The following is a 56,912-nucleotide window of genomic DNA, read 5'->3' as shown; positions in this document are numbered from 1 at the left end:
AAGACCACGGCGGCGAAGAAGGCGCCCGCGAAGAAGGCGCCGGCCAAGAAGGCCGCCACCCGGCGCTGACCGGACCGTCCCACCGAGGGCGCCCATCGTTCGCGGTGGGCGCCCTCGTCCGTGGGTACGCGTTGACCGCCCGCCGCGCCGCCGCGCAGAATCGCCGTGCCGAAACCCCCGTCGGTCACGAGAAGAGGCGCCCGTGCGGCACCGTCACCTCTGCACCCTCGCGCTCGCCCTGGGCGTCACGGTCCTGTTGGACGTGCTTCGGGTCTGGCTCCCGTCGGTCATCACGCTCTTCGGTCGCGCCGCCGAGACGCCCGCCGAGCTGCTCGGCGCGTTCGCGCTCGGCTGGTTCGTGCTCGCGCTGGCCGCGCCCGGCCTGGTACGCCGGCTCGGCGTCCGCCCGGTCGGCCTCGCGGCGGCCGGCGTGCTGGCCGCCGTACGCCTGCTCCTGACCGCCGGTCCTGGTGGCACGGCCCAGCTCTGGCTGGCGTGCGCCGGGCTGCTCGCCGGCCTGGTCTGGCTCGCCGCGACCGCCGCGCTCGTCGACCGGCCGGTCGCCGGGCTGGCGCTCGGCCTGGCCGGCAACGCGGTCGGGCACGCCCTGCTCGGCACCGAGGACCTGGTCTGGCGCGGCGGTGTGCTCGGGTGGAGCCTGAGCGTCCCGCTGGTGCTGGCGTTCCTCGCCGCGGCCGGGCTCGCCGCGGCACGACGGCCGGGGATGCCGTCCGCCGCGCCGACGCCCGGGCCGGTGTCGCCGGACCGGTTCGGGGCGGCATCGGAACCGGTGCGGGAGACGCCACCGGTGGCGGCCGGGCGGCGGGCCTGGTTGCTCTGCGGTCCGGCGCTGCTGCTGGCCAACCAGATCGCGCTCGCCCCGGCGGTCTGGAGCGCCGCCGCCGGCACCGGTTCCCCCGACTTCCCCGGCCTCGCCCGTCCCGCCGTCCCGGTGCTGGGCGGGTACGCGGTCCTGCTGTTCCTGGCGGCCGTGCTGCTCCGGATGCCGACGCGACTCGCCCGGGTGCTCTGGCCGGTCGCGCTGGTCGCCGGCGCGGTGCTGTTCGCGGCCGGGCGGTTGGTCCCGGCGTACCTGCTCACCGCCGCCGGGCTCGGCGGTTGCCTGGCGCTGACCGACTCGGCGACCGACGACGCGGTGCCCGGCGCCGACCCGGACGGACGGGCGGCGGCGCGGCGCGGTCGGGCCGCCGTCGTCGGAATGCTGGTCTTCGCGGTGGCCACGGTGGCCTACTACGCCGCCTACGACCTCGGGTACCCCAACGGGTGGGTGCCGGTCGTCGCGGCCGTCCTGGTCGCTCTGGTGGCGTTCACCGGGCCACCGTGGTCCGCCCCGACCCTGCCCGATCCGGCGCGGACCTGGCTCCTCCTCGGCCTGACGGCGTCGGCCGGTCTCGGCACCCACCTGCACGCCCCGCCGTCGGAACCCCGGCCGGGCGGCCCGCCGGGGACGGTGCGGGTCACCGCCTACAACATCCGGATGGGCTTCGGCATCGACGGCCGGCTGGACCTCGACGCGGTCGCCCGACAGCTGCGCGGGGCGGACGTGGTGCTGCTCAGCGAGGTGGACCGGGGCTGGTGGCTCAACGGCGGGCACGACACGGTGGCGCTGCTGGCCGGTCGGCTGGGGATGCCGTACGTCTTCGCGCCCGCCGCCGACCCGGTGTGGGGCGACGCCGTGCTCACCCGTTTCCCGGTGCGCTCCGGCCGGACCCGGCCGTTGACCGCGCACGGCGCGCCGACCGGGGCGCAGGCGCTCGGCGTGACGCTCGACCTCGGCGGGCGCGAGCTGGCCGTGGTCGCCACCCACCTGCAACCGCCGCCCGGCCGGGATCCGGTGGAACAGGCCCGCGAGGTGGCCGCGTTCGCCAGCGAATACGCGGCCGGCCGGCCGCTGGTGCTCGGCGGCGACCTCAACACCGAGCCGGACGATCCGGCGTTCGCCGAGTTCACCCGGGCCGGTCTGGTGGACGCGCTGGCCGCCGCCCGGCCGCTGCGGACCAGCCCCGCCGACGACCCGCGCGCCCAGATCGACCACGTCCTCGTCTCGCCGGGGCTGACCGCCGCCGAGGTGCGCGCCCCCCGAACCGAGGCCAGCGACCACCTCCCGGTGACGCTCACCGTCACGCTGCCCTGAGCCGGGAGCCGACTCACAATCGGTCGGGGGCCACCAGGCGGTCGCCGGCGAACGGAAGGAGCCAGCCGCCGCCCTTGGCGGTGGTGAAGTCGTCGGCGCGACCGGTGAGCCGTTCCAGCGCGCCCGGGATCACCTTGCCCTGGCTGCACACCGCGACCGGCTCGCCGGCCCCGGCCAGCGCGGTCAGCCGCGCCGCGGCGGCCAACGCGCACTCCTCGGCCTGCTGCCCCGGCACCGGCTCGTCGAGGTCGCCGCAGATCTCGATCGGCAGGTCCAGCCGGGCCGCCGCCGGGTCCAGCGTCTGCACGCAGCGGCGGGCCGAGGCGGAGAGCAGGCGCACCGGGCGGACCAGGGACACCAGCGGGACCAGCGCCTGCGCCTGGGCCCACCCCTCGGCGTCCAGCGGGCGGCCGGTGTCCGGGCCGGTCCACGTGCCCCGCTTGCCGGCGTGCGCGTGCCGGACCAGCAGCAGCGTCGCGGTGACCGGCGGCAACGCCGCGAACGCGGCGATCACCTCGGCGTCGTGCGGATAGCTGACCCGGCGGGCGGCGTCGTCCACCGCGTACCAGGCCACCTCGTCGACCTCGGTGCCGGGCTGGAAGCCGCCGGCGCCGACGGCCCGCATCGACCACCAGTCGACCGCCTTGGCCCGGCCCTCGCTGCGGTAGCGGACCGTGGGCAGGCGGACCTGCGGCACGGCCCGCACGTCGGTCTCCTCGGCCACCTCCCGCACGGCGGCGACCAGCGGGTGCTCGCCGGCGTCCAGCTTGCCCTTGGGCAGTGACCAGTCGCCGTAGCGGGGGCGGTGCACCAGGCAGATCTCGACGCCGGTGGGACCCGGACGCCAGACGACGCCACCCGCCGCCCGGATCCGCACCGGTTCGTCGTCGCTCATCCGCTCACCGTATGCCCGCCCGTCGCCCGGCACGGCCCGCTCAGTCCGCCCGACCGCCGACCCGGCGCAACAGCAGGTCCTGCAGGTGGGTCAGCGGCGCGTCGTCGGTGCCGGTACGCCGGTGCCAGGTGCCGTCCGCGGCCAGCTCGAACGCGTCCACGTCGCTGTCGAACGCGGTGGCCAGGACGTGGTCCAGCTCGGCCCGGGCCACCGGGTCGCTCACCTGCACCAGCGCCTCCACCCGGCGGTCCAGGTTGCGGTGCATCAGGTCGGCCGAGCCCATCCAGAACTCCGCGTCGCCGTTGTTGCCGAACCGGAAGACGCGCGAGTGCTCCAGGAACCGGCCGAGGATCGAGCGGACCCGGATGTTCTCCGACAGCCCGGGCACGCCCGGGCGCAGCGTGCACATGCCCCGGATCAGCAGGTCGACGTGGACGCCGGCCCGCGACGCCCGGTAGAGCGCGTCGGTGATCTCCTCGTCGACGAGGGAGTTCACCTTGAACTGCACCAGCCCCGGCATGCCGAGCCGGACGTGCTCGATCTCCCGGTCGATCCGCTCGATCAGGCCGCTGCGGATGCCCTGCGGGGCGACCAGCAGCCGGCGGAACGCGGTCTGCCGGCTGTAGCCGGTGAGCACGTTGAACAGGTCGGTCAGGTCGGCGCCGATCTCGGGGTCGGCGGTGAGCATGCCGAAGTCCTCGTAGAGCCGGGCGGTCTTCGGGTGGTAGTTGCCGGTGCCGATGTGGCAGTAGCGCCGGATCTGGTTGCCCTCCTGGCGCACCACCAGCGCGGTCTTGCAGTGCGTCTTGAGCCCCACCAGGCCGTAGACCACGTGGCAGCCGGCCCGCTCCAGGGTGCGCGCCCAGCCGATGTTGGCCACCTCGTCGAAGCGCGCCTTCAGCTCCACCAGCACCACCACCTGCTTGCCGGCGGCGGCCGCGTCGACCAGCGCGTCGACGATCGGGGAGTCGCCGCTGGTGCGGTAGAGCGTCTGCTTGATGGCCAGCACGTTCGGGTCGGCCGCGGCCTGCTCCACGAAGCGCTGCACGCTGGTCGCGAACGAGTGGTAGGGGTGGTGCACCAGCACGTCGCCGTCGCGCAGCGTGGCGAACACGCTGCGCGGCACCTCGCCCTCGGCCAGGCGCGGGTGGGTGGCCGGCACGAACGGCGGGTCCTTGAGGTCGGGTCGGTCGGCCTCGCCGTAGACCTGCCACAGGGCGGACAGGTCGAGCAGACCGCGGACCCGCAGCACGTCGTGCCCGTCCATGTCCAGCTCGCGGACGAGCAGCTCCAGCATGTGGTCGGAGATGGAGGCGGCCACCTCCAGCCGCACCGGCGGGCCGAACCGGCGCCGGGCCAGCTCCCGTTCGAGGGCCTGGAGCAGGTCCTCGTCGCGGTCCTCGTCGACCTCCACCTCGGCGTTGCGGGTGACCCGGAACAGGTGGCACTCGACCACCTGCATGCCGGAGAAGAGCTGGCCGAGGTGGACGGAGATGAGGTCCTCCACCGGCAGGAAACGCACCCCGGGCCGGTCCTTCGCCACCCGGACGAACCGGGGGACGTTGTTCGGCACCTTGACCCGGGCGAACAGCTCCGAACCGCCGTCCGGGTCGCGGACCGAGACGGCCAGGTTCAGCGACCGGCCGGAGATGTAGGGGAACGGGTGCGCCGGGTCGACCGCGAGCGGCGTGAGCACCGGGAAGATGTGCTCGCGGAACCAGGTGCGCAGCCGCTCCCGCTCGGCGTCGTCCAGGTCGCTCCACCGCAGGACCCGGATGTCCTCCTCGGCGAGCCGGGGCAGCACGTCGTCGACGAAGCAGGCGGCGTGCCGGGCGACCAGGTCGGCGGTCTTCTCGGTGATCAGTTCGAGCTGGGTGCGCAGCGGCAGCCGGTCACCGCCGCGCACCGGCAGGCCGGCGGAGAGCCGGCGCTTGAGCCCGGCCACCCGGACCATGAAGAACTCGTCCAGGTTGCTGGCGAAGATCGCCAGGAACTTCGCGCGCTCCAGCAGCGGCGTGCGCGGGTCCTCGGCGAGCGCCAGCACCCGGGCGTTGAAGTCGAGCCAGGACAGCTCGCGGTTGAGGAAGCGGTCCTCGGGCAGCGGCTGCGCGGTCGGCGGGCCGGCGTCGGGGTCGGTCCCGTCGGCCGGGCCGGGCCCCTCCACCGGGTCGAGCGGCTCGTCCAGCCCGGTCGCGCCGGCCGCGTCCGGGTCGGCGCCGAGACGCTCCTCGGGCGGCCGGGTCTGCCGGAACCGCCCGTCGGGGCCGCGCGTGGGGCGGCCGTTGCGGGGCGTGCCGGGGTCGAGGAGGGGCGGCGGGTCGGAGTGCTCGCGAGGGGTGCTCACCACCTCATGATTCCCTGACGAGGGTGAACAGAAAATGAACTCCGGCCAGGTTGTTCACGCCATGGTCGGCAAGGTCACCCGGACCACCTCGCCGGCCGCGTCGCGTTCCACGCGCACCCGCTGGCCGAGCCGCAGCAGCCGCAGCCCGGACGCGTCGAACGCGCGGGCCGGGAAGGCCAGCTCGGTGCCGTCGTCGAGCAGCAGCACCCCGCTGCGGGTCGACGCGTCGTAGGTGGCCACCGTGCCCTGCATGTCAGCACCGTACCGGACCGGACCGGCGGCCCGGGCCAGCAGCGCCCCGGTGCGGGGGCCAACGCCCAGGCCGGCGGCGGCGGCCAGGTCGGGCGGGGTGTCCACGTCCCGGCGCAGGCTGGGCCAGTCGCCGACCAGCGGCAGCGCGCCGCCGGCGGCGTGCGCGCCGGCGGAGCCGGGGCCGAAGCGGGGGGCCAGCGGCACCCCGGCCGGCACGGCGAGCAGCACCGTGCCCCCGCCGGGGGCGTCGGCCACGAACCCGCGTACCCCCTCGGTCGCGCGCAGGGCCGCGGCCAGCTCGGCCGGGCGCAGCGCCGGCAGGTCGGCGGTGAGGGCGGCCACCGCCTCCCCGGGCCCGGCGAGGGCCGCGCCGTGCCGGAAGGCCGCGTTCAGCCCGCCGCCCGGGTCGGCAACGACCCGGGCGCCCGCGGCGGTCGCCGCCGCGCCCACCCGGGGATCGTCGGTGACCACCAGCACCCGGGCGACCGCCGGGCACGCCCGCACCGCGCGCAGCGTGTCGGCCGCCAGGGCCAGCGCCAGCTCCTCGTGGGGTACGCCGGGCAGCGCGCCCCGCAACCGGCTCTTCGCGGCGCCGAGGCGCTTCACCGGCATCACCACGGTCCAGCTCGGCTCAGGCACGCCGACCATCCTGCCAGCGCCGGTGGCGGTACCCGCACTGGCCGGACCGGGGGCGAGCAGGCATGATTCTCTCCCGGGGCGCGTGGGGCGGAACGAGGAGGCACTGTGGCACCGCGGAGGCTGGGATTCTGGCAACGGTTCGCCGTGGTGCTGGTGAAGCCGGTGTTGACGGTGTGGACCAGGCGCACCTGGCGGGGGATGGAGCACCTGCGCCGCGACGGCGGGATCATCATCGTGCCCAACCACATCTCGCACGCCGACCCGCTGGTCTCCGCGCACTTCATCTACGACGCCGGGCGCTGGCCGCAGTTCCTGGGCAAGGCCAGCGTCTTCCGGGTCCCGGTGATCGGCTGGATCCTGCACCGGTGCAGGCAGATCCCGGTCGAGCGGGGCAGCGTCGAGGCGGTCAAGTCGCTGGACAAGCTGATCGCCGCGCTGGACGAGGGGGGCGCCGTGGTGATCTACCCGGAGGGCACCACGACCCGGGAGCCGCAGCTGTGGCCGATGAAGGGCAAGACCGGCGCGGCCCGGCTGGCGTTGGCCACCGGCGCCCCGGTGATCCCGGTGGCCATGGTCGGCCCGGAGCGGATGTTCGACCCCCGGACGGCGCGGATCGGGCTGCGCCCGCGTACCCCGGTGACGGTGGTGGCCGGGCCGCCGGTCGACCTGAGCCGGTGGGCCGGCGCCACGCCGACCCGGGCGATCCTGGAGGAGATGACGGACACCATCATGCTGCGGATCCGTGACCTGGTCGCCGAGATCCGCGGTGGCACCCCGCCACCGCTCTGGCAGCGGCCGGCCCGCAGCGGCACCCCGGAGGTCTCCGAATGAGCGGGCACGTCGCGGTCCTCGGCGCCGGGTCCTGGGGAACCGCGTTCGCCAAGATCCTCGCCGACGCCGGGCGGGACGTCACCGTCCTGGCCCGCCGCGCCGCCGTGGCCGAGGCGATCCGGACCGGACGGCACAACCCGGACTACCTGCCGGACGTGCGCCTGCCCGAGCGGGTCACCGCCACCGGCGACGCCGCCGAGGCGATCGAGGGCGCCGAGGTGGTGGTGCTCTCGGTGCCGTCGCAGACGCTGCGCGGAAACCTGGCCGACTGGACGCCCCACCTGGCCCCCGACGCCACGCTGGTGTCCCTGATGAAGGGCATCGAGCTGGGCACCACCAAGCGGATGAGCCAGGTGATCACCGAGACGGCCGGGGTGCCGGCCGACCGGGTGGTGGTCGTCTCCGGGCCCAACCTGGCCCCGGAGATCGCCGCCGAGCAGCCGGCCGCCACCGTGGTCGCCGGCACCGACAGCCGCCGCACCGCGCTGGTGCAGGCCTCGATCCGGACGCCCTACTTCCGCCCGTACACCAACGACGACGTGATCGGGTGCGAGCTGGGCGGGGCGGTGAAGAACGTGATCGCGCTGGCGTACGGGATCGCCACCGCGATGGGCTTCGGCGACAACACCAGGGCCATGCTGATGACCCGTGGCCTGGCCGAGACCGCCCGGCTGGGCGTGGCGCTCGGCGCCGACCCGATCACCTTCGCCGGCCTGGCCGGCATGGGGGACCTGGTCGCCTCCTGCTCGTCCCCGCTGGCCCGCAACCGCACCTTCGGCGAGCACCTGGGCCGGGGCGAGACGCTGGAGCAGGCGCAGGCGGCCACCCGGCAGACCGCCGAGGGCGTGAAGAGCTGCCTGGCCATCCGCGACCTGGCCCGGGCGCACGGGGTGGAGATGCCGATCACCGAGCAGATCGAGCGGATCTGTCACGAGGGGATGGACCCCCGCCTCGCCGTGGACGCGCTGATGAGCCGGACCGCCAAGCCGGAGTCGTACGAGTGAGCGGGGTGGGCATGACGTCGCCGCACTGGGGAGACGGCACGCGCAGCGTGCACGCCGGGCTGCCGGACGCCGTACCCGGGCAGCCGTTCCTGCCCGGTCCGGTGTTCGCCGCGCCGTACCACCTCGACCCGTCGCGCGGCCCGTCGGCCGCTCGGGACGGGTACGGGCGGCCGGACAACCCCACCCGGCGGCTGCTGGAGACGGCGATCGGCGAGTTGGAGGGCGGCGACTGCCTGGTCTTCGCCAGCGGGCAGGCGGCCATCACCGGGCTGCTGCTGACCGTGCTGCGCCCCGGGGACACCGTGGCGCTGCCGGCCGACGGCTACTTCTCGGTGCGGGCGTTCGCCACCGACACCCTGGAGCAGCTCGGGGTGCGGGTGGTGCTCGTGCCGACCGCCGGGCCGTACCCGTCGTTCGACGGTGTCCGGCTGGTCCTGCTGGAAACCCCGGCGAACCCCGGCCTCGACGTCGCCGACGTGCGGGCGGTGGCCGCCGCCGCGCGTGCCGCCGGGGCGCTGGTGGCGGTGGACAACACCACCGCCACGCCGCTCGGGCAGCGTCCGCTGGACCTCGGCGCGGACGTGGTGGTCGCCTCCGGCACCAAGGCGCTGACCGGCCACTCCGACCTGCTGCTGGGCTACCTGGCGACGCGCGACGCCGGGCTGCGGGACGCGGCGACCACCTGGCGCAACGCCACCGGCGGGGTGCCGGGCGCCTTCGACTGCTGGTTGGCCCACCGCTCGCTGGCCACCGTCGACCTGCGACTGGCGCGGCAGAGCGCCAACGCCGAGGCGCTCGTCGCCCTGCTCGCCGGCCGGGCGGACGTCACCGGCCTGCGCTGGCCCGGGTGGCCGGAGGATCCGGCGTACCCGGTCGCGTCGGCGCAGATGCGGCGCATCCCGGGGGTGCTCTCGTTCGACCTCGGCGACGCCGACCGGGTGGCCCGGTTCCTCGACGCGTCCCGCCTGGTGGCCGCCGCCACCTCGTTCGGCGGGGTGCACACCACGGCCGACCGGCGGGCCCAGTGGGGCGACGACACGGCGCCGGGCTTCGTCCGGTTCTCCTGCGGCATCGAGGACAGCGCCGACCTGGTCGCCGACGTGGCCTCGGCCCTGGACGCCGCGGGCTGACGGCGCACCGGCCGCTGGGCTATCGTGACGGCAGCCACGGCCCGTGCGGCCCCGACCCGAGGAGGTGAGTCCGATCCACCAGCAGAGGACCGGCGCTCCCTCCGAGTCCGTGTCGCCCCGGGGCTGAGGCGACGCCGGGGGCGCCGACGAGCGTTCCCCGAAAGGCTTGCCATGGCACCCACCGTGTTCACTCCCGACCGTCCCGCCCTCGTCCGCCGGCTGCGTGCCGCCGGTTGCGTCTTCGCCGAGGACGAGGCGGACCTGTTGATCGCCGCCGCCGACTCGGCCGACGCGCTGACCCGCCTGGTCGACCGCCGTGTCGCCGGTCTGCCGTTGGAGCACCTGCTCGGCTGGGCCGAGTTCTGCGGCCGGCGGGTCGCCGTGCACCCGGGCGTCTTCGTGCCCCGGGCGCGTACCGCGCTGCTGGTCGACGTCGCGGCGTCGGTGGCCGGGCCGACCCCGGCCGTGCTCGACCTGTGTTGCGGCTCCGGCGCCGCCGCGCTGGTGCTGCACGACCGGTTGTCGCCCCGCTGGCTGGCCGCCGCCGACATCGACCCGGTCGCGGTGGCCTGCGCCCGGCGCAACCTCGACCCGCTGGGGGTGCCGGTCTACCAGGGCGACCTGTTCGATGCGGTGCCCGCCGGCTGGCGCGGCCGGCTGGACCTGGTGGTGGCGAACGCTCCGTACGTGCCGAGCGGTGCGGTGGCCATGCTGCCGGCCGAGGCCCGGTTGCACGAGGCGCCGGTGGCGCTGGACGGTGGCGCGGACGGGCTCGCGGTGCTGCGCCGGGTGGCCGCCGGGGCGGCCGAGTGGCTGGCGCCGGGCGGACACGTCGCGGTCGAGGTGAGCGCCGCGCAGGCGCCGGTGCTCTGCGCGGTGTTCGCCGCCGCCGGCCTCGACCCGACAGTGGTGCGGGACGAGGAGTGGGAGGCGACCGCGGTGACCGCCCGCCGTCCCGGCTGACACGCGTGGCGGGTGGGCCCGCCGAGAACTAACCTCAGGTCAGGCTCGGCGGGAGGCGGTGGCGGGTGGGCAGCGCAGGGGTGCCGGTGGTGGTGGGGCTGGACAACGGCGGCACGAGCAACAACGCCACCGTGCTGACCGTCGACGGCCGGTTCCTGGTGGACGGGCTGCTGGAGATCCCCAGTGAGGTCGGCGCCGGCCCGGAGGCGGCGGTCGAGGCGCTCGCCCGGGCGTTCGACGGCGTGCTGGCGCACACCGGGGCGCCCCGGGAGTCGGTGCGCGCGGTCGGGCTGGACACGCCCGGCCCGGCCAGCGCCACCGGGGTGATCTCCTCGCGCGGCTCGACCAACTTCTCCCAGCCGGCCTGGCGGGGCTTCGACGTGCGCGGCGCGCTGGAACGACGGCTCGGCCTGCCGGTGGTCTACGCCAACGACGGCAACGCCGCCGCGCTCTACGCCCACCACGTGCACTTCGGCGCGGACGCGGCGGCCCGGTCGTCGGTGTCCGCCATCGTCGGCACCGGTCTCGGCGGGGGTGTGGTGGAGAGCGGCCGGGTGGTGGGCGGCGCGGCCGGCATGGCGGGGGAGTTCGGGCACGTGCACATCCCGCTGGACGGGCTGGTCGAGCCGGACCAGCCCGCGCCGGTCTGCGCCTGCGGCTTCACCGGCGACGCCGAGAGTCTCGCCTCGCTCACCGCCATCCGGCGCAACCTGCTGCCCTACTGGCTGGTCCGCTATCCGGGGCACCCGCTGGCCGCCGAGGAGCCGGCCCGGGCGGCGAAGCTGGTCCGCGGCTACGGCGAGCGGGGCGACCCGTTGGCCCGTCAGGTGTTCGGCCAGCAGGCGGCGGCGTTGGGACGGCTGTTCACCATCGCGGCCAACTTCACCGACCCGCACGCGTACTTCGTCGGTGGCGGCGTGGTGGAGGCCGCGCCGGAGTTCCGGGACTGGTTCCTCGCCACCGTCGCCGGGCACACGGTGCTCCGCGACGAGCAGCGCGCGGTGGCCACCTTCGCGCTGGTGCCGGACCGGGACATGGCCGGCGCCCGCGGGGTGGCCATCGCGGCGCTGGAGGCGGTCCGCGGCGCCACCGCGCCACTCGCGCGGGGCGGGGCCCCCGCCTGACGTCTTCGGCAGAGCGGGGGCCCCTGCTCGACGCTTCCGGCGCGTGCGGTCAGGCGCGCGGCGGCGCGGCGGTGAAGGCGGCCCAGGCGGCCGGCGGGAAGACCAGCACCGGGCCGGCCGGGTCCTTGGAGTCGCGGACCGCGACCGCCTCCGGCAGCGGGGCCATCTCCACGCACGCGCCCTCGTCGCCGCTGTGGCTGCTCTTGCGCCAGCCGGCCGGCGTCGGGTGGGGGCGGTTCGTGCCGTTCATGCGGTCACCTCTCGTTCAGCAGATTGAGGAGCTGGTCCCGACTGGCCGCCGGGCTCAGCGCCACGGTCCGCAGGTGCTCCATGATCTTGGTGCAGGTACGCAGGTCGCCCGGCCGGTCGAGGACCATCTGCCCGGCGACCGTCTCCACCGAGGCGATGATCGGGTCCTCGGGGTCGGCGAACTCCAGGATGTGCAGCGATCCCCGGGTGCCCCGGTGGTAGCCGGCGGCGAGGGGGATGACCTGCACGGTGATGTTCGGCAGCTCGGCCATCTTGAGCAGGTGCTGGAGCTGGCCGGCCATCACCGAACGGTCACCGACGGGGCGCAGCAGCGCGCCCTCGTCGATGATGGCGTCGAGGATCGGCGGGTCCTGCCCGGAGATCCGCTGCTGGCGGTCCAGCCGTAGCTGGACGCGCTGCTCCACCTGCTCGTCGCTGAGCGTGTGCGGTCCGCCGCGCATGACGCCACGGATGTAGTCGGCGGTCTGGAGCAGCCCGGGCACCACCGACGGTTCGAAGTTCGCGATGCCGGTGGCCTCGGCCTCCAGCGCGATGAAGTCGATGGTGCGCCGGTCCAGCAGGTAGGAGTAGGACACCCACCAGCCCGGCTTGCGCGCGTCCTTGGCCAGTTGGACCGCCGCCGCGATCTCGTCGGGGCCCACGCCGTAGCTGGTCAGCAACGCGCGCACGGTGGCCGGGTTGATCAGCGTCTGCGCGTTCTCGTAGCGGGACAGGGTGCTCCGGGTGCTGTTGATCTCGTCGGCCGCGGTCTCCAGGGTCAGGCCGGCGGCCTCCCGGTGGGTTCGCAGGGCGATGCCGAGCCGTCGGGCCCGGGCGGTCTTCGGCGCCATGCATCGATGGTCGCACATCGAGTGGGAAAACGGGCGTGAGAGAAAGTCGATGAGAGTTGCATTCACGCGTGTCCACCTGTCAATCTGTGACGGCGTCCTCACCGCCGGTTGTCGTGGCGACGGTGGTGGTGAGCGACCGGAGGGGATGGGGCGCGCGGCGATCGGGTTTTTCTCCCCCACGACCCGATCGCCGCGTGCCCGTACCGGTCCACCAGACGGGGAGGGATCTCGCGATGACGGTGACGGCCTGCCACTCCGGGAACGGGGGTGGCCGGGAATGACCCGGTTCCTCGTGGTCCTCACCGACGTGCGCCCGGGCGACGGCGCCGAGCGCGACGAGCGGACCAGCCCCGAGCGGCGCCGGCAGGTCGTCGGCGCGAGCAGCCGGGAGGCGGCCGACCGGATCGCCGGTGCCTTCATGGCGCTGGGCATGGTGCGGGCCGGCCGGCAACGGGTCAAGGTCATCGCGGTCGGTCGCCGACCCCGGCACCCGGCCTTCTGAGCCATACCGGGCCCGACCTCGCGGACGCGGCGGCGAGGGCGGGGAGCCGGGCGGCCGGCGGCAGGTCCCGCCGCCGGCCGCCCGGGCTCGACCCCGGCACGCCGCGCCGTTACTCCCCGTATATGTCACCTTGACCGGTTGCCATGCTCCGCCGCGTCTCCCCGGGTATCGGCCACCCCCGCCGACGACGCACAGTAAGGTCAACCGGGTGAGCGCCACCGGCGAGCACGGCCAGCCGCAGTCGCGAACGATGAGGTGACCATGACCACCCCAGGCAAGACCCGTGTGGCGATCGTCTTCGGCGGCCGCAGCCCCGAGCACGGCATCTCCTGCGTCAGCGCCGGCAGCGTGCTCGGCGCGCTCGACCCCGACGAGTTCGAGGTCGTCCCGGTCGGCATCACCCGACAGGGCCAGTGGGTGCTCGCCAGCGGCGACCCGAGCGGACTCGCCATCGCCGACCGCAAGCTGCCGGAGATCACCGCCGGCTCCGGCGCCGAGCTGGTGCTGCGCGCCGACCCGGCCGTCGGCGGCCTGATGGTGCTCGACCCGGCCCAGGGCCCGGTGGCGCTGGCCGACGTGGACGTGGTCTTCCCGGTCCTGCACGGCGCGTACGGGGAGGACGGCACCATCCAGGGGATGCTGGAGATGGCCGACATCCCCTACGTCGGAGCCAACGTGTTCGCCTCCGCGGCGGCCATGGACAAGGAGTTCACCAAGAAGCTCTGCGCGGCCGAGGGCATCCCGGTCGGCCCGTACGCGGTGCTGCGCGCCGGCATGTCGCTGAGCGAGGAGGACAAGGAGCGCCTCGGGCTGCCCGTCTTCGTCAAGCCGTCGCGGGCCGGCTCCTCGTTCGGCATCACCAAGGTCGACGACTGGGCCCAGCTGGACGCCGCCCTCGCCACCGCGCGCGAGATCGACAGCAAGGTGCTCGTCGAGGGCGCCGTGGTCGGGCGCGAGATCGAGTGCGGCGTGCTGGAGGGCGAGGCCGGCGGCGCGCCGGAGGCCTCGGTGCTCGCCGAGGTGCGGATGATCGGCGACCGCGACTGGTACGACTTCGAGGCCAAGTACATCTTCGCCGACGAGGTCTGCGAGTACGACGTCCCGGCGAACCTGCCCGAGACGGTGACCCGGCAGGTGCGCGACTACGCCACCCGCGCGTTCACCGCGCTGGACTGCTCCGGCCTGGCCCGGGTCGACTTCTTCGTCACCCCGCAGATGGACGTCTACCTCAACGAGATCAACACGATGCCGGGCTTCACCCCGACCTCGATGTTCCCGCGCATGTGGGCGGCCAGCGGGCTGGAGTATCCGAAGCTGGTCAACCGCCTGATCCGGACCGCCCTGCACCGCGGCGCCGGCCGCTGACCGGCCGGCGCGGACGTCACGCGGAGCAGCCCGAGGGCGCCGTCTTCGCCGAGGGCACCGCGCTGACGATCGCGTCGGAGATCGGCGTCACCCACTGCAACGGCTGCTCGTAGGTCCGCGGCACGCGGACCCGCACCGGGGTCTCCCGGTCGACCGTGGTCAACACCGTGGCGTCGGCCTCCTGCACCGGGTGCCAGCAGACCTTGTTCACCGTCCACACCTCGTCGGTGGGCTGCACCAGCGGGGCGCTCCCACCGCAGGACACGGTCAGGGCCGGGTCGCCGTACGCGGCGTTCTGCTCCGGGCCCGCGGTGACCGGGCGCTGCCGCAGGTCACGCACGCTGTCCGGGAGCTGCGACACCAGCGCGCGGCAGAGCACCGCCGGGCGCTCGGCCAGGGCCGGGGCCGGCAGCTCGACCGGCGCGCTCGACTGCGCCCGGGGGCTGGCCGACGCGCTCGGCGTGGCCTCGGGGGAGTCCGGGGCGAGCTTGGCGAACGTGAACCCGGCCACGGCCAGCGTCACCGGCACCGCGATCAGTGTCGCCCAGAGCGCGGCGCGCCGGGTGGAGCCGTCCGCGCGCGGGGAGCTGTCCTTCTCTTCCACTTACAGCCGCACCACCGAACACGTGAGGGTGCGGGTGATGCCGGGCACCATCTGCACCTTGCTGACGATGAGTTTGCCGAGCTCGTCGACGGTGTTCGCCTCGGTGAGCACGACCACGTCGTACGGCCCGGTGACGGCGTCGACCCGTACCACGCCGGCAAGGTCCGCGATCAGACCGGCCACGTCACGCGCCCGGCCGACCTCGGTCTGGATGAGGATGTACGCCTGTACCACGACTCGACCTCCGTCCGTCGCCGCCTGGGGCGGCCCGAAGGGTGAAACTACCGTACTGAGCGGCCGTGATCCCTATCGGTCGCCGGGCGGACGCGGTGAGCGAGCACACGTGGGCGCGGGGAGGGGTCGGGACGTGCGGGACGACGGAGCGGGACGAGGGGACGGCATGACGGTCGCGGGTGTCGGGGAGTTCGGGCTGATCGACCGGGTGACCGCCCGGCTGTCGTACGGGGAGAGCTGCCTGCTCGGCCCCGGCGACGACGCCGCGGTGGTGGCGGCGCCGGACCGGCGGGTGGTCGCCTCCACCGACGTGCTGGTCGAGGGACGGCACTTCCGGCGGGACTGGTCCGGGGCGCGGGACGTGGGACACCGGGCGGCGGCGGCGAACCTGGCCGACATCGCCGCCATGGGCGCCACGCCGACCGCCCTGCTGGTGGCCCTGTGCATGCCGACCGAGCTGGACCCGGCCTGGGCCGAGGAACTGGCCGACGGGCTGGGCGCGGAGGCGGCGCTGGTCGGCGCGAGCGTGGTCGGTGGGGACATGTCGGCCAGCCCGACGCTGACCGTCGCGGTGACCGCGCTCGGCGACCTGGCCGGGCGGGCCCCGGTGGTCCGGTCGGGCGCCCGCCCGGGCGACGTGGTGGCGCTCGCCGGGCGCACCGGCTGGGCGGCGGCCGGCTACACGGTCCTGTCCCGGGGCTTCCGGACGCCCCGCCTGCTGGTCGAGGCGTTCCGTCGCCCCGAGGTGCCGTACGCGGCGGGGCCGGCGGCCGCCCAGGCCGGCGCGACCGCCATGATCGACGTGTCGGACGGGCTGCTCGCCGACCTCGGACACGTGGCGGCGGCCAGCGGGGTGGCGATCGACCTGACCCGGGACGCGTTCGAGGTGCCCCGACAGATGCGCGACGCGGCGCAGGCGCTCGGCGTGGACCCGTACTCGTGGATCCTGGCCGGCGGGGACGACCACGCGTTGGCGGCCACGTTCCCGGACGGGGTCGCGCTGCCCGCCGGCTGGCGTCCGGTGGGGCGGGTGGGCGACGGCGCCGGGGTCACCGTCGACGGCGCCGACCACGAGGGCCCGCGCGGGTGGGACCACTTCCGCTGACCTCGCCGGACCGACGGAGTGATCTGCGTCCGACCCCGGCCGCCGGGGCGGGGCGGGGGTCGGGCCCGGTCGTAACCTGGGCACCGTGAGCGAGATCGAGATCCGGGAACGGCGCTTCGACGCGCCCGAGTCACAGGCGTTGATCCGGGCGGCGCTGGCCGACCTCGGGCAGCGGTACGGCGGCAGTGGCGACGAGACGCCCGTCGACGCGGCCGAGTTCGCCCCGCCGGCCGGCGCCTTCCTGGTCGCCTACCTGGACGGGCGGCCGGTGGGCTGCGGCGGCTGGCGCAGTCACGGCGAGGACGGCGACACGGCGGAGCTGAAGCGGATGTACACCGCGCCGGCCGCCCGCGGGCGGGGCGTGGCCCGCTCGGTGCTCGCCGCCGTCGAGCGGTCCGCCCGCGACCACGGCCGCAAGCGGATCGTGCTGGAGTGCGGCGACAGGCAGCCCGAGGCGATCGCCATGTACACCTCGGCCGGCTACGAGCCGATCCCGAACTTCGGCTTCTACAAGGACGAGCCCGGCTGCCTGTCGTTCGGCCGTACCCTCTGAGCGCCGGTCACCGCCGCCGGCCCGCGCGGGCCGGCGGGCACGACAGAAGCCGGCGGACCCGATGGGTCCGCCGGCGACCGACGATGTTCCGGTGGCGCTGCCGCGTCAGGCGCGGGTGACCTTGCCGGCCTTGATGCACGAGGTGCAGACCTGCAACTTCTTGGTGGTGCCGCCACCGGCCGGGGTCCGCACCGACTGGATGTTCGGGTTCCAGCGGCGGTTGGTCCGCCGGTGCGAGTGGGACACGTTGTGGCCGAAGCCCGGTCCCTTGCCACAGACGTCGCACACGCTAGCCACGGGATACTCCTGGGATTGAAACGTTCATGAGGTCGCCGCCAGGCGCTGCCCGGGCAACCTGGTCAGGTTACCCGATGACGGCCGGGCATGCCCAACCGGCCCTTCGCGGGCCGGGCCAGCGTACCGGCCGCGCCGGGCCGGGGACACGCCGGGCGGACCCGGACGACCCCGGCGCGTGTCGGTGTGCGCCAGTAGGCTTCCCGACGTGCTGGACACCCTCGACGCCGCCGCGGTGCGCCGCTGGTGCGCGAGCGGCCTCGCCACGCTCCAGCGGCACCAGGGCGAGATCGACGGCCTCAACGTCTACCCGGTGCCCGACGGCGACACCGGCACCAACCTGGTGCTGACGCTCACCTCGGCCCAGCAGGCCCTGGCCATGGACCTCGGCACCCTGCCCGACGACGGGCACACCCCGCACGGGCACGCGCTGCGGTTGATGGCCCGGGGTGCCCTGCTCGGCGCGCGGGGCAACTCCGGGGTGATCGTGTCGCAGATCCTGCGCGGCCTCGCCGACGCGCTCGCCGCCGCGCCGGCGGTCCGGGGCCGGCAGCTCGCCGCCGGGCTGGCCGACGCCACCGCCGCCGCCTACGCCGCGGTCGCCCGGCCGGTCGAGGGCACCCTGCTCAGCGTGGTCTCGGCGGCGGCCCGGGCGGCCGAGCGGGCGGACAGCGACGACCTGCGCACGGTGGCCCGGGCCGCCGCCGAGGCCGCCGCCCGCGCGCTGGCCCGCACCCCGGAGCAACTGCCGGAGCTGGCCCGCGCCGGCGTGGTCGACGCCGGCGGGCGCGGGCTGTGCCTGCTGCTCGACGCGCTGGTCGAGGTGATCACCGGGGAGAGCCCCGGCCAGCCGGCGCCCGCGCCGCCCGTCCGCCGCCCGACCGCCACCGCCGCGCGGGAGACCGGCTCCGACGCGTACGCCTACGAGGTGCAGTACCTGCTCGACGCCACCGACGAGGCGGTGACCCGGCTGCGCGCCGAGCTGGCCGCGCTCGGCGACTCGCTGGCGGTCGTCGGCGACGGCTCGGGCACCTGGAACGTGCACGTGCACGTCAACGACGTCGGAGCGGCGGTCGAGGCGGGCGTCGTCGCCGGCCGGCCGCACCGGATCACCGTGACCCGGTTCGCCGACCAGACCGCCCCGGCGCCCGCGCCGGCGGTGGCCCTGCCCGACGGCCGGGCCGCCGTGGTGGTGGCCACCGGCGCCGGCATCGCCGAGCTGTTCGCCGCCGAGGGCGCCGTCGTCGTGCCGGCCAACCCGTCCACCGGCGAGCTGCTCGACGCGATCCGGGCCACCGGCGCGGCCCGGGTGGTGGTGCTGCCGAACGACCCCAACACCCAGTCGGTGGCGAGCGCGGCGGCCAAGGAGGCGCACGGCCTCGGCGTCAAGGTCAGCGTGGTGCCCACCCGCTCCCCGGTGCAGGCGCTCGCGGCGCTCGCCGTCCGCGACCCGAAGCGGCGCTTCGAGGACGACGTGATCGCGATGGCCGAGGCGGCCGGCGCGTGCCGCTACGCCGAGGTCTGCCACGCCGGCCGGGAGGCGCTCACCGTCGCCGGCCCGTGCCGCCCGGGTGACGTGCTGGCCCTGGTCGAGGGCGAGGTGCACCTGATCGGGCAGGATCTCACCGACACCTGCACCGCCGTGGTCGACCGGATGCTCGGTGGCGGCGGGGAGCTGGTCACCCTGCTCTGCGGGGCGGACGCCCCGGCCGGGCTGGCCGACCGGGTGCGCGCGCACGTCGAGCGGTCGTGGCCGTTCGTCGAGGTGCAGGCGTACGAGGGCGGGCAGCCGCACTATCCGCTCCTGGTGGGGGTCGAATGACGAGCGAACCGACCACGGTGGACACGCCGCTGAAGAAGCTGGTCGGCGAGCGCACCGCGAAGGCGCTGGTCGGCCACCTCGACCTGCACACCGCCGGCGACCTGATCTACCACTTCCCGCGCCGCTACGACGAGCGTGGCGAGCACACCGACATCCGCTCGCTGGACGTGGGGGAGCAGGTCACCGTGCTCGCCCAGGTGCAGCGCACCGCCGTGCGGCCGATGCGGCAGCGCCGGGGCAACCTGCTGGAGGTCACCGTCGGCGACGGCTCCGGCGGCGTGCTCACCTGCACCTTCTTCGGCAACCAGGCGTGGCGGGAGCGGGAGCTGCGCCCGGGGCGGTGGGGGCTGTTCGCCGGCAAGGTGACCGAGTTCCGGGGCAAGCGGCAGCTCAACGGCCCGGAATACGTCCTGCTCGGCGAGGGCGGTGAGGGCGAGGCGGCGGCCAACGAGGAGGTCGAGGAGTTCGCCGGGGCGCTGATCCCGGTCTACCCGGCCGCGGCGGCGGTGCCGACCTGGGTGATCGCCCGCTGCGTCCGGGTGGTGCTGGACACGTTCACCCCGCCGGAGGACCCGCTGCCGGCCACCGTGCGGGCCACCCGCAACCTGGCCGACATCGGCACCGCCCTGCGGGAGATCCACCGTCCGTCCAGCAAGGAGGCGCTCTACCGGGCCCGCCGGCGGCTGAAGTGGGACGAGGCCTTCGCCGTGCAGCTCACCCTGGTGCAGCGCAAGCACCGGGCGGCGGCGTCGCCGGCCCGGGCCCGGCCGGCGAAGGCCGGTGGCCTGCTCGACGCGTTCGACGCCCGGCTGCCCTACGAGCTGACCCCCGGCCAGCAGGTCGTCGGGCGGGAGATCGCCGCCGACCTGGCCACCGCGCACCCGATGCACCGGCTGCTTCAGGGCGAGGTGGGCTCCGGCAAGACCGTGGTGGCGCTGCGCGCCATGCTCCAGGTGGTCGACGCCGGCGGGCAGGCCGCGTTGCTCGCGCCGACCGAGGTGCTCGCCGCGCAGCACCACCGGGGCATCCTCGACCTGCTCGGCCCGCTCGGCCGGGCCGGTGAGCTGGACGCCGCCGACGACGCCACCCGGGTGGAGCTGGTCACCGGCTCGCTGGGCGCGGCGGCGCGGCGACGGGCGCTGGCCGAGGTGGCGCAGGGGCGGGCCGGCATCGTGCTGGGCACCCACGCGTTGCTCTACGAAGGGGTCGACTTCGCCGACCTGGGCCTGGTGGTCGTCGACGAGCAGCACCGCTTCGGGGTGGAGCAGCGGGACGCGCTGCGGGCCAAGGCCGAGCAGCCGCCGCACGTGCTGGTGATGACGGCCACCCCGATCCCGCGCACGGTCGCCATGACGGTCTACGGCGACCTGGAGACCTCCACGCTGTCCCAGTTGCCGCAGGGCCGGTCGCCGATCGCCTCGCACGTGGTCCCGGCCGCCGAGAAGCCGGCCTTCCTCGACCGGGCCTGGCGTCGGCTGCGCGAGGAGGTCACCAAGGGCCACCAGGCGTACGTGGTGTGCCCGCGGATCGGTGAGGGCCCGGTGTCGGACGAGGAGGCGCCGCGGGAGGACGACAACGGCCGCCGGCCGCCGCTGGCGGTGACCGAGGTGGCCCCGCTGCTCGCCGAGGGGCCGTTGCACGGGCTGCGGATCGGGGTGCTGCACGGCCGGTTGCCGGCCGACGAGAAGGACGCGGTGATGCGCGCGTTCGCCGACGGCGACCTGGACGTGCTGGTCGCGACCACGGTGGTGGAGGTGGGCGTCAACGTGCCCAACGCGACCGTGATGATCGTGCTGGACGCCGACCGGTTCGGTGTCTCCCAGCTGCACCAGCTGCGCGGCCGGGTGGGTCGGGGTTCGGCGGCCGGGCTGTGCCTGCTGGTCAGCGAGGCGGCCGAGGGGTCGTCGGCGCGGGAGCGACTGGACGCGGTCGCCTCCACCACCGACGGGTTCAAGCTGGCCGAGCTCGACCTGGAGCAGCGCCGGGAGGGCGACGTGCTCGGCGCCACCCAGTCCGGCCGGCGCTCCCACCTGCGGCTGCTCTCGCTGCTGCGGGACACCGACCTGATCCGGGACGCGCGGGCCGAGGCGATCGAGCTGGTCGGGGACGACCCGGAGCTGGCCCGGCACCCGGCGCTGGCCGCCTCGGTCGCCGCCCTGGTCGACGAGGAACGGGCCGAATACCTGGAGAAGGGCTGACGCCCGCGCGGGTCGCGGGGCTGCGGCACGCGGGTCGCGTGCCTAGGCTCGCGCAGATGTCGACACCATCACTCGAACGCGGTGTGCTGCTGCTGACCCGGGGTGACGAACTCCTGGTGGACCGGGTCGTCGGGGCTGCCGACGAGACGTCCGGCCGACCGTGCACCCCGGCGACGCGGTTCCAGATCGCCTCGATCAGCAAGCAGATGGCGGCCGCGGCGGTGCTGCTGCTCGCCGAGCGCGGCGTGCTGCGCCTGACCGACCCCGCCAGCCGGTGGCTGCCCGACCCGCCGCCACAGTGGTCCGGCATCACGCTGCACCACCTGCTCACCCACACCTCGGGCCTGGGCCACTGGGAGGAGTATCCAGCGGTCGACATCTGCGGGCCGGCCGAGCCGGACGATCTGCTCGGCCGGTTCGCCGCGGTGCCGCCGCTGTTCCCGCCCGGGGCCGGGTGGCACTACAGCAGCCCGGGCTACGTGCTGCTGGCCCGCGCGGTCGAGCGGGCCGCCGACCGGCCGTACGCCGGGTTCCTCGCCGAGGAGGTCTTCGCGCCGTTGGGCATGACCGGCAGTTTCGCCGGCGCGGGCGACGGGCGGCCGGACCTGGCGGTCGGACACGAGGGCAGCCGGACCGTGCCGTCCTGGGACCTGGCGACGGTGAGCATGGGCGCGGGTGACGTCTGGTGCACCGCGGCGGACCTGCTGACCTGGCTGGACGTGCCGCGCCGCAGCCGGTTGCTCACCCCGGCCTCGGTGGCGGCCATGACCGCGCCGCACGCGCCCACCGGCCGGCCCGGCGAGGCGTACGGGTACGGGTGGTTCGTCGGCCCGCTGGCCGGCCGGCGGGCGGTCCACCACTCCGGGGACAACGGGGGCTACAAGGCGTTCGCGGCCTGGCTGCCCGACTCCGACCAGCGGCTCGTGCTGTTGGCCAACCAGGCCGAGGTCGACCCGGTCGCCGTCACGTCGCTGCTCGGGAGCGACCGCGCCGTCTGATCCGCACCAGCTCGGCGAGGTGGTGCGTTCCGGGTGGGACGATCCCGTCCCGGCGGCGTGCCGGAGTGGACCACGAGCGGCGAGGGCGCGCCGACCGGCTGGTCGACGCGCCCTCGGGCGATCAGCGGGATCAGGCGGTGAAGCTGATCCGGCGACGGCGGGCCACCACGTAGAGCACCGCGCCCGCGGCCAGCAGCAGCACCGCGCCGCCGGCGATGGCGCCCGCTGCCGGACCGGTCACCGGCAGGCCGCCGCCCTGGCCGGAGCAGTCCTCGGGCTGGGTGTACGGGATGGTCTCGGAGTCCTCGACCACGTCGTACTTCACGGTGACCTTGAGGCCCTCGTAGGCGTCGAAGGTGACCGAGGCGGTCTTGCCCGGCTCGGAGACGAGCTTCTTGGTGACGCCCTTCTCGGTGGTCATCGTGGCGGTGAAGGGGACGCCCTTCGCCGGGTTCTCCACCGTGAAGGTCATCGAGTCGCAGTCCTGGTCCAGCTTGAAGATCGGCTCGGCCGGCTCCGCCGGGGCGGACGGCGTCGCGGACGGGCTCGGCGGCGTGGAGGCGGACGGCGTCGGGGTGGGCGTGGCCGGCTGGCTCGGCTCCGGCGTCGCGCTCGGCGTCGGCGTGGGGGAGCTCGGCGACGGCGACGGGCTCGACTCCACCTCGCAGTTCCGGCTGGGCTGGGCCACGACGGTGCGCTCACCGTCGTGCGACTGCCGGCCCCGCTCCCAGTGCGCCCCGACGGTGAGCTTCAGCTCGGGGACGGCTCCGGTGAAGGTGTGGGTCTGCGAGCCGGTCAGCGGGCCCTGACCCGCCGGCTTCAGCTCCGCGCCGACGGAGAGGCCACCGGTGATGTCACCGGGCACGGTGGACTCGAGCTTGGTGATCCGGCCGGAGATGTCGGTCTCGCTGCTGATGACCGACCAGGTGACGGTGACCTTGCCGTCCTTGGTGGCGCAGTAGCTGCCGGAGGGCTCGGGGTGGTGGGCCGCGGCCGGGCCGGCCACGGTGGCCACGCCGGCGAGGCCGATCAGCGCGCCGGCGGTGAGGACGGCGGCGCGCCGGAGGTGGAGACGGTTCACGTCTTCTCCTGGTGAGGGGAGGATGGGAGAGGGATGCGGCGGACGGACCGGAGCCACGCGTCCGCACGACAATCGGGCAGACCCTAGCGAGATCGACACGACGGGCGTTACCGCGATCGACGGGTCGTAAAGGGTCCGTTATGAACTTGAGATCATTGATGTACGTCGGGTCATGGGGCGGTGCACCGGGTGCTCCACCGCGCCGTTCCGGGCGTCGCGTAGCGTCGGGGCATGCGCAGGGAGCGACGGTGACCCGGATCGTGGCGGGCACGCTCGGCGGGCGGCGGATCGCCGCGCCGCCGGGTGCCGGCACCCGGCCGACCTCGGACCGGGTGCGGGAGGCGCTGTTCAGCGCGGTGCAGGCCGATCTCGACCTGGACGGGGCGCGCTTCGCGGACCTCTACGCCGGCTCCGGCGCGGTCGGTCTGGAGGCGCTGTCCCGGGGGGCGGCGCACGTGTTGCTGGTGGAGTCCGACGCCCGGGCCGCCCGGGTCGTCCGGGAGAACATCGCCGCCCTGCGGGCCGCCCCGGCCGCCCGGCTGGTCACCGGCAGGGTGGCCACCGTGCTCGCCGCCGGGCCGGACGACGGGCCGTACGACGTGGTCTTCGCCGATCCCCCGTACGCGGTGCCGGGCGCGGAGATCACCGCGATGCTGGCCGCGCTGGTCGACGGCGGCTGGCTGGCCCCGGACGCGCTGGTGATCGTCGAGCGGTCCAGCCGTTCCGGCCGGGTCGAGTGGGTGGAGGGCGTCACGCCGGAGCGCAGTCGGCGCTACGGCGAGACCACCCTTTGGTACGGTCGCCGATCATGAGACGTGCGGTCTGCCCGGGCTCGTTCGACCCGGTCACCAACGGTCACCTCGACATCATCGGCCGGGCCAGCCGGCTCTTCGACGAGGTGATCGTCGGCGTGCTGGTCAACCAGTCGAAGCAGGGGTTGTTCACGGTCGAGGAGCGGATCACGATGCTCCGCGAGGTGACCTCCTCGTACGACAACGTGCGGGTGGAGTCGTTCCGCGGCCTGCTCGTCGACTTCTGCCGGGACCAGCAGGCGAGCGTGCTGATCAAGGGCCTGCGCGCGGTCAGCGACTTCGACTACGAGCTGCAGATGGCCCAGATGAACATCGGCCTGGCCGGGGTGGAGACGCTCTTCATGCCGACCAATCCGCTCTACTCGTTCCTCTCCTCCAGCCTGGTCAAGGACGTGGCGAAGTGGGGTGGCGACATCTCCGCCCACGTCCCCGACCTCGTCCGCGACCAACTCCAGACCCGCCTCCGCCCCTAACCCCCCCCACCCCCCAGCCCGCCGATCTTGCGGTTGCGGCCCGGTTCTCGTCCTTTCCGCGAGGAATGCCGGGGCGGAAAGTGCAAGATCGACGGGCGTCGAGGGGTGGGGCGACGCGCCGGGTGGGGGCGGGTGGGGCGGCGGTGGTCGGCGCGCGACATGATGTGTGCAGCGCCGAAACCGGGCGCAGGCCGCATCATGGAGGGCGGCCGACGAAGACAGGAGTGAGGTACCGGTGGACCCGCTCGATCGCATCGACGAACTGATCGCCATGGTGGAGCAGGCCCGCTCCGTCCCGATGTCGCGCAACAACTGCATGGTCGACCGGGGCGAGATGATCGCCGCGCTGGACGAGTTGCGCGTCGAGCTTCCCGCGGACCTGCGTCGGGCCGCCGCGCTCCTGGAGGAGCGGGACAAGATCATGGAGGCCGGCAAGCGGGAGGCCGACCGGATCATCAGCGAGGGTGAGGCGGAACACGCCCGGCTGGTCTCGGTGAACGAGATCACCGTCTCGGCGGAGCACGAGGGCGCCCGGATCATCGCCGAGGCGCGGGCCGAGGCGCAGCGCCTCCGCGAGGAGGTGGACGACTACGTCGACACCGCGCTGGCCAACTTCGAGCAGTTCCTCACCCGGGCGCTGGCCTCGATAGAGCGTGGCCGGGACAAGATGCACGCGCTGCGCGAGATCGGCACCTTCGCGGGGGACGAGGCGGAGCGCCCGCTACCCTTCTAGGACCACGCGCGGGCCGGTCGCCGACAGCCGGCCGCCGTCGGGTGCGCCCCCGGTTCGACGGTCCGCCCGTCTCCCAGGTAACCTTTTTTGTCGGCCTCTCACCGGCCGGAGTCTGACTATGCCCAAACACTCGCCACGCTCACTCGACCCCAGGTCGCCGCTGGTCCTCGACACGAGGGACCTGCCGCGTCGGCCTGGCGCGTTGCGTACGCACAAGCGGGTCGTGCCGGCACCGGCGGACCTCGGCGTGGAGTTGATCGGCGTGCCGGAGGGTGCGGACCTCGACCTCGACCTGAGGTTGGAGTCGGTGTCCGAGGGCGTGCTCGTCTCCGGGACCATCTCCGGTCCCGTCAAGGGCGAGTGCGGCCGCTGCCTGCGCGAGATCGACGACTCGGTGGTCGTGAACGTCCAGGAGCTGTACGCGTACGAGAACAGCGCCACGGACACCACGACCGACGAGGACGAGGTGGGCCGGATGCAGGACGATCTGATCGACCTGGAGCCGGCGCTGCGGGACGCGGTGGTGCTCATGCTGCCGACGAACCCGCTCTGCCGGGAGGACTGCCCAGGCCTGTGCCCCGAGTGTGGGGTGCACTGGGACGATCTGCCGGCCGACCACAGTCACCAGCAGATCGACCCGCGTTGGGCGGGCCTGTCGCAACTGACCCGTACAGAGGAGTAAGAACCGTGGCCGTCCCCAAGCGCAAGATGTCGCGCAGCAACACCCGCGCCCGCCGGGCGAACTGGAAGGCCTCGGTGGTCGCGACCGTGGCCTGCCCGCAGTGCAAGTCGCCGAAGCTGCCGCACGCCGCCTGCTCCGTCTGCGGCACCTACAACGGCCGTCAGGTCCTCGAGGTCTGACCCGGACGCCGAGTGACGCCCCCGACCACCGGTCGGGCGGCGCGCGCACCAAGGCTCTCGCCCGGTGCCCCGGCTCCCTCCCACGCCGGCCGCTCATCGGCCGGCGTGCCGTCGGAGCCGGGCACCGCGCGGATCGCCGTCGACCTCCTCGGCGGGGACGATGCTCCCGCCGTCGTGGTTGACGGCGCTCTGCGGGCGTTGCGCGCCGACCCTGACCTGCACCTGCTGCTCGTCGGTCCGACCGAGGTCGCCGACGGGCTGACCGGTGCCCTCGACCCGGCGCAGCGCGCCCGGGTCACGGTCCGCCCGGTGCGGGCCGCCGTCGGCATGGCCGACCATCCCACCGCCGCCCGCGGCGACAGCACCGTGCGCACCGCGGTGCAGGCCGTCCACGACGGGCTCGCCGACGCGGTCGTCTCCGCCGGCTCCACCGGCGCCACCGTCACCGCCGCCGCGCTCGGCCTCGGTCGCTGGACCGGGGTACGCCGACCCGCGCTGGTCGCCACGATCCCCGCCGTCGAGGGACCGGTGGTCCTGCTGGACGTCGGCGGCACGCTCGAACCCGGCCCCGCCACGCTGGCCCGGCACGCCGTCCTCGGCGCCGCCTACGCGGCCGTGGCCCACGCCGTCCACGCCCCCCGGGTGGGGCTGCTCTCCGTCGGCCACGAGGCGGGCAAGGGCGACCGGCTGCGCCGCTCCGCCGACCCCGCGCTCGCCGCCGTGCCGCTGCCCTGCGGTGCCCGCTACGTCGGTCTGGTCGAGGGCTACGACATCTCCCTCGGCGCCCGCGCCGACGTGGTGGTCACCGACGGCTTCACCGGCAATGTCCTGCTCAAGGCCATCGAGGGCGCGTACGCCATGGCCGGTGGACCCCCGGCCAACGGCGGGGCGCCCCGCGCGGCCGCGCTGCTCGGGGTGGCCGGCACCGTGGTGGTGTGCCACGGCGCGGCCGGGCCGGACGACGTGGCCTCGGGCATCGCCCTGGCCGCCCACCTCTGGCGTCGCGACGCCGCCGGGACGGTCCGCGCCCTGCTCGCCGAGATCCCGCACGAACCCGCACCTGACCGCAACGACACCGAGGTAGCACCATGACCAACGACAAGCGGCGGCGTGCTCCCGTCGGCCACCTCGAGACGGCCTTCGGGGTGTCGCTCGACCCGGAGCTGCTGGAACGCGCGTTGACCCACCGCTCGTACGCGTACGAGAACGGCGGGCTGCCCACCAACGAGCGGCTGGAGTTCCTGGGCGACTCGGTCCTCGGCGTGGTGATCACCACGGCGCTCTTCCACAACCACCCGGACCTGCCCGAGGGGCAGTTGGCCAAGCTGCGGGCCAGTGTGGTCAACATGCGCGCCCTGGCCGACGTGGCGCGCGGCCTGGGCCCGGACGGGCTGGGCGCCTACCTGCTGCTCGGCAAGGGCGAGGAGGCCACCGGCGGGCGGGACAAGGCGAGCATCCTCGCCGACACCCTGGAGGCGCTGCTCGGCGCCATCTACCTCCAGTACGGCCTGGACACCGCGGCCATCGTGATCCACCGGCTCTTCGACCCGCTGATGGCCGAGTCGGCCGGGCGGGGCGCGGCGCTGGACTGGAAGACCAGCCTCCAGGAGCTGACCGCCGCGCTGGGGCTGGGCGTGCCGGAGTACCGGATCGAGGGCACCGGGCCGGACCACCTCAAGACGTTCACCGCCTGGGTCGTGGTGGCCGGCAACCGCTACGGCGGCGCGGAGGGGCGCAGCAAGAAGGAGGCCGAGCAGCGGGCCGCCGAGTCGGCCTGGCGGACGCTGACCGAGCAGGCCGAGGCGCGGGCCGCGGCCGAGGTGGAGGTCGCCGAGGCGGAGGTCGCCGACCCGGCGGACGCCGAGGCGGGCGCCGGCCGTGCCTGAGCTGCCCGAGGTGGAGACGGTCCGGCAGGGGCTGGCCCAGTGGGTCGTCGGCCGCCGGATCGCCGCCGTCGAGGTGCGCCACCCCCGCGCGGTACGCCGGCACGCGCCCGGCGGCGCGCACTTCGCCGACGTGCTGGCCGGCCGCACGATCACCGACGTCCGCCGCCGGGGCAAATACCTCTGGTTGCCGCTGGACAGCGGCGACGCGGTGATCGGCCACCTCGGCATGTCCGGGCAGCTGCTGCTGCAACCGCCCGGCGCGGCCGACGAGCTGCACCTGCGGGTGCGGTTCCGGTTCGCCGACGACGGGCCGGAGCTGCGCTTCGTCGACCAGCGCACGTTCGGCGGGCTGTCGGTGTCCGACGGCGGGGCGGAGCTGCCGGCCGAGATCGCGCACATCGCCCGTGACCCGATGGACCCGGAGTTCTCCGACGAGGCGTTCGTGGCGGCGCTGCGCCGCAAGCGCACGGAGGTCAAACGGGCGCTGCTGGACCAGACGCTGATCTCCGGGGTGGGCAACATCTACGCCGACGAGGCGCTCTGGCGGGCGAAGCTGCACGGCGCCCGCCCGGCGGACGCGCTGACCCGTCCGGCGGCGCTGCGGCTGCTCGGCCACGTGCGGGACGTGCTCGGCGAGGCGATCAAGCAGGGTGGCACCAGCTTCGACGAGCTGTACGTCAACGTCAACGGCGAGAGCGGCTACTTCGACCGGTCGCTGAACGCGTACGGCCGGGAGGGGGAGCCCTGCCCGCGCTGCGGCGCGCCGATCCGGCGTGAGGGATTCATGAACCGCTCCTCCTACAGTTGCCCGCGGTGCCAGCCGCGGCCCCGGGGCAGCCTCCGGGGATGACCCCGAGTCGGCTCGGGGTTGCGCCGGTGTGCATCGCCGGCGGGCGCCCGGGGGCGCGCCGGACCGTACCCTGAAATGCCCTTTCCGCCCGATCGGCGCGGCCGGTTCCGGCCGTCCGGCCCCACCTTCGGCGATCGGGGAGGAGCCGGGGCCGTTCCCCGATGTCCGGACCGCGCCCGCTGCCTAGCGTCACCAGAGGTCGGCACGGGGCCGACGTCTGGAGGGGGACCCGGATATGGGCAGGCGACCGGTGACCGTGCGGTTGGCGCGGTGGAGTGCGGAGCATCCGTGGCGGGCCATCGCGCTGTGGGTGGTCTTCGTGGCGGTGTGCTTCGTCGGCGGCACCGCCGCCGGGTTGAACGAGGCCACCGACGCCGACCAGGCGATCGGTGAGTTCGGGCAGGCCGAGCTGATCGTGGACAGCGGCGGGTTCCACCAGCCGGCCACCGAGAACGTGCTGATCACGGCCCGCTCGGGCGCGCTCGACCCGGCCGCCGCGAAGGCCGCCGCGCAGGACGCGACGGACCGGCTGCGGCAGGTCGACGGCGTCGCCTCGGTCGGTACGCCGCTGCCGTCGCGCGACGGCGGCGCGTTGCTGGTGCCGATCACCATGGCCGGCGACCCGGAGACCGCGGGGGACCGGGTCCAGCCGCTGCGGGACACCACCGCGCGGGTGCAGGAGGCGCACCCGCAGCTACGGGTGGAGCAGGTCGGCGGCCCGTCCATCGACAAGGCGCTCGACGACACCCTCGGCAAGGACTTCAAGCGGGCGGAGCTGCTCAGCCTGCCGGTTACCCTGGCGATCCTGATCATCGCGTTCGGCGCGCTGATCGCCGCCGGCGTGCCGGTGCTGCTCGCGCTCTCCTCGGTGGCCGCCGCGATGGGGCTCTCCACGCTCGCCTCGCACCTGGTGCCCGCCACCGACACCACGGCCAGCGTCATCCTGCTCATCGGCATGGCGGTCGGCGTGGACTACTCGCTGTTCTACGTGCGGCGGGAACGGGAGGAACGGGCCAAGGGGCGGTCCGGCCTGGACGCGGTGGAGATCGCCGCGGAGACCTCCGGGCACGCCGTGGTGGTCTCCGGCACCGCCGTGATCATCTCCATGGGCGGCCTGCTGCTGGCCCAGGACGCGATCTTCTCGTCGCTGGCCGTCGGCTCGATCCTGGTGGTGGCGGTCGCGGTGATCGGCTCGCTGACCGTGCTGCCGGCGCTGCTGGCCAAGCTCGGCCGCTGGGTGGACCGGCCCCGGGTGCCGCTGCTGTGGCGGCTCACCGCCCCGCGTACCGGGCGGCACGGGCAGCCCGCCGCGCCCCGGTTCTGGCCGGCCGTGCTGCGGCCCGCGCTGCGCGCGCCGGTGGCCACGCTGCTGATCTCGGTCGCCCTGCTGCTCGCCCTGGCCGCGCCGGCGCTCGGCATGAAGCTGAAGTTCCCCGGCGCGGAGGACGTGCCCCGCACCACCGCCGCGATGCAGGCGTACGACCGGCTCACCGCCGCGTACCCGAGCAACGGCACCAACCACACGGTGGCCGTGCGCGCGCCCGCCGACCAGGCCGACCGGGTGCGCGCCGCGCTGACCGGCCTCGCCGGCCGGACCGCCACCGACCCGCTCTTCGCGCCGGCCGAGGGGGACGGCCCGGAGATCAGGGTGTCGGCGGACCGGCGGGTGTCGGTGCTGGAGGTGGCCACCCCGTACGCCAGCCGGTCCGCCGAGGCGTCCCGGTCGCTGCACGAGCTGCGCGACGACCTGGTCCCGGCCGCGCTGGGCGGCATCCCCGGCGTGGAGTACGCGGTCGGCGGCGGGGTGGCCGCCAGCGAGGACTACGCCGACCACATCTGGGCGAAGCTGCCGGTGGTCGCGGCGTTCGTGCTGGCGCTGACGTTCCTGGTGATGGCGTGGACGTTCCGGTCGGTGGTGGTGGCGCTCACCTCGATCCTGCTGAACCTGCTCTCCGCCGGCGCCGCGTACGGGCTGCTGGTGCTGGTCTTCCAGGGCGAGTGGGCGGAGGGGCTGCTCGGCTTCACCTCGATGGACGCGATCGTCACCTGGCTGCCGCTGTTCCTGTTCGTGGTGCTGTTCGGGTTGTCGATGGACTACCACGTCTTCGTGGTCAGCCGGATCCGTGAGGCGGTCGACCGCGGGATGCCCAACCGGGAGGCGGTCGCACACGGGATCACCTCCTCGGCCGGGGTGGTGACCAGTGCGGCGGTCGTGATGGTCGGGGTCTTCTCGATCTTCGCGACGCTCAGCATGATCGACTTCAAGCAGCTCGGCATCGGGCTGGCGGCGGCGATCCTGCTGGACGCCACGATCATCCGGGCGGTGGTGCTGCCGTCGCTGATGACGCTGCTGGGCGACGCGAACTGGTGGGCGCCGCGCTTCCTGCGCCGCAGGCCGACCGTCCCGCCGGCCGAGCCGCCGCCCGCGCCGGCCCCGGAACTGGTCGGCGCCCGCTGAGCCGACCAACCCAGCGCCCCGGCCGGTCTCGGCCGGGGCGCTGTCCCTGGGCCTGCCCCTGCCCCCGTCGTGGCTCCGCCCCCGTCGTGCCTCCAGCCCTTGTCCTGCCTCCCCGTCCTCCGCCCCCAGCCCTTGGCTTCGCGGCCCTTGGCTTCGCGGCCCTTGGCTCCCCGGCCCTTGGCTCCCCGAACCCAGCCCTCGGCCCAGGCCCTCAGCCCCCTGCCCAGGCCCTCAGCCCAGCCCTCTGCCCCCAGCCCTCTGCCCCCAGCCCCCAGCCAAGCCCTCAGTCTTCGGCCCTGGCCCTCAGTCTTCGGCCCTGGCCCTCAGTCTTCGGCCCTGGCCTCTGGCCCTTAGCTCCTGGCCCTCGGCTGGCGGCTCGCGGTCCTGGCCTTGATCCGGCCGTGGTCCTGATCGGCTCCGGTCGTTTGCCGACTCGATCTCCGCTTCTCCGGTGCCAGCCACGAAGGCACATCGGCTTTGGGTGATATACCTCAGAGTCATAATTATGACTCTGAGGTATATCGCTCTCTTCTTCCCTCTTGTCGGGAGGTCACGGCGAGTGCCGGTGGCCTCATGACTTCGGCGGCGGTCGGCCGGGACGACTGCCGGGAAGCTGTGGAGAGTGTCGACCGCCTCGTGATCGTGCCAGGCGCCCGTGAGCCGGGACGACTGCCGGGAAGTTGCGGAGAGTGTCGGCGGCGAACCGTGCCGGGGGTCCGTCGGTCGGGACGACTGCCGGGGAGTCGCGCAGAGCCGTCTCGCGACCGTGCCGGCCGTCCGTGGGCCGCCATGGACGAACAGCTCACGCCGGCGGCCCGTCGTCGCGCCCCGGCTTCCTCCTCCTCCCGGAGCGCGTCATGAGCACCGACGTGTCGACCGGCACCGTACGGACCAACGTCCCGGCCCGCCTCGACCGGCTGCCGTGGTCCCGCTGGCACTGGATGATCGTGATCGGTCTGGGCACGGTGTGGATCCTCGACGGCCTCGAGGTGACCATCGTCGGCAACCTCTCCGGCAAGCTGGCCGAGCCCGGCAGCGGCCTGAGCATCACGCAGAGTCAGGTCACCGGCCTCGCCGCCGCCCTCTACGTGGCCGGCGCCTGCACCGGTGCGCTGTTCTTCGGGTGGCTCACCGACCGGTTCGGCCGCAAGAAGCTGTTCCTGCTGACCCTCGGGCTCTACCTGGTCGCCACCGCGCTGACCGCGCTCTCGTTCGACACCTGGTGGTTCTTCCTGTTCCGGTTCCTCACCGGCATGGGCATCGGCGGTGAGTACGCCGCCATCAACTCGGCGATCGACGAGCTGATCCCGGCCCGTCACCGCGGCCGGATCGACATCATCATCAACGGCACGTTCTGGCTCGGCGCCGCGCTCGGCGCGCTGCTGACCGTACCGCTGCTCAACGGCCTGCCGACCAACCTCGGCTGGCGGGTGGCGTTCGGCCTGGGCGCGGTGCTCGGCGTGGTGATCCTGCTGGTCCGCCGGCACGTGCCGGAGAGTCCGCGCTGGTTGTTCATCCACGGCCGGGCGGACGAGGCGAACCACCTCGTCGACTCGGTCGAGGCCGAGGTGAAGCGGGAGACCGGCAAGGACCTCGCCGAGGCCGACAAATACATCGAGATCCGGCAGCGCAGGAGCACGAACTTCCTGGAGATCGCCAAGACGCTGTTCCGTCGCTATCCGAAGCGGGCCACGCTGGGCTTCTCGCTCTTCATCGGCCAGGCGTTCCTCTACAACGCGATCACGTTCGGCTTCGCCCAGATCCTGCAGACCTTCTTCGACGTCCCGCCCGGCAACAGCGGCTACTACTTCGCGGTGATCGCGGTCGGCAACCTGCTCGGGCCGCTGCTGCTGGGCCGACTCTTCGACACCGTCGGTCGGGTGCCGATGATCGCCGGCTCGTACATCGGCTCGGGCGTGCTGCTGCTCGGCACCGCCTGGCTGTTCCACTCCGGTGTGCTCACCGCGGTGACCATGACCGCCTGCTGGTGCGTGGTGCTCTTCTTCGCCTCGGCCGGCGCCAGCGCCGCCTACCTGACGGTCAGCGAGATCTTCCCGATGGAGACCCGGGCCATGGCGATCGCGTTCTTCTACGCGATCGGCACCGCCGCCGGCGGCATCACCGGCCCGCTGCTCTTCGCCAAGCTGGTCGGCAGCGGCCAGGTCGGCGACACCGTGCTGGCCTTCGTCATCGGCGCCACCATCATGATCATCGGTGGTCTGGTGGAGCTGGGCCTCGGCGTCAAGGCCGAGGGCAGGTCCCTGGAGGACCTGGCCACCCCGCTCAGCGCCGAACACCCCGATCTGCCGTCGCAGCGCGGCGCGGGCACGCCCACCCCGGCCACCGGCGCGACCGCCGGCTGACCCCGTCACGGCAGACGCCGCCCCCGCCCACCTTGGCGGGGGCGGCGTCGTGTCACGGCAGCGGGCAGGGCTCGCGCCAGGCGTCGAGCGTGCGGTCCTTGCGGATCGAGGCGAAGCCGTAGCCGACCGTGGTCACGCAGAAGTCGACCGGGTCGCCGGTGTACTCGACGTGGAACACCGGCTTGTGCGCGTCGGCGAACGGCAGCAGCTTCGCGCACTCGCGGCGGCGTACGCACTCCTGGTTGACCGCGAAGTCGAAGTCGGGGGCCAGCGCGGCCACCTGCGCCAGATCGTCGACCAGGCCGGGGGAGAGGTCGAGCTGCCGGGCCAGCCCGGCCAGGCGGCGGTTGAACAGCAACTGGTCGTCGAAGCCGAGCGGGAAGCCGCTGCGGTGCCGGTAGCCGTCCGCGTCCGCAAGCGCCACCGCGCCGAAGCCCTTGCCCCGGCAGAGGCGGAACCGGTCGGCCAGCACGGGCGCGAGCGAGTCCCACCGCCGGACGTCCAGGAACCGGCTCCCGGCCCGCCCCGGCACCGCCGCGCCGCGCACGGCGGCGGGGAAGCGGGTGGCGTCCGGGTCGCCGGTCGCGTACGTGCCGACGCGGACCTGGCAGACGAGCCGGCGACCCTTGGCCCGCAGCGCGGCGGTCTCGGTCGAGGTGGTGGCGACCGGGTCGAGGAGGAAGACGTCGGCGTCCACGGTCACGTCCACCGGCGCGGTGAGCTGCCACTGCCACCGCCACCGGTCGGCCAGCGCGGCCGGCCAGGGGGTGGGCGCGCCGGGCGGGACGGTGACCGCCTCGCGGCACGCCGGGACCGGGGCGAGGAGCAGCGCGGTCAGCGCCAGCGCCACGCCCCGGCGCGGTCCACGTCGGCGGACGCGGGCCGGCCGGGAGCGCGGCACGGCACACACCGGCCGGATCCGCATCGACAGCTCCCCGGACGCGGGCGGCCCGACGCCGCCCCCGACCGGTCAACGAGCGCCGACCCGGTCACGACGCGACCGCTCAACGCGGGGTGCCGAAGTCCTGCGTCCAGTACGGTCCGTTGCTGCGCGCCACGCCCACCCCGATCTCGGTGAACGAGCAGTTCAGGATGTTCGCCCGGTGGCCCGGGGAGTTCATCCAGGCGTCCATCACCGCGGCCGGGCTCTGCTGGTTCCAGGCCACGTTCTCGCCGTACGCCCGCCAGGCGTAGCCGGCCCGGTCGAGCCGGTCGCCCACGTCGCTGCCGTCGCTGCCGTCGTGCGACATCTTCTTGTGGTCGGCCTGGTCCTGGCTGTGCCGCTGGGCGGCGAGCGTCAGCTTGGAGTCGACGCTCAGCGCCTTGCAGCCGGCCTTGGCCCGCTCCTGGTTGACCAGGGTGACGACCTGCTGGAGCTCGGCACTGAGGTTGCCCGAGGAAGTGGTGCGGGCGGTGGTGCCGCTCGGCGTGCTGCTGCGCTCCAGCTGCCGCGACGGGGCGGTGGACCGGTTCGGCTTCGGCGTGACCTTCTTCGTCGGACTCGGCTTGACCGTGGTCGGCGAGGCCGAGGGGCTGGCCGAGGGCACGAGCGCGTCAGCCGAGGGCGCGCCCTCGGTCTCCTCGGTCAGCGAGGGGGCCGCGGCCACCGGCGCGTCCGCGGACGTCCGCTCGGCCGGCCCGTCGCCGCCGGGCAGCAGGACCGCGCCCACGCCCAGGCTCACCACGAGGGTCGCCGCGGCGGCGGCCCCACCGATCACGAACGGACGGCTCAGCCGCCGCCTCGGGCGGTGCCGGCCGTCGTCGTCGGCGGGGGTGTCGGTGACCGGCTGCCAGGCAGCGGTGGGCTGCTCCCAGGCGCCGGCCGGCTGCTCCTCGCCGTTCCACCGGTCGCGGGGTGCGGCGTACGGGCCGGTCGGCTCGAACGGCGTGCCCGGGTGGGCCTCCGTGCCGTAACCGGGCTGCGCGGTGGGGCCGTACCCGGGCTGGGCGGTGGGGCCGTACCCGGGCTGGGCCGCGGGGCCGTATCCGGCATGGGCGGCGGTGCCGTAGCCGGGCTGGGTGGCGGGGCCGTACCCGGGCTGGGCCTGGTCGGCGTGTCCCGGCTGCACGGCGGGGCCGTAGCCGGGTCGCACGGTGGTGGGGTCGGCGTCGCCGGGGAAGCCGGTCGGGCCGTGGCCGGGCCGGGCGGTGTCGCCGTAGCGGCCGGCGTCGAGGGTGGGCGGCAGGTGGCCGGCGGGCGGCTGCCCCGGCTCGTCCCCGAAGAGGTACGACGACCGCGGCTCGGGCCGGTCGGAGAGCCACGCCGGACCCTCGTCGGTCGGCGGCTCGGGGCGCCGGGAGGCGTCCTCCGGTTCGATCGGGTCGGTCCAGCGATACACGCCTGTCCCCTCCACGGGTCGGGTTGCGGGCCGGGGTGACGCTACGGGGGCGGTGCGAGCTGCGGCAACGTGGCTAAGAAAGAGTTAAGGCGAACCCGACGCCAAGGGTGAGCCGTTCACACATTCCCGGGCGTACAGTAAAGGCGTCCGGACAGAGCGTGTCCGCGCCTTCTGGCAGCCCCCCGGCGAGTGGACCGGCCGACGTGGAGATGATCTACGGCCTGCGTCAACTTGACGAAGGAGGGGGGTTCGGCTCAATATATAGGTGTCGCCAGTCGCGCCCAGCCATGCCCCGATACACCGGGAATGGCAGCCGCGAACATCATGGGCGCGCGTTGGCCGGCCTTTCCGGCAGCGCATATCAAGGAGTCAGCATGGCGAAGGCCCTCTACGGCCACGTAGGTGCAGCGCCCGACCGGCGTCTGCTCGACGAGGTCACCCGACTGCGGTCCAGGGTTCAGGCACTGGAGTTCGAGATCACGCGTCTGCGCGCCGAGAACGATCGGCTTGCGGCGGCCGCGGCGGAGGCGGACGACCTCCTCCGTCTGGCCGAGCCCGCACTGACCTGATCTCCAGTTGTCGAAAAACTGAATCGCACCACACCGAAAAGCGCGCCGACACACCTGTGCCGGCGCGCAGCCATGTGCGTACCCCTTTTGCCGTTCCCCGCAATTATCGATCTTGCGGATCCGGCCCGGAATTGCGTCCGGGCATATGATCTTGCCGTTTCCGCCGCATCGTGCCCGCGGGCCGGAAAGCGGACACCCCGGCCGTCGGGTGGGTCGCGTGCCGGCCGCGTCCCGGCGGCGGGTTAGTCTGCGGGTTCACCAGGTCCGCGCAGCCGGCGACGGTACGGCGGCCACCGGACGAGGATCGAGAAGGTGCATCTCAAGAGCCTGACGGTGAAGGGCTTCAAGTCCTTCGCCTCCGCCACGACGCTGAAGCTGGAGCCCGGGATCACCTGTGTGGTGGGCCCGAACGGCTCCGGCAAGTCCAACGTCGTCGACGCGATCGCCTGGGTGCTCGGCGAGCAGGGCGCGAAGGCGCTGCGCGGCGGCAAGATGGAGGACGTCATCTTCGCCGGCACCGCCGGGCGGGCGCCGCTCGGCCGGGCCGAGGTCACCCTCACCATCGACAACACCGACGGCGCGCTGCCGATCGAGTACACCGAGGTCTCCATCACCCGCCGGATGTTCCGTTCCGGCGAGAGCGAGTACGAGATCAACGGCGACTCCTGCCGCCTGCTCGACATCCAGGAGCTGCTCTCCGACTCCGGCATCGGCCGGGAGATGCACATCATCGTCGGGCAGGGCCGGCTCGACGGCATGCTGCACGCCAAGCCGGAGGACCGGCGGTCCTTCATCGAGGAGGCGGCGGGCGTCCTCAAGCACCGCAAGCGCAAGGAGAAGGCGCTGCGGAAGCTCGACGCGATGCAGACCAATCTCAACCGCCTCACCGACCTCACCGCCGAGCTGCGCCGCCAGCTCAAGCCGCTGGGTCGGCAGGCCGAGGTGGCCCGGCGCGCCGCCGCCATCCAGGCCAACCTGCGCGACGCCCGGCTCCGGCTGCTCGCCGACGACCTGCACACGCTGCGGACCACCCTGGACCGGGAGATCGCCGACGAGACCGCGCTGCGGGAGCGGCGGGAGCAGATCGAGGCCGAGCACGGCGAGGTGCAGGGCCGGCTCGGTGAGCTGGAGGCGGCCCTGGCCGAGGACGCCCCGCTGCTCGCGGCGGCCCAGGACACCTGGTACCGCCTCTCCGCCCTGCAGGAGCGGTTCCGCTCCATCGAGCAGCTCGCCCGGGAGCGGCTGCGCCACCTCAGCGCCAGCGGTGACGACGAGCGCCCCGGCCGCGACCCCGAGCAGTTGGAGGCGGAGTCGCGGCGGGTCCGCGAGCAGGAGGAGGAGCTGCGCGCCGCGCTCACCGACGACCAGGTCCGCCTGGCCGAGGCGGTCGAGCACCGGCAGGAGCTGGAACGGCAGCTCGCCGCCGCCGAGCGGGAGCTGGTCACCGCCGCCAAGGCCATCGCCGACCGGCGCGAGGGGCTGGCCCGGCTGACCGGTCAGGTCAACTCCGCCCGGGCGCGGACCACCAGTGCCGGCGAGGAGATCGAGCGGCTCGCCGCCGCGCACACCGACGCGCTGGGCCGCGCCGAGAAGGCGCAGGCCGACCTGGACGCGGTCGCCGAGCAGTCCACCGAGGCCGACCGGGACAACGCCGACCTGGACGCCCGGCACGCCGAGGCGGTGGCGGTGCACGAGCAGGCCCAGGCCGCCGTGCGCAGCCTCGCCGACGGCGAGCGCGCGGCGGAGAAGGACGCGGCCACCTGGAAGGCCCGCGAGGAGGCCCTCTCGCTCGGCCTGCGCCGCAAGGACGGCGCCGGCGCGCTGCTGGCCCGCGCCGACCAGGTGCCCGGCCTGCTCGGCAGCCTCGCCGGGCTGCTCACCGTCGCCCCCGGTGACGAGGCGGCCCTCGCCGCCGCGCTGGGCGGGCTGGCCGACGCGGTGGCGGTCAGCGGCGTGGACGAGGCCGTCGAGGCGATGCGGCTGCTCAAGATCTCCGACGCCGGCCGGGCCGGACTGCTGGTCGGCAGCCCCGCCGGTCCGGGCATGGACGGCTCCGCCGACGCGCTGCGCCCGAAGCTGCCCGAGGGCGCCCGGTGGGCGCCCGACCTGGTGGAGTGCGCCGCCGGGATCCGGCCCGCCGTGCACCGGGCGCTGCGCGACGTGGCGCTGGTCGACGACCTCGCCGCCGCGGCCGAGCTGGTCGCGGTGAACCCGGAGCTGCGCGCGGTCACCCCGGACGGCGACGTCGTCGGGGCGTACGCGGCGGCCGGAGGGTCGGCCAAGGCGCCCAGCTTCATCGAGGTGCAGGCCGCGGTCGAGGAGGCCCGGACCAACCGGGCCACCGCCGAACGCGCCGCCGCCGAGCTGCGCGAGCAGCTGGCCGAGGCGCGGGCCGAGGTGGCCGCCGCCAAGGAGGCCGTGCAGCACGCCGCCGCCGCCAAGCGGGAGGCGGAGAGCCACCGCAACGCCGCCGCGCGCCGCCTCGCCGAGCTGGGCGCGGCCGCCCGCTCGGCGAAGGCCGAGACCGACCGGCTCGGCGAGTCCCGGGCGCGCGCCGAGGCGGCCCGGGAGCGGGACCTGACGGCGCTGGCCGAGTTGGCGGAGCGGCTGCGGCTGGCCGAGGCCACGCCGATCGACGCCGAACCGTCCACCGAGGAGCGCGACCAGCTCGCCGCCATGGTGCCGCCGGCCCGGCAGAACGAGATGGAGGTACGGCTCGCCGTCCGTACCGCCGAGGAACGGGTGGCGTCGATCGCCGGCCGGGCCGACTCGCTGGCCCGGCAGGCCACCGCCGAGCGGGCCGCGCGGGAGCGCGCGGCGGCCCGGCGCGCGGCCCGCACCCGGGGTGCGGAGATCGCCCGGGCCGTGGTCGGCGGCGCCCGGGAGGCGCTCACCCGCCTCGCCGTCTCCATCGCGCGGGCCGAGGAGCACCGCGACGCCGTCGCCCGCGAGCGCGCCGCGCGCGAGGCCGAGCTGTCCGAGGTACGCGGCGCGGCCAAGCGCCTCGCCGCCGAACTGGAGCGGCTCACCAGCCAGGTGCACCGGGACGAGGTGGCCCGCGCCGAGCAGCGGATGCGGATCGAGCAGCTGGAGGCGAAGGCCGCCGAGGACTTCGGCCTGGACGTGTCCACCCTGGTCGCCGAGTACGGCCCGGACCAGCTCGTCCCGCCCACCGACGCGGACGTCGCGCTGGCCGAGAAGGACGGCCGGCCGGTGCCGGAACCGGTCCGCTACGAGCGGCCGGTGCAGGAGAAGCGGGCCGCCAAGGCCGAGCGGGAGCTGACCCTGCTGGGCAAGGTGAACCCGCTCGCGCTGGAGGAGTTCGCCGCGCTGGAGGAGCGTTTCAAGTTCCTCTCCGAGCAGCTGGAGGACCTGAAGGCCACCCGGCGGGACCTGCTCACCGTGGTCAAGGACGTGGACGACCGGATCCTGGAGGTCTTCGCCAGCGCGTTCGCCGACACCGCGCGGGAGTTCGAGCAGGTCTTCACCGTGCTCTTCCCCGGCGGCGAGGGCCGGCTGGTGCTCACCGACCCGGAGGACCTGCTCACCACCGGTGTCGAGGTGGAGGCCCGGCCGCCGGGCAAGAAGATCAAGCGGCTCTCGCTGCTCTCCGGCGGCGAGCGGTCGCTGACCGCGGTGGCCATGCTGGTGGCGATCTTCCGCGCCCGGCCCAGCCCGTTCTACATCATGGACGAGGTCGAGGCGGCGCTCGACGACGTGAACCTGGGCCGCCTGATCACGTTGCTGGCACAGTTGCGGGAGAAGAGCCAGCTGATCGTGATCACCCACCAGAAGCGGACCATGGAGATCGCCGACGCGCTCTACGGCGTGACCATGCGCAGCGGCGTGACCCAGGTGATCAGCCAGCGGCTCAACCGGGCCGACGACGAGGAACAGGTGACAGACGAGTGAGTCGGGAACGCGCCACGGCGCTCCTGGTGGACTTCGACGGCGTGCTGCGCCGCTGGGACCCGGCGGTCGCCGCCGGCGTCGAGCGGGAGTACGGGCTGCCCGAGGGCGTCCTCGGTGAGATCGCGATGTCGTGGGGGCTGCTCCAGCCGGTGCTCACCGGCCAGGTCAGCCACGCCCGGTGGATGGCGAGCGTCGCCGACGCGCTGATCCCGACGATCGGTGACCCCGAGCGGGCCCGGGCGGCCGTGGAGCAGTGGCAGAGCTACCGCGGCGAGGTCGACCCGGAGGTGCTGGCGTTCGTCCGCGAGGTGCGGGCGGCCGGCATCCGGGTCGGGCTGGGCACCAACGCCACCGACCTGCTCGACGCCGACCTGGCCGCGCTGGACCTGACCGACGAGCTGGACGTGGTGGTCAACTCGTCGGTCGTCGGCGTGCACAAGCCGGCGAAGGAATACTTCCAGGCCGCCTGCGCGGCGTTGGACACCCCGCCGGCCCGGGTGCTCTTCGTCGACGACCAGGACCGCGCGGTGGCGGGCGCCCGGGTGGCCGGCCTGTCCGCGCACCGGTGGAGCGGGCCGGCCGACCTGCGTTACCTGCGCGCGGCGCTGGCGTACTGAGCCGGACGGGCCCCGTGTCCCGCCCGGCTCGTGCGCCGCTCACCGCAGGCCCGGCACCTCGGTGACCGTGAACGGCGGGGTGGGCACGGTCGCGAAGAGCTGGCTGTCCACCCAGAGCAGTCGCCCGGCGTCGCGTGCCACCGAGGTCGGCGACCGCTGGATGCCGACCGGACGGGACCGGTCGACCACCCGGGCGGTCCGCAACCCGGCGTCGAGCCGGGCCAGGTTCACCAGGAAACGGGTGCCGCCGACGCCGTCCGGTTCGTTGACCACCCCGTAGAGCCGGTTCCCCTCCAGCAGCAGACCGTCCGCGCCCATCCGGCCGCCGCTCACCTCGACCTCGGTCACCGACCGGTCGGCCAGGTCGACCCGGAACAGGCGCTCGCCACCCTGCTCCGCGACCAGGGCGACCCGGCCCGACGGGTCGACCACGACGCCGTTGAGGAAGACCGGCGCGGCCGGGAAGTCGTCCGGGCCCACCCAGGGGACCAGGGCGCCGACGCGCCCGCCGTCGAGTGCGGCGCGCCACAGGGTGCCGGTGGCGGAGTCCGTGACGTAGACGGCGTCGCCGGTGACCGCCAGGTCGTTGAGGGCCGCGCCGGGTGCGGCGGCGCGGCGGGCCAGCAGGGCGCCGTCCGGCGCGTACACGAAGAGGGTGCCGGTGGTCCAGCCGGCGACGAGGACGCGCCCCCGGTGGTCCACCCGGACCCCGGCGGCGCTGGTCCGGCCGTCGGCGCCGGGGGCGAGGAACGGGCGCAGCCCGGCCCGTCGGGTGTCGCCCCGGTAGACCGCGCCGGTGGCCGAACTCGTGACGTACATCGTGCCGGCGGGGGTGACCGCGAGCCCTTCGGGCAGCACGCCCGGCGCGCGGGAGACGACGTAGGTGTCGGGACGCACGCTGGTGGGGGCGGGCCGGGGTGCGCCGACGGTCACCGCCGTCAGGACCGCGGTGGCCGCCGCGAGGAGTGTCTTCATGCGACGCAGCGTCCGGCGGCGCCGACCCGCCCGGTAGCCCCTTTCGGCACGGGCCGAAAGGTGGCTACCGTGCGCCGGTGACCACAGTGCGGCTCAACGCCACCGACCTGAGCCGCACGGTCCTGCGGTCCGATCCGGCGGTGCTGGTCGAGCTGGCGATGGCCGCCCAGCGGCTGGTCCTGGCGGACGTGCCGGAGCATCTCGCCGGCTGGCGGTCCCGGACCCGGGCGGCTTTGCGCCCCGAGATGCGGCCCTACCTGGACCTGTGCCGGACGCCCCATCTGGTGCCGGACCTGGTGACCCCGCCGGTGTTCGACGGCGACCTCGACGCCCTGCTGGATCGGGTCGCCGGCGTCCCGGACGAGGTGCTCGCCGCCGAACTGGGCCCGCTGGTGGCGTCCGGCGCGCTGCCCGCCCGGGTGGCGCCGCTGGCCGCCGGGGAGCCCGCCGCCCGGGCCCGGCTGCGGGCCGCGATGCGCGCCTTCCACGGCGTGGCGCTCGCGCCCTACTGGGCGGAGATCGAGGCGGCGGTACGCGCCGACCGGGCGGTACGCGGCCACACGCTGGCGGCCGGCGGCCTCGACCGGGTGCTGCGCGACCTCAGCCCGTACCTGGCCTGGGCCGAGACGGGCGAGCGGTACGCGTTGTCCTACCGGTGCGCGGTCGCCGACGACGTCGAGGTGGCCGCGGGCGGCCGGGGCCTGACCCTGCTGCCCTGCCACCTCGCCCCGCAGCCCTACCTGCTGGCGGACCCGGGCGGCCCGCTGGTGCTGGTGTATCCGATCCGGCCGGGGCGGCGTGAGCTGGGGCCCGGGGCGCCGCTGGCGGACCTGCTCGGGCGCACCCGGGCGGCCGTGTTGGCGGCGACCGCCGACGCACCGGGCACCTCCCAGCTCGCCCGTCGCGTCGGCGTCTCCGCCGCCACGGCCAGCGAGCACGCGGCGACCCTGCGGGCCGCCGGGCTGATCACCACGCGGCGGGACGGCTCTGCGGTGCGGCACTGCCTCACCCCGTTGGGCGAGCAGGTGCTGCGGGCGGGCGCCCCGGCCGGGGTCAGGCCCCGGTGACGCCGTCGATGCGCTCGCGGATCAGGTCGGCGTGGCCGTTGTGCCGGGCGTACTCCTCGATCATGTGCACATAGACCCAGCGGAGGTTCATCTCGTCGCTGCCGCCGTCGCGCCGGGCGCGCCGGAACGTGTGCTCCAGCGGCAGGTCGGCCACCGCCCGGTCGGCCGCGTCGATCTCGGCCTCCAGCGTGGCGAGCGCCTCGGCCGGGTCGGCGTCAGCGATGTCGTTGAGGTCGGCGTCCGGGTCCTTGTCGTAGTCGTACATGTCGGGCAGCTCCAGGCCGGCGGCGCGGACGCGGAACCACCAGCGCTCCACGTCGGCCATGTGCCGGACCAGGCCGAGCAGGGTCAGCCCGGAGGGCTCGACGCTGCGGGTGCGCAACTGCTCGGCGGTGAGCCCCGCGCACTTGTGCCGCAGGGTGTCACGGTGCAGGTCCAGCCAGCCTTGCAGCATGGCGCGCTCGTCGGCGACGTAGGGCTCGTGGCGGCGGTCGACATCAGGTGCGGTCCAGGTTGTCATCCCGGCGAGGGTAAGAGGGGGCCCCGGTACAACGCGAGGCGTTAAAAAGGGGCCCTTCCTTACCCCTCAGGGCACCACGACGACCGGCCACCGTCCGGCGCGCACCAGCCGGGTGGCGACCGAGCCGACCAACCGGTGGCCGGCCTGCTCGGAGGAGCCGACCACGACCAGGTCCGCGCGGTGCTCGTCGGCCGCCCGGCACAGCTCGGTGTACGCGTCGCCGCGCCGGCTCAGGAACGTCACCGGCAGGTCCAGCTCCTCGGCCCCGCGCCGGCACTCGGCCCGCAGCTCGTCGGCCAGTTCGTCGTGGGTCTGCTGGACCGCGCCGGCCACCACGCCGGACATGATCCCGCTGTACGGCGCGGGCGAGCTGACGAACACCACCACCAGTCCGGCGCCCTGCCGGCGGGCCAGCCCGGCGGCGTAGGAGGCGGCCCGCAGTGAGGTGCGGCTACCGTCCACGCCGACGAGCACCACCCGGGGCCCGTCGGTGCCCCGCTCGAAGGGCAGCGGACGGGTCTGCGGCCCGTACCGCTCACGCTCCGGTGCGTCCATCGTCAGTCCCGTCCTCCGGTGCGGACCACCGCGGCGGCGCCGCCGGCGGCGACCGTCGACTCCCGGTCGACAGCGGTCGCGACCGGGTCGTTGCTGCGGCGCAGCGGCACCTCCCGGATCAGCACCACGGCGATCAGGGCGAGCAGCCCGAACGGGGCGGCGGCCAGGAAGATGTCGCCCGCGCCGTGCCCGTACGCGGACTCGACCACGGCGCGGATCGGGGCGGGCAGGGTGTGCACGTCCGGCAGCGCGCCGCCGCTGCCCGAGCCGGAGGCCGGCACGCCCAGCCGGCTCAGGCCGTCGGCGAGGTAGTCCTTGACCCGGTGGCCGAGCACCGCGCCGAGCGCACTCACGCCGACCGCGCCGCCGAGGCTGCGGAAGAAGGCCACCACCGAGCTGGCCGCGCCGAGTTCGTGCGCGCCGACCGTGTTCTGCACGGCCAGCACCAGGTTCTGCATGGTCATGCCGAGCCCCAGCCCGATCAGTGCCATGAAGATCGCGAGCCGCCAGTACGGCGTGTCCACGCGCATGCTGCCCATCAGCGCGAAGCCGGCGGTGAGCAGCACCGAGCCGGTCACCAGCCAGCGCTTCCAGCGGCCGGTGCTGGTGATGATCCGGCCGACCACGGTCGAGGCGACCAGCAGACCACCGATCATCGGCAGTGTCATCAGGCCGGACATGGTCGGGCTCTCGCCGCGGGCGATCTGGAAGTACTGGCCGAGGAAGACCGAGGCTCCGAACATGCCGACGCCGACCGCGACGCTGGCGACCACGGCGAGGGTGATGGTGCGGTTGCGGAACAGCCGGGGCGGGATCATCGGCTCGGCGGCGCGCTGTTCGACCCGGACGGCGAGCACCCCGAGCAGCAGCGCGCCGGCCACCAGGACCGCGCTCTGCCAGGAGATCCAGTCGTACCGGTCGCCGGCCAGGGTGATCCAGACGAGCAGCAGCGAGACGGCGGCGGTGATCAGGGTGGCGCCCCACCAGTCGATGGTGACCTTGCGCTTGACCACTGGTAGGTGCAGCGTCTTCTGGAGCACGACCAGCGCGAGTACGGCGAAGGGCACGCCGACGTAGAAGCACCAGCGCCAGCCGAGCCAGTCGGTGTCGACGATCACGCCGCCGATCAGCGGGCCGCCGATGGTGCCGACGGCCATGACCGCGCCGAGGTAGCCGCTGTACCGGCCGCGCTCCCGCGGGGCGATCATCGTCGCCATGATCACCTGGGCCAGCGCGGTGAGGCCGCCGGCGCCGACGCCCTGCACCACGCGGCAGGCGATCAGCTCGCCGGTGGTCTGGGCCTGTCCGGCGAGCACCGAGCCGAGCACGAACACCGTCAGGGCGAGCTGGACCAGGACCTTCTTGCTGGTCAGGTCCGCGAGCTTGCCCCAGATCGGGGTGGTGGCGGTGGTGGCCAGCAGGGTGGAGGTGACCACCCAGGTGTACGCGGACTGGCTGCCGTGCAGGTCGGTGATGATCCGCGGCAGCGCGTTCGAGACGACCGTGGAGGAGAGGATCGCGACGAACATGCCCAGCAGCAGGCCGGAGAGGGCCTCCAGGATCTGCCGGTGGGACATGTCGACGGCGGTCGCCGGGCGGGGCGCTGTCGCCTGCGTCATCGTGGAGTGCCTCCGGGGAAGGAGAGGGAACGGGGGGGTTGCCTCGGGCAACCGTATGGCTTGGTTGCCTCAAGCAACAACCGCGAGTGGCGCGGCTCCTATTCCCCGGACGGGCGGGTCAGAACGTCTCGTTGAACCGGTGCATCAACCGGGCGAAGTCCGCCACATCCTCTTTCGGCCAGTTCTCCAGCGAACGCCGGATCTGCCCGAGTCGGGCCGCCCGGGCCGCGTCGAACCGCCGGGTGCCCTCCTCGGTGAGGCTGAGCTGGGCGGCCCGCCGGTCGGTCGGGTCCGGGTCCCGGCGGACCAGGCCCAACGCCTCCAGGCCGCCGATCTGCCGGCTCAACGTGCCCTTGCCGATGCCCAGCTTCACCGCCAGGTCGGTGAGCCGGATCGAGCCCGAGCGGCGCAACCAGAGCAGCAGGCCGTAGGCGTTCGGCTCCAGGTTCGGGTGGACCTCGCGGGCGATCTCCCAGGACAGCGCCCGGCCCCGACGCAGCAACGCGGTCAACTCGTGTTCCACGGCGCGCAGCGTCTCGTCCACGCTCAGAGGGTACTCACTCGCCGTCGCTGAGCTGTTGGCGTGCCACCGGTCGCAACTCGCCCTCGCTGGTGGTGCCCTCGATCACCACGGCGGCCGACCGGCCCGAGTGGGTGAGCGTGGCCACCGCGTTGCCGAAGTAGGGCCCGGCCAGCTTCCGCCACCGCACCAGCGGCCGGCGTACCCCGGCCGAGCGGGCCAGCGCCCGGGCCGCCCCGGACGGCCCCGGGTTCCAGCCGAGCGTCATCAGCGGACGCATCGCGGCCGGCACCTGGTTGTGGATCGGTGAGCAGGTGAGCTGGTGCACCGGCGTCTTCACCGACCGGTCGGCGAACCGGGCCCGGGCCACGTACGAGTGGTGCACGTCGCCGGAGAGCACGCTGATCGAGGCCGGTCGGGCGTACGCCGGCCCGGCGCCCACCCGCGCCCCGGTGCGCGGCGCGGTGCCGCTGCCCAGCCGGGCGAACAGCTCGCCGAGCGCCTCGAAGGAGCGCCGGAACGCGCCCCAGTGCTCCAGGTCCCAGGCCCGCCGCATCTGCTCCGCCAGCCGGGCCACCCAGGGACGGCCGGAGTCGGCCAGACGCTCGTTCCACGTCTCCACGTGGTGGATGCCCGGCGGCAGCAGCCAGGGCAGGGAGCTGCCCACCACCAGATGGTCGTAGACGCCGTGCGCCTGGTCGAGGAACCACGACCACTCGCCCGGCGGCAGCATCGCCCGGTTGCCCGGCTGGAGCACCCGGCTGGAGCGGTTGTCCAGCATGACCAGCCGGGTCCGGCCCAGGTCCAGCGCGTAGCTCCACTGGTACTGCACGGCCCGCCAGCGCTCGGTGTCGTGCGCCAGGTCGGCCTCCTTGTCGACCCGCTCGCCGAACTCGTGCAGCACGCTCGTGGCGTCCTCGGCGGCGACCACCTTCGCGTACACCGGGTCGGCGGCGATCTCGTCCGGGCTGAGGTTGCCCAGGTGCTGGTAGACCCAGTAGGAGGCGAGGCCGCTGCGGATCCGCTCGGCCCACCACGGCTCCTCGCGCATGTCCGCGCGCCAGGACTGCGAGGTGTTCCAGTCGTCGATCACCTCGTGGTCGTCGAAGATCATCACGCTCGGCACGGTGGAGAGCAGCCAGCGGATCTCCGGGTCGCGCCACGACTCCAGGTAGAGCTTGGTGTACTCGTCGAAGCTGACCACCTGGGTAGCCGGGGCGTCCTTCGGCCGCCGCCGGCGCCGCTTGAGCAGCTTGCGCACCGTCGGCGACGTCTCGTCGGCGTAGACCTGGTCGCCGAGCAGCACCAGCAGGTCGGGCAGCGCGGCCTCGTCGGGCGCGGCCATCACCCGCCGGGCGTACGCGTCCAGCGCGTCCGGCGGCAGCTTGCGCGCGGTGGAGTGCTGGGTGGTCTCCCGGCAGGAGCCGAAGAGCAGACTGACCGGCTGGTCGGCGTCGTCGGCCGCGCGGGTGCGGATCACGCTGGGCGGGAACGCGTCGCCGGGCAGCGGCCAGGCCACCTCGTCGTCGACGAGCACCTCATACTCCGTGACGCTGTCCGGGGTGAGCCCGGTCACCACGACGATCGCGTAGTGGTGGTCGTACGCGGAGAAGGTGGGGGCGCTGCCGGTGGCGCCGTCGCCCGTGCGGACGGTGACCACCGCGGGCGCGCTCGTCTCCACCCAGATCGTCGCCCGCGTGTCCACGACCCGTCGCAGCAGTGGGCCGATGAGCAGGCGGGAACCGGGCACGACGTTACCTCCGACAAGATCGTTTCGCTCTTCCTACCCGGCCGGCGGTTGCGGTACGCCTTCCAGCCGCGAGCGTACCCGCAGGTTGTTCGCGTGCCGAGGCGGTGAGTGGGACGCCGTCGCCGGCATCTGACAGGATTTCGGGCATGAAGGAATACCTCCTCGTCGCTCTCGCCCTGCTCGGCGTGCTGATCATCGGCGGCCTGAGCCTCGTGGTGCCCCGGTTGCGCCGGCGCCCGCAGCCGCCGCTGCCCGAGACGGAGGTCGACACCCGCGCCGAGGAGGATCTGGCCGGCCCGCCGGTCGAGGCCCCGGAGTCGGAACTCACCACCGGCGTGGTGGTCGAGGCCCCGCCGGTGGAGGCGCCCCCGGTCGAGGTGCCCGAACCCACCGCCGGCCGGCTGGTCCGGCTGCGCTCCCGGCTGTCCCGCTCGCAGAACGCCTTCGGCAAGGGCCTGCTCGGCCTGCTCAGCCGGGACCGGCTCGACGAGGACACCTGGGAGGAGATCGAGGACAGCCTGATCACCGCCGACGTCGGCGTCGACTCCACCCGCGAGATCGTCGACCGGCTGCGGGAGCGGACCCGGGTGCTCGGCACCCGCACCACCGACGAACTGCGGACGCTGCTCGCCGCCGAGCTGGTCAACGCGCTCGACCCGAGCCTGGACCGGTCGCTGCGCACCGCGCCGAAGGAGGGCGTCCCGGCGGTCGTGCTGGTGGTCGGCGTGAACGGCGCCGGCAAGACCACCACCTGCGGCAAGATCGCCCGGGTGCTGGTGGCGGACGGCCGCACCGTGCTGCTCGGCGCCGCCGACACGTTCCGGGCCGCCGCCGCCGACCAGCTGGAGACCTGGGGCGGCCGGGTCGGCGCCGAGACGGTCCGCGGCCCGGAGGCCGCCGACCCGGCGAGCGTCGCGTTCGACGCGGTCAGGCGCGGCATCGACACCGGCGTGGACACGGTGCTCATCGACACCGCCGGCCGGCTGCAGAACAAGGTCGGCCTGATGGACGAGCTGGGCAAGGTCAAGCGGGTGGTGGAGAAGCACGGCCCGATCGACGAGACGCTGTTGATCCTCGACGCCACCACCGGCCAGAACGGCCTGGAGCAGGCGCGGGTCTTCACCGAGGCGGTGAACGTCACGGGCGTGGTGCTGACCAAGCTCGACGGCACCGCCAAGGGCGGCATCGTGATCGCCGTGCAGCGCAAGCTCGGCATCCCGGTCAAGCTCGTCGGCCTCGGCGAGGGCAAGGACGACCTGGCCCCGTTCGACCCGGCGCAGTTCGTCGACGCGCTGCTCGGGACCGAGCCGCTCGCCCGGGACGCGTAGCCTCTCCCGTGACGACTGACGATCGCGCCTACGCGGGGTGGCGCGACCCCAGCCACCCGTCGCCACGCCTCGGGAGACCGTACGTGACTTCGCAGGAGATCCCGCTGCACGGCGGGAACGTGAGCACCGTGGTCCGCGTGGGCGACACGGTCCGGCGCAACGCGGGCCCGTGGACCCCCTCGGTGCACGCGTTGCTGCGCCACCTGGAATACGTCGGCTTCACCGGCGCGCCCCGCGCGCTCGGCATGGACGAGCGCAACCGGGAGGTCCTGTCGTACCTGGAGGGGGAGTGCGGGGAATACCCGCTCGCCCCGCACTGGGTCACCGACGAGGCCCTGGTCACCGTGGCCACCATGCTGCGGATGTTCCACGACGCCCAGTACGGCTTCACCCCGCCGCCCGGCGCGGTCTGGCGCTCGTTCGGGCCGCCCCCGCCGGACACCGAGGTCATCTGCCACCACGACGCCGCGCCGCACAACGTGATCTGGCGCCCCGACGGCACGCTCGGGCTGATCGACTTCGACCTGGCCTCGCCCGGCGCCCGCATCTACGACGTGGCGTACGCGGCGTGGACCTGGGTGCCGATCTTCTCCGACCGCGACTCGATCACGCTCGGCTGGAAGCGCCCCGACCGGCCGCGCCGGCTGCGTCTCTTCGCCGACGCGTACGGGCTGATCCCCCGCGACCGGCACCGGCTCATCCGCACCATCCGCAAGCGCATCGTCGACCACGTCGAGGGCATCCGGCGGATGGCCGCCGCCGGTGAACCGGCGTTCGTCCGGATCGTGCACAAGGGCCACCTGCGCCGGCCGATGCGGGACCTGCGCCTGCTCGACTACGAGCGGCACCACCTGGAGTACGCGCTGCGCTGAGCAAGATCGGCGTTCGTCACACGCCGGAAACAACCCGTCACGTGTCGGAAATCGAGCGGTGTCGGTGAAGGAAACAGCGGCCGACAAAGCTTCCGCGCAACCGGCGTACGGGCGACGCTGCCCCGGAAGCCGCGAAGGAGGGAACTTCACCTTTAGGAGGCCAGCGTGCCTGAAGCACCGACGATCGACGGCGGCAACACCGTTTGGCTGCTGGTTTCGACCGCTCTCGTGCTGCTCATGACCCCCGGGCTGGCGCTGTTCTATGGCGGTCTGAACCGGTCCAAGGGCGTGCTCAACATGATGATGATGAGCTTCTCTGCCATCGGGCTCATCTCTGTTCTGTGGTGGTTCTACGGTTTCAGCGTCGCGTTCGGCAGCGACGTCAACGGGCTCTGGGGTGACCCCGGCGCCTACCTCGGCACCAAGACGTTCCTGGCCGAGACCGACCTCTGGGGCGCCACGGCGGAGAACCCCAGCGGCATCGGCGTTCCGCTCTACGTGTTCATGGCGTTCCAGATGGTCTTCGCGGTGATCACCGTTGCGCTGATCAGCGGCGCGATCTCCGACCGGGCCAAGTTCGCCGGCTGGCTGCTCTTCGCGTTCGGCTGGGCCACCCTGGTCTACTTCCCGGTCGCGCACTGGGTGTGGGGCGGCGGCATCATCGGCGCCAAGCTGCACGCGCTGGACTTCGCCGGCGGCACCGCGGTGCACATCAACGCCGGTGCGGCGGCGCTCGGCGTGGCCCTGGTGCTCGGCAAGCGGATCGGCTGGCCCCGCGAGGGCATGAAGCCGCACAACATCCCGCTGGTCGCGCTCGGCGCCGGTCTGCTCTGGTTCGGCTGGTTCGGCTTCAACGCCGGCTCCGAGCTGACCGTCGACTCGGTGGCCGGCCTGGCGTTCCTCAACACCCAGCTCGCCACCGCCGCGGCGGTGCTCGGCTGGCTGCTGGTCGAGCGGATCAAGGACGGCCGCCCGACCATGGTCGGCGCCTCGTCCGGCGCGGTCGCCGGCCTGGTCGCCATCACCCCGGCCTGCGGCTTCATCGCCCCCTGGGCGGCGGTCCTGCTGGGTCTCGTCGCCGGCGCGGTCTGCGCGCTCGCGATCAGCCTGAAGTACAAGCTCGGCTACGACGACTCCCTCGACGTGGTCGGCGTGCACTTCGTCGGCGGCTGGATCGGGTCGCTCTGGCTCGGCCTCTTCGCCACCAACTCCGTCAACGGCGCGATCAGCGACGTGGTCGGCGCCTCCGACGGCCTGTTCTACGGCGGCGGCCTGACCCAGCTCGGCCGGCAGGCGCTGGCCGGTCTGATCGTCACCGTCTGGTCGGCCGGGGTCGCCTGGCTGCTCGCCTTCGCCATCGAGAAGACGATCGGCTTCCGGGTGTCCGCCGAGGCCGAGGTCGACGGCATCGACGTCGCCGAGCACGCGGAGAGCGCGTACGACCTGTCGCCCACCACGGGCAGCAGCGGCGGCGCGTTCGCCATGGCCGGGATCGGCGGCGCCAAGCCGACCCCGGAGCCCGCCGACGAGGCGGACGAGTCCGCCGCGCCGGTCAGCGAGAAGGTCGCCGGTTAACGTTCCTGGGATGGAGGGGTTGGACATGAAGCTGGTGACCGCGGTCATCAAGCCGTACCAGCTGGACGCGGTGAAGGAAGCCCTGCACGCCCTCGGCGTGGCCGGGCTGACCGTCAGCGAGGTCCAGGGCTACGGCCGGCAGAAGGGGCACACCGAGGTCTACCGGGGTGCCGAGTACACGGTCGAGTTCCTGCCCAAGATCCGGGTCGAGGTGCTCACCGACGAGATGGACGTCGACAAGATCGTGGACGCGATCGTCGGCGCCGCCCGGACCGGCAAGATCGGCGACGGCAAGGTCTGGGTGACCGGCGTCGAGGAGGTCGTCCGGGTGCGTACCGGCGAGCGCGGGCTCGACGCCCTCTGACGACGGGACCCACCGACGTGACCTCGTTGACCACGGAGACCGGCCCCACCGGGGGCGGCCCGCCCGTGGTCAACGAGGTCGCCGGCGTACCCGGGGGCATCGGCGCGGTGGCCCGGTCGGCCCGCGCCGACGCGCTCGACACCTGGCTGCGCCGGATCTTCTCGGAGCGGCCCGGAGTCGCGCTGGTCGCGGTGGGCGGGCTGGGCCGCCGCCAGTGCGCCCCCTACGGCGACCTCGACCTGGTGCTGCTGCACGCCGGGGTGCCGGGCATCGACGAGCTGGCCGCCTCGCTCTGGTATCCGGTCTGGGACGCCGGGCTGCGGCTGGACCACTCGGTGCGTACGGTCGCCGAGGCGCTGTCGGTGGCCCAGGACGACGTCAAGGTCGCCCTCGGCCTGCTCGACGCCCGACACGTGGCCGGCGACCCGGCGCTGACCGACCAGCTCGCCCGCACCGCCACCGACCACTGGCGGCGCACCGCGATCCGACACCTGCCCGGCCTGCGGGAGATCACCACGGCCCGCTGGGAGGCCCACGGCGAGCTGGCGTTCCTGCTGGAGGGCGACCTCAAGGAGGCCGCCGGCGGGCTGCGCGACGTCGGCATCCTGCGGGCCATCGCCACCGCCGGCGTCACCGACGCGCTCCGCCCTGCCGTGCACGCCGCGCACCGGCGACTGCTGGACACCCGCGACGCCCTGCACCACCAGGTCGGCCGCCGGGTCGACCGCCTGGTCGCCCAGGAACGGGACGGCGTGGCGAAGCTCCTCGGCGTCGACGAGGGCGACGCGCTGCTGCGGCTGGTCGCCGGCGACGCGCGGACCGTCAGCCACGCGCTCGACGACGCCTGGCGGGCCGCCGACCGGCTCCGGTCCGGCCGGCACCGGGCCGCGCCCGGCCGACCGCTGCGCCGCCCGGTCGCCCGCGACGTGGTGGAGCAGGACGGCGAGCTGGTGCTGGCCCGCACCGCGATCGGCGCCCGTCCCGACCCGAGCCTGTCGCTGCGGGTCGCCGCCGCGGCGGCCACCACCCGGCTGCCCATCGCCCGGGCCACCTGCGAGTGGCTGGCGGCGTACTGCCCGCCGCTGCCCGCGCCCTGGCCGCCGGCCGCCCGGGCCGCGCTGATCACCCTGCTCGGCGCCGGTCCCGGCCTGGTGCCCACCTGGGAGACCTGCGACCGGTACGGGCTGGTCGACGGTTGGCTGCCCGAGTGGACCCGGCTGCGCAGCCTGCCCCAGCACAACCCGGTGCACCGGTTCACCCTGGACCGGCACCTGGTGCAGGCCGCGTACGAGGCGAGCCGGCACACCCGCGACGTGGAGCGCCCCGATCTGCTGCTGCTCGGCGCGTTCCTGCACGACATCGGCAAGGGACTGCCCGGAGACCACTCGACCGTCGGGGCGCCGCTCGCGGAGGCGGTGGCCACCCGGATCGGGCTGCCCGCGCCCGAGGCGGCGCTGATCGGCACCCTGGTCCGGCTGCACCTGCTGCTGCCCGACGTGGCCACCCGACGGGACCTGTCCGACCCGAAGACAGTCGCCGGTGTCGCCGAGCGGGTCGGCGACACCACCACCCTGGAGCTGTTGCACGCGCTGGTGCGGGCGGACGCCGCCGCCACCGGCCCGGCCGCCTGGTCCGGCTGGAAGGGCCGGCTGATCGCGGAGCTGGTCGCCCGGGTGCGGACCACCCTGGACACCGGGGTGGTGCCGGCCCCGCCGGCCCCCGACCCGGCGCTGCTGGCGGGGCCGCTGCCGGTCGTACACCTGGGGGAGGACCGGGTGTCGGTGGCCGCGGCCGACCGGCGGGGGCTGCTCGCCACGGTGGCCGGATGCCTGGCCCTGCACCGGCTGGAGGTGATCTCGGCGGACGCCGCCACGGTCGACGACCGCGCGCTGGTCGAGTGCCGGGTGCAGCCGCGCTACGGGCTGGCCCCCGACCCGATCGCGCTCAGCACCGACCTGCGCCGCGCGGTCACCGGCGACGTCTCGGTCACCCAACGGCTACGCGGCCGGGCCCTGGCGGCGCGGAGCCGGGGGGCGGCGCCCCGGGTCGTCTGGCACCGGGAGGCGGCCACCGACGCGGTGCTGCTGGAGCTGCGCGCCGCCGACGCGGCCGGGCTGCTCTACCGGGTCGCCTGCGCGCTGGACGAGGCCGGGGCCCAGGTGCGCGCCGCCCGGATCTCCACCCTGGGCGGCGACGTGGTGGACGTGTTCTATCTGGTCGGCGGCTGGCCACCGGACGAGGAACGGGCCCGCGTCGAGGCCGCGGTGCTCGCCGCCGTCTGACCGGCTACGTCCGCTGACGTACGCGGGGATCGGCCCGGTGGCCGACGCGGCGCGCCCGGGCGAGGGACACTCTGGTCAGCATGCACCTGGCACCGGACCGTGACGCGTGGCGCAGGCTCGTCGCCGACGGGCTGGTCGCGGCGGTCCTGTTGGCGATCGGGCTGGTCGGGACCGCGGCGGCCGGCGCGGTCCAGGGCGTCGATCCCGGCCCGGCCGCGTACCCGCTGGTCGTGGTGGCGGCGGTCGCGGTGGCGGGCCGCCGCCGTCGGCCGCTCACGACGTTGGCCGTGGTCACCGCCGCGACCACGGTGTACCTGGTGCTCGGGTACCCGTACGGCCCGGTCCTGCTGTCGTTGTTCGTCGCGGTCTACACGGTGGCCGCGCACCGCGCGACCCGGACCGCGGCGGTGGCCGGCGGGGCCGCGTTGCTGGCGCTGCTCGCCCACGCGCTGGTCGGCGCCCACCGGGCCGGCCCGCTCGGGGTGATGCCCGCCGCCGCCTGGGTGGTGGTGCCGTTCGCGGTCGGGGTCACCGTGCGGTTGAGCCGGGAGGCCACCGCGCGCGCCCGGGGCGACGAGGCCCGCCGGCTGGCCGACGCGGAGCGGCTGCGGGTGGCCCGCGAGGTGCACGACGTGGTGGGCCACGGGCTCGCCGCGATCCACCTCCAGGCCGAGATCGCGCTGCACCTGCTGGGCCGGAGGCCGGAACAGGCCGAGGCGGCGCTCACCGCGATCAGTCGGACCAGCAAGGAGGCGCTGGACGAGCTGCGGGTCACGCTCACCGTGGTCCGGCGCGAGGAGAGCGCCGACCCGCGCGCGCCGGCGCCGGGGCTGGGTCAGCTCCCGCAGCTGCGCGATCGGCTGGCCGGCGCCGGGGTGCCGGTCACCGTCGAGGTGAGCGGGACGCCGCGCCCGCTGCCGGTGGCGGTGGACCTGGCCGCGTACCGGGTGGTGCAGGAGGCGCTGACGAACGTCCTGCGGCACGCGGGCCCGGCCACCGCCGCAGTCCGCGTCGGGTACGCCTCGGACGAGGTCACCGTGGAGGTCACCGACACCGGCCGGGGCGGAACGACTCCGCCCGAGCGGTCGGGCGGCTTCGGCCTGGCCGGGATGCGCGAGCGGGTCACCGCGCTGGGCGGTACCTTCAGCGCCGGGCCGGCCCCGCCCGGTGGCTTCCGGGTGCACGCCAGGCTGCCGCTCCGGGAGGTCGCATGATCCGCGTACTGCTCGCCGACGACCAGGACCTGGTCCGGATCGGCCTGCGGGCCCTGGTGGAGAGCGAGGACGACCTGTCCGTGGTCGGCGAGGCCGCCGACGGGCTCGCCGCCGTGGAGGCGGCCCGTCGGGAACGCCCCGACGTGGTGCTGATGGACGTGCGGATGCCCGGCGTCGACGGCATCGAGGCCACCCGCCGGATCGTCGGCGACCCGGCCCTGGCCGGCACCCGGGTGATCGTGCTGACCACGTTCGAGCTGGACGAGTACGTCTTCGACGCACTCCGGCACGGCGCCAGCGGCTTCCTCACCAAGGACACCCGCCCGGTCGACCTGCTGCGGGCGATCCGCCTGGTCGCCGAGGGGGAGGCGCTGCTGTCCCGTCGGTGACCCGCCGGGTGGTCCGGGAGTTCGCCACCCGCCCGGCCCGGGTGCCGCGCCCGCACCCCCGGCTCGGGTCGCTCACCGACCGGGAACGGGAGGTGGTGGCCCTGGTCGGCGAGGGGTTGAGCAACGCCGAGATCGCCGACCGGTTGGTGGTCAGCCCGGCGACGGCGCGGACCCACGTCAGCCGGGCCATGGTCAAGCTCGGCGCCCGTGACCGGGCCCAGTTGGTGGTCTTCGCGTACCAGTCGGGCCTGGTCGTCTCCTGACCCGGCCCTGCGGTCCTGCGGTCCTGCGGTCCTGCGGTCCTGCGGCCCTGCGGCCCTGCGGTCCTGCGGCCGAAGGCCGCTGGCGGTAGGCGGATCTCGTCGTCACCCTGCTGGGCGCGGGGCGGGTGTGGGGTTCCCGGTGCCTTTGGAGCTGATAGCAGGAACGACTCAGTAGCGGGGCGACGGCGAGTGGGCGTGAGTCGTTCCCGCTATCAGCTCGACAGGGTGTTGGGGTTGTCGTGCCCCGGGCGGGTGCTCCTCGGGCGCTGTGGTCGACGGCTGTCGGTGGGGTCCGGACGGGTCGGCGGTTGGCAGGTCCCGTCGTGCCCGCCCGCTTCGGCGGTGGGCGGATCTCGTCGTCGTCACTTTGTTGAGTGCGGTGCGGGTGTGGGGTCTCGGTGCCTTTGGAGCTGATAGCAGGAACGACTCAGTGGCGGGGTGACGGGGCGAGTGGACGTGAGTTGTTGGTGTTATCAGCTCGACAGGGTGTGCGGGGGCTTATCGTCCGTCGGCGCGGGGCGCCGGGGCGCGGGGCGCGGGCGCGGGGCGCGGG

At 74.5% G+C, this 56,912-nt stretch carries 51 protein-coding genes and 2 pseudogenes (1 of these 53 running past the window's edge); 35 read left to right on the top strand and 18 right to left on the bottom strand.

The features are described from left to right. Both COO58_RS00260 and COO58_RS00255 read left to right on the top strand, forming a co-directional pair. On the top strand, positions 1 to 69 hold the 3' end of the coding sequence (locus COO58_RS00260) for an HU family DNA-binding protein (RefSeq protein ID WP_098743362.1). It extends 558 nt beyond the left edge of the window; only the last 69 of its 627 coding nucleotides appear in the window; its start codon lies off the left edge, out of view; its stop codon occupies positions 67 to 69. 133 nt (positions 70 to 202) lie between these two features. After that, on the top strand, positions 203 to 2,155 hold the full coding sequence (locus COO58_RS00255) for an endonuclease/exonuclease/phosphatase family protein (RefSeq protein WP_098743361.1): 1,953 nt from the start codon (positions 203 to 205) through the stop codon (positions 2,153 to 2,155). Between the two features lie 13 nt (positions 2,156 to 2,168). Here COO58_RS00255 and COO58_RS00250 read toward each other — a convergent pair whose 3' ends face one another. From COO58_RS00250 to cofC, 4 genes and pseudogenes are all read right to left on the bottom strand, one after another. After that, on the bottom strand, positions 2,169 to 3,050 hold the full coding sequence (locus tag COO58_RS00250) for an NUDIX hydrolase (RefSeq protein ID WP_176558709.1): 882 nt from the start codon (positions 3,048 to 3,050) through the stop codon (positions 2,169 to 2,171). 40 nt (positions 3,051 to 3,090) lie between these two features. Further along, positions 3,091 to 5,394 (bottom strand): RNA degradosome polyphosphate kinase, encoded by a 2,304-nt coding sequence (locus tag COO58_RS00245; RefSeq protein ID WP_176558708.1) that lies wholly within the window; start codon positions 5,392 to 5,394, stop codon positions 3,091 to 3,093. A 54-nt stretch (positions 5,395 to 5,448) separates the two neighbouring features. Beyond that, a complete protein-coding gene (locus COO58_RS30535; RefSeq protein WP_174528381.1) occupies positions 5,449 to 5,646 on the bottom strand; it encodes a cold-shock protein in 198 nt (65 codons plus the stop codon). 24 nt (positions 5,647 to 5,670) lie between these two features. Further along, positions 5,671 to 6,294: pseudogene (gene cofC / locus COO58_RS30530) on the bottom strand (2-phospho-L-lactate guanylyltransferase); the annotation flags it as partial. 96 nt (positions 6,295 to 6,390) lie between these two features. Between cofC and COO58_RS00235 the strand changes: the two are divergent. The 5 genes from COO58_RS00235 to COO58_RS00215 all read left to right on the top strand — a co-directional run bounded on the left by COO58_RS00235 (position 6,391) and on the right by COO58_RS00215 (position 11,337). Then, the gene (locus COO58_RS00235; RefSeq protein WP_091580463.1) at positions 6,391 to 7,116 is read left to right on the top strand and encodes a 1-acyl-sn-glycerol-3-phosphate acyltransferase; all 726 of its coding nucleotides are present in this window, start codon (positions 6,391 to 6,393) and stop codon (positions 7,114 to 7,116) included. Then, entirely contained in the window at positions 7,113 to 8,120 is a 1,008-nt protein-coding gene (locus COO58_RS00230; RefSeq protein ID WP_091580459.1) for an NAD(P)H-dependent glycerol-3-phosphate dehydrogenase, read from the top strand. Before COO58_RS00235 ends, COO58_RS00230 begins: the two co-directional genes overlap by 4 nt. 11 nt (positions 8,121 to 8,131) lie before the next feature. Then, the gene (locus COO58_RS00225; RefSeq protein WP_091580455.1) at positions 8,132 to 9,250 is read left to right on the top strand and encodes a cystathionine gamma-lyase; all 1,119 of its coding nucleotides are present in this window, start codon (positions 8,132 to 8,134) and stop codon (positions 9,248 to 9,250) included. A 171-nt stretch (positions 9,251 to 9,421) separates the two neighbouring features. Then, on the top strand, positions 9,422 to 10,213 hold the full coding sequence (locus COO58_RS00220; protein ID WP_098743358.1) for a putative protein N(5)-glutamine methyltransferase: 792 nt from the start codon (positions 9,422 to 9,424) through the stop codon (positions 10,211 to 10,213). A gap of 65 nt (positions 10,214 to 10,278) precedes the next feature. Continuing rightward, complete coding sequence (locus COO58_RS00215; protein WP_098743356.1) at positions 10,279 to 11,337, top strand: ROK family protein; 1,059 nt, start codon at positions 10,279 to 10,281, stop codon at positions 11,335 to 11,337. A 49-nt stretch (positions 11,338 to 11,386) separates the two neighbouring features. Here COO58_RS00215 and COO58_RS00210 read toward each other — a convergent pair whose 3' ends face one another. Both COO58_RS00210 and COO58_RS00205 read right to left on the bottom strand, forming a co-directional pair. Then, positions 11,387 to 11,587 (bottom strand): DUF397 domain-containing protein, encoded by a 201-nt coding sequence (locus COO58_RS00210; protein ID WP_091580445.1) that lies wholly within the window; start codon positions 11,585 to 11,587, stop codon positions 11,387 to 11,389. A gap of 4 nt (positions 11,588 to 11,591) precedes the next feature. Further along, a complete protein-coding gene (locus tag COO58_RS00205; RefSeq protein ID WP_098743355.1) occupies positions 11,592 to 12,437 on the bottom strand; it encodes a helix-turn-helix transcriptional regulator in 846 nt (281 codons plus the stop codon). Positions 12,438 to 12,714: 277 nt separating this feature from the next. Here COO58_RS00205 and COO58_RS00200 point away from each other — a divergent pair, with 277 nt between their 5' ends. Both COO58_RS00200 and COO58_RS00195 read left to right on the top strand, forming a co-directional pair. Next, the gene (locus COO58_RS00200) at positions 12,715 to 12,939 is read left to right on the top strand and encodes a hypothetical protein (protein ID WP_091580438.1); all 225 of its coding nucleotides are present in this window, start codon (positions 12,715 to 12,717) and stop codon (positions 12,937 to 12,939) included. A 261-nt stretch (positions 12,940 to 13,200) separates the two neighbouring features. Then, entirely contained in the window at positions 13,201 to 14,304 is a 1,104-nt protein-coding gene (locus COO58_RS00195; protein WP_091580434.1) for a D-alanine--D-alanine ligase family protein, read from the top strand. 16 nt (positions 14,305 to 14,320) lie between these two features. On the opposite strand, the gene COO58_RS00190 is transcribed toward COO58_RS00195, so the two are convergent. Both COO58_RS00190 and COO58_RS00185 read right to left on the bottom strand, forming a co-directional pair. Then, the gene (locus COO58_RS00190; protein WP_098743353.1) at positions 14,321 to 14,908 is read right to left on the bottom strand and encodes a DUF3515 domain-containing protein; all 588 of its coding nucleotides are present in this window, start codon (positions 14,906 to 14,908) and stop codon (positions 14,321 to 14,323) included. After that, positions 14,909 to 15,142, bottom strand: coding sequence for an Lrp/AsnC ligand binding domain-containing protein (locus tag COO58_RS00185; protein WP_013284547.1), 234 nt, complete (start codon positions 15,140 to 15,142; stop codon positions 14,909 to 14,911). A gap of 166 nt (positions 15,143 to 15,308) precedes the next feature. On the opposite strand from COO58_RS00185, the gene COO58_RS00180 reads away from it, so the two are divergent. Then, on the top strand, positions 15,309 to 16,247 hold the full coding sequence (locus tag COO58_RS00180; protein WP_091580427.1) for a thiamine-phosphate kinase: 939 nt from the start codon (positions 15,309 to 15,311) through the stop codon (positions 16,245 to 16,247). An 85-nt stretch (positions 16,248 to 16,332) separates the two neighbouring features. Then, positions 16,333 to 16,800, top strand: coding sequence for a GNAT family N-acetyltransferase (locus tag COO58_RS00175; protein WP_091580425.1), 468 nt, complete (start codon positions 16,333 to 16,335; stop codon positions 16,798 to 16,800). 105 nt (positions 16,801 to 16,905) lie between these two features. Here COO58_RS00175 and rpmB read toward each other — a convergent pair whose 3' ends face one another. After that, complete coding sequence (gene rpmB / locus COO58_RS00170) at positions 16,906 to 17,097, bottom strand: 50S ribosomal protein L28 (RefSeq protein WP_013284551.1); 192 nt, start codon at positions 17,095 to 17,097, stop codon at positions 16,906 to 16,908. 205 nt (positions 17,098 to 17,302) lie between these two features. On the opposite strand from rpmB, the gene COO58_RS00165 reads away from it, so the two are divergent. Genes COO58_RS00165 through COO58_RS00155 form a run of 3 tightly spaced genes read left to right on the top strand, consistent with a single transcriptional unit; the run spans position 17,303 to position 22,112 of the window. After that, positions 17,303 to 18,916: a DAK2 domain-containing protein gene (locus tag COO58_RS00165; RefSeq protein ID WP_091580421.1), complete on the top strand. Its 1,614-nt coding sequence runs from the start codon at positions 17,303 to 17,305 to the stop codon at positions 18,914 to 18,916. Continuing rightward, entirely contained in the window at positions 18,913 to 21,114 is a 2,202-nt protein-coding gene (gene recG, locus COO58_RS00160) for an ATP-dependent DNA helicase RecG (RefSeq protein ID WP_091580418.1), read from the top strand. The genes COO58_RS00165 and recG overlap by 4 nt, the downstream gene beginning before the upstream one ends. Positions 21,115 to 21,170: 56 nt before the next feature. Continuing rightward, complete coding sequence (locus COO58_RS00155; RefSeq protein ID WP_098743352.1) at positions 21,171 to 22,112, top strand: serine hydrolase; 942 nt, start codon at positions 21,171 to 21,173, stop codon at positions 22,110 to 22,112. Positions 22,113 to 22,242: 130 nt separating this feature from the next. Here COO58_RS00155 and COO58_RS30050 read toward each other — a convergent pair whose 3' ends face one another. Then, entirely contained in the window at positions 22,243 to 23,193 is a 951-nt protein-coding gene (locus COO58_RS30050; protein ID WP_091580410.1) for a cell wall anchor protein, read from the bottom strand. A 248-nt stretch (positions 23,194 to 23,441) separates the two neighbouring features. On the opposite strand from COO58_RS30050, the gene rsmD reads away from it, so the two are divergent. The 10 genes from rsmD to COO58_RS00100 all read left to right on the top strand — a co-directional run bounded on the left by rsmD (position 23,442) and on the right by COO58_RS00100 (position 33,629). Further along, positions 23,442 to 24,005, top strand: a complete 564-nt coding sequence (rsmD, locus tag COO58_RS00145; RefSeq protein WP_098743350.1) for a 16S rRNA (guanine(966)-N(2))-methyltransferase RsmD — start codon at positions 23,442 to 23,444, stop codon at positions 24,003 to 24,005. Continuing rightward, positions 24,002 to 24,478 carry a pantetheine-phosphate adenylyltransferase gene (coaD, locus tag COO58_RS00140; protein ID WP_091580402.1) on the top strand — a complete coding sequence of 159 codons (477 nt, stop codon included), beginning with the start codon at positions 24,002 to 24,004 and terminating at the stop codon, positions 24,476 to 24,478. The genes rsmD and coaD overlap by 4 nt, the downstream gene beginning before the upstream one ends. 235 nt (positions 24,479 to 24,713) lie before the next feature. Next, the gene (locus COO58_RS00135; protein ID WP_091580397.1) at positions 24,714 to 25,211 is read left to right on the top strand and encodes a hypothetical protein; all 498 of its coding nucleotides are present in this window, start codon (positions 24,714 to 24,716) and stop codon (positions 25,209 to 25,211) included. Between the two features lie 118 nt (positions 25,212 to 25,329). Then, positions 25,330 to 25,893: a DUF177 domain-containing protein gene (locus COO58_RS00130; protein ID WP_091580392.1), complete on the top strand. Its 564-nt coding sequence runs from the start codon at positions 25,330 to 25,332 to the stop codon at positions 25,891 to 25,893. A gap of 5 nt (positions 25,894 to 25,898) precedes the next feature. Then, positions 25,899 to 26,072, top strand: coding sequence for a 50S ribosomal protein L32 (gene rpmF / locus COO58_RS00125; protein ID WP_089156974.1), 174 nt, complete (start codon positions 25,899 to 25,901; stop codon positions 26,070 to 26,072). Between the two features lie 105 nt (positions 26,073 to 26,177). Further along, complete coding sequence (locus COO58_RS00120) at positions 26,178 to 27,164, top strand: phosphate acyltransferase PlsX (RefSeq protein WP_245666833.1); 987 nt, start codon at positions 26,178 to 26,180, stop codon at positions 27,162 to 27,164. Further along, a complete protein-coding gene (gene rnc, locus COO58_RS00115) occupies positions 27,161 to 27,958 on the top strand; it encodes a ribonuclease III (protein ID WP_098743347.1) in 798 nt (265 codons plus the stop codon). The genes COO58_RS00120 and rnc overlap by 4 nt, the downstream gene beginning before the upstream one ends. After that, positions 27,951 to 28,808 carry a bifunctional DNA-formamidopyrimidine glycosylase/DNA-(apurinic or apyrimidinic site) lyase gene (mutM, locus tag COO58_RS00110; RefSeq protein WP_091580381.1) on the top strand — a complete coding sequence of 286 codons (858 nt, stop codon included), beginning with the start codon at positions 27,951 to 27,953 and terminating at the stop codon, positions 28,806 to 28,808. The genes rnc and mutM overlap by 8 nt, the downstream gene beginning before the upstream one ends. Positions 28,809 to 29,043: 235 nt before the next feature. After that, positions 29,044 to 31,266 (top strand): MMPL family transporter, encoded by a 2,223-nt coding sequence (locus COO58_RS00105; RefSeq protein WP_098743345.1) that lies wholly within the window; start codon positions 29,044 to 29,046, stop codon positions 31,264 to 31,266. Positions 31,267 to 32,123: 857 nt separating this feature from the next. Further along, entirely contained in the window at positions 32,124 to 33,629 is a 1,506-nt protein-coding gene (locus COO58_RS00100) for an MFS transporter (RefSeq protein WP_098743343.1), read from the top strand. A 52-nt stretch (positions 33,630 to 33,681) separates the two neighbouring features. Here COO58_RS00100 and COO58_RS00095 read toward each other — a convergent pair whose 3' ends face one another. Then, positions 33,682 to 34,554, bottom strand: a complete 873-nt coding sequence (locus COO58_RS00095; protein ID WP_091580368.1) for an endo alpha-1,4 polygalactosaminidase — start codon at positions 34,552 to 34,554, stop codon at positions 33,682 to 33,684. Positions 34,555 to 34,633: 79 nt separating this feature from the next. Then, the gene (locus COO58_RS00090; RefSeq protein ID WP_098743342.1) at positions 34,634 to 35,968 is read right to left on the bottom strand and encodes a CAP domain-containing protein; all 1,335 of its coding nucleotides are present in this window, start codon (positions 35,966 to 35,968) and stop codon (positions 34,634 to 34,636) included. A gap of 374 nt (positions 35,969 to 36,342) precedes the next feature. Here COO58_RS00090 and COO58_RS00085 point away from each other — a divergent pair, with 374 nt between their 5' ends. The 3 genes from COO58_RS00085 to COO58_RS00075 all read left to right on the top strand — a co-directional run bounded on the left by COO58_RS00085 (position 36,343) and on the right by COO58_RS00075 (position 41,066). After that, positions 36,343 to 36,537 carry a hypothetical protein gene (locus COO58_RS00085; RefSeq protein ID WP_036374707.1) on the top strand — a complete coding sequence of 65 codons (195 nt, stop codon included), beginning with the start codon at positions 36,343 to 36,345 and terminating at the stop codon, positions 36,535 to 36,537. A 312-nt stretch (positions 36,538 to 36,849) separates the two neighbouring features. Then, the gene (smc, locus tag COO58_RS00080; protein ID WP_091580357.1) at positions 36,850 to 40,449 is read left to right on the top strand and encodes a chromosome segregation protein SMC; all 3,600 of its coding nucleotides are present in this window, start codon (positions 36,850 to 36,852) and stop codon (positions 40,447 to 40,449) included. After that, positions 40,446 to 41,066, top strand: a complete 621-nt coding sequence (locus tag COO58_RS00075; protein ID WP_098743340.1) for an HAD-IA family hydrolase — start codon at positions 40,446 to 40,448, stop codon at positions 41,064 to 41,066. The genes smc and COO58_RS00075 overlap by 4 nt, the downstream gene beginning before the upstream one ends. A gap of 39 nt (positions 41,067 to 41,105) precedes the next feature. Here the strand turns inward: COO58_RS00075 and COO58_RS00070 are convergent, their stop codons facing one another. Further along, the gene (locus COO58_RS00070) at positions 41,106 to 42,041 is read right to left on the bottom strand and encodes an SMP-30/gluconolactonase/LRE family protein (RefSeq protein WP_098743338.1); all 936 of its coding nucleotides are present in this window, start codon (positions 42,039 to 42,041) and stop codon (positions 41,106 to 41,108) included. A gap of 77 nt (positions 42,042 to 42,118) precedes the next feature. Here COO58_RS00070 and COO58_RS00065 point away from each other — a divergent pair, with 77 nt between their 5' ends. Then, entirely contained in the window at positions 42,119 to 43,108 is a 990-nt protein-coding gene (locus COO58_RS00065) for a helix-turn-helix domain-containing protein (protein ID WP_091580349.1), read from the top strand. On the opposite strand, the gene COO58_RS00060 is transcribed toward COO58_RS00065, so the two are convergent. From COO58_RS00060 to COO58_RS00040, 5 genes are all read right to left on the bottom strand, one after another. Continuing rightward, the gene (locus COO58_RS00060; protein ID WP_091580347.1) at positions 43,095 to 43,628 is read right to left on the bottom strand and encodes a DinB family protein; all 534 of its coding nucleotides are present in this window, start codon (positions 43,626 to 43,628) and stop codon (positions 43,095 to 43,097) included. The genes COO58_RS00065 and COO58_RS00060 overlap by 14 nt on opposite strands. Positions 43,629 to 43,694: 66 nt before the next feature. Then, positions 43,695 to 44,183, bottom strand: a complete 489-nt coding sequence (locus COO58_RS00055) for a universal stress protein (protein WP_091580344.1) — start codon at positions 44,181 to 44,183, stop codon at positions 43,695 to 43,697. A gap of 2 nt (positions 44,184 to 44,185) precedes the next feature. After that, a complete protein-coding gene (locus COO58_RS00050) occupies positions 44,186 to 45,802 on the bottom strand; it encodes an MDR family MFS transporter (protein ID WP_098743336.1) in 1,617 nt (538 codons plus the stop codon). A gap of 118 nt (positions 45,803 to 45,920) precedes the next feature. Further along, positions 45,921 to 46,346, bottom strand: coding sequence for a MarR family winged helix-turn-helix transcriptional regulator (locus tag COO58_RS00045; RefSeq protein ID WP_091580338.1), 426 nt, complete (start codon positions 46,344 to 46,346; stop codon positions 45,921 to 45,923). A gap of 13 nt (positions 46,347 to 46,359) precedes the next feature. Next, on the bottom strand, positions 46,360 to 48,072 hold the full coding sequence (locus COO58_RS00040; protein WP_091580335.1) for an alkaline phosphatase D family protein: 1,713 nt from the start codon (positions 48,070 to 48,072) through the stop codon (positions 46,360 to 46,362). Positions 48,073 to 48,218: 146 nt separating this feature from the next. On the opposite strand from COO58_RS00040, the gene ftsY reads away from it, so the two are divergent. From ftsY to COO58_RS00005, 7 genes and pseudogenes are all read left to right on the top strand, one after another. Further along, positions 48,219 to 49,400, top strand: a complete 1,182-nt coding sequence (gene ftsY / locus COO58_RS00035) for a signal recognition particle-docking protein FtsY (RefSeq protein WP_098743335.1) — start codon at positions 48,219 to 48,221, stop codon at positions 49,398 to 49,400. An 8-nt stretch (positions 49,401 to 49,408) separates the two neighbouring features. Then, a complete protein-coding gene (locus COO58_RS00030; protein ID WP_172967835.1) occupies positions 49,409 to 50,272 on the top strand; it encodes an aminoglycoside phosphotransferase family protein in 864 nt (287 codons plus the stop codon). 165 nt (positions 50,273 to 50,437) lie between these two features. Beyond that, on the top strand, positions 50,438 to 51,847 hold the full coding sequence (locus tag COO58_RS00025; protein ID WP_091580329.1) for an ammonium transporter: 1,410 nt from the start codon (positions 50,438 to 50,440) through the stop codon (positions 51,845 to 51,847). A gap of 25 nt (positions 51,848 to 51,872) precedes the next feature. Further along, on the top strand, positions 51,873 to 52,211 hold the full coding sequence (locus COO58_RS00020; RefSeq protein ID WP_013284578.1) for a P-II family nitrogen regulator: 339 nt from the start codon (positions 51,873 to 51,875) through the stop codon (positions 52,209 to 52,211). Between the two features lie 17 nt (positions 52,212 to 52,228). Then, positions 52,229 to 54,493 carry a [protein-PII] uridylyltransferase gene (locus COO58_RS00015; protein ID WP_098743333.1) on the top strand — a complete coding sequence of 755 codons (2,265 nt, stop codon included), beginning with the start codon at positions 52,229 to 52,231 and terminating at the stop codon, positions 54,491 to 54,493. 80 nt (positions 54,494 to 54,573) lie between these two features. Continuing rightward, on the top strand, positions 54,574 to 55,707 hold the full coding sequence (locus COO58_RS00010; protein WP_098743332.1) for a sensor histidine kinase: 1,134 nt from the start codon (positions 54,574 to 54,576) through the stop codon (positions 55,705 to 55,707). After that, a pseudogene (locus COO58_RS00005) lies at positions 55,704 to 56,359 on the top strand (response regulator). Before COO58_RS00010 ends, COO58_RS00005 begins: the two are co-directional and overlap by 4 nt. Positions 56,360 to 56,912: the final 553 nt, after the last annotated feature.

Source organism: Micromonospora sp. WMMA1996 (assembly GCF_002573675.1).
Lineage (GTDB): Bacteria > Actinomycetota > Actinomycetes > Mycobacteriales > Micromonosporaceae > Micromonospora > Micromonospora sediminicola.
Note: the sequence above shows the minus strand (reverse complement) of the source record. Positions and strands in the feature narration are given on the sequence as shown.

What these genes read in the sequence shown, in the direction of transcription:
- COO58_RS00070 (WP_098743338.1), bottom strand. Translation starts at nt 42,041, where the DNA reads ATGAAGACACTCCTCGCGGCGGCCACCGCGGTCCTGACGGCGGTGACC.
- COO58_RS00205 (WP_098743355.1), bottom strand. Translation starts at nt 12,437, where the DNA reads ATGGCGCCGAAGACCGCCCGGGCCCGACGGCTCGGCATCGCCCTGCGA.
- coaD (WP_091580402.1), top strand. Translation starts at nt 24,002, where the DNA reads ATGAGACGTGCGGTCTGCCCGGGCTCGTTCGACCCGGTCACCAACGGT.
- COO58_RS00055 (WP_091580344.1), bottom strand. Translation starts at nt 44,183, where the DNA reads ATGGACGCACCGGAGCGTGAGCGGTACGGGCCGCAGACCCGTCCGCTG.
- COO58_RS00010 (WP_098743332.1), top strand. Translation starts at nt 54,574, where the DNA reads ATGCACCTGGCACCGGACCGTGACGCGTGGCGCAGGCTCGTCGCCGAC.
- COO58_RS00020 (WP_013284578.1), top strand. Translation starts at nt 51,873, where the DNA reads ATGAAGCTGGTGACCGCGGTCATCAAGCCGTACCAGCTGGACGCGGTG.
- COO58_RS00050 (WP_098743336.1), bottom strand. Translation starts at nt 45,802, where the DNA reads ATGACGCAGGCGACAGCGCCCCGCCCGGCGACCGCCGTCGACATGTCC.
- COO58_RS00095 (WP_091580368.1), bottom strand. Translation starts at nt 34,554, where the DNA reads ATGCGGATCCGGCCGGTGTGTGCCGTGCCGCGCTCCCGGCCGGCCCGC.
- recG (WP_091580418.1), top strand. Translation starts at nt 18,913, where the DNA reads ATGACGAGCGAACCGACCACGGTGGACACGCCGCTGAAGAAGCTGGTC.
- COO58_RS00085 (WP_036374707.1), top strand. Translation starts at nt 36,343, where the DNA reads ATGGCGAAGGCCCTCTACGGCCACGTAGGTGCAGCGCCCGACCGGCGT.
- COO58_RS00250 (WP_176558709.1), bottom strand. Translation starts at nt 3,050, where the DNA reads ATGAGCGACGACGAACCGGTGCGGATCCGGGCGGCGGGTGGCGTCGTC.
- ftsY (WP_098743335.1), top strand. Translation starts at nt 48,219, where the DNA reads ATGAAGGAATACCTCCTCGTCGCTCTCGCCCTGCTCGGCGTGCTGATC.
- COO58_RS00210 (WP_091580445.1), bottom strand. Translation starts at nt 11,587, where the DNA reads ATGAACGGCACGAACCGCCCCCACCCGACGCCGGCCGGCTGGCGCAAG.
- COO58_RS00155 (WP_098743352.1), top strand. Translation starts at nt 21,171, where the DNA reads ATGTCGACACCATCACTCGAACGCGGTGTGCTGCTGCTGACCCGGGGT.
- COO58_RS00220 (WP_098743358.1), top strand. Translation starts at nt 9,422, where the DNA reads ATGGCACCCACCGTGTTCACTCCCGACCGTCCCGCCCTCGTCCGCCGG.
- COO58_RS00130 (WP_091580392.1), top strand. Translation starts at nt 25,330, where the DNA reads ATGCCCAAACACTCGCCACGCTCACTCGACCCCAGGTCGCCGCTGGTC.
- rnc (WP_098743347.1), top strand. Translation starts at nt 27,161, where the DNA reads ATGACCAACGACAAGCGGCGGCGTGCTCCCGTCGGCCACCTCGAGACG.
- COO58_RS00105 (WP_098743345.1), top strand. Translation starts at nt 29,044, where the DNA reads ATGGGCAGGCGACCGGTGACCGTGCGGTTGGCGCGGTGGAGTGCGGAG.
- COO58_RS00225 (WP_091580455.1), top strand. Translation starts at nt 8,132, where the DNA reads ATGACGTCGCCGCACTGGGGAGACGGCACGCGCAGCGTGCACGCCGGG.
- COO58_RS00180 (WP_091580427.1), top strand. Translation starts at nt 15,309, where the DNA reads ATGACGGTCGCGGGTGTCGGGGAGTTCGGGCTGATCGACCGGGTGACC.
- COO58_RS00195 (WP_091580434.1), top strand. Translation starts at nt 13,201, where the DNA reads ATGACCACCCCAGGCAAGACCCGTGTGGCGATCGTCTTCGGCGGCCGC.
- COO58_RS00060 (WP_091580347.1), bottom strand. Translation starts at nt 43,628, where the DNA reads ATGACAACCTGGACCGCACCTGATGTCGACCGCCGCCACGAGCCCTAC.
- COO58_RS00100 (WP_098743343.1), top strand. Translation starts at nt 32,124, where the DNA reads ATGAGCACCGACGTGTCGACCGGCACCGTACGGACCAACGTCCCGGCC.
- COO58_RS00200 (WP_091580438.1), top strand. Translation starts at nt 12,715, where the DNA reads ATGACCCGGTTCCTCGTGGTCCTCACCGACGTGCGCCCGGGCGACGGC.
- COO58_RS00230 (WP_091580459.1), top strand. Translation starts at nt 7,113, where the DNA reads ATGAGCGGGCACGTCGCGGTCCTCGGCGCCGGGTCCTGGGGAACCGCG.
- COO58_RS30535 (WP_174528381.1), bottom strand. Translation starts at nt 5,646, where the DNA reads ATGCAGGGCACGGTGGCCACCTACGACGCGTCGACCCGCAGCGGGGTG.